52 protein-coding genes, 3 tRNA genes, 3 rRNA genes and 1 other RNA gene (2 of these 59 cut by a window edge) are annotated in these 57,671 nt (G+C 37.2%); 54 read left to right on the top strand and 5 right to left on the bottom strand.

The window, feature by feature from the left end; all coding sequences use genetic code 11:
* The 17 genes from DQM45_RS08120 to pepC form a co-directional block, all read left to right on the top strand.
* Positions 1-788, top strand: partial view of an ABC transporter permease gene (locus tag DQM45_RS08120; protein ID WP_003082928.1) — the 3' portion only. It extends 853 nt beyond the left edge of the window; 788 of the gene's 1,641 nt are visible here — the last part of the coding sequence; the start codon falls outside the window, past its left edge; it ends in the stop codon at positions 786-788.
* Positions 789-847: 59 nt separating this feature from the next.
* Complete coding sequence (gene proB, locus DQM45_RS08115; RefSeq protein WP_003083833.1) at positions 848-1,741, top strand: glutamate 5-kinase; 894 nt, start codon at positions 848-850, stop codon at positions 1,739-1,741.
* On the top strand, positions 1,728-2,978 hold the full coding sequence (locus DQM45_RS08110; protein WP_003085695.1) for a glutamate-5-semialdehyde dehydrogenase: 1,251 nt from the start codon (positions 1,728-1,730) through the stop codon (positions 2,976-2,978). Before proB ends, DQM45_RS08110 begins: the two co-directional genes overlap by 14 nt.
* 81 nt (positions 2,979-3,059) lie before the next feature.
* Positions 3,060-4,010, top strand: a complete 951-nt coding sequence (rsmH, locus tag DQM45_RS08105) for a 16S rRNA (cytosine(1402)-N(4))-methyltransferase RsmH (RefSeq protein WP_003083560.1) — start codon at positions 3,060-3,062, stop codon at positions 4,008-4,010.
* Positions 4,011-4,014: 4 nt separating this feature from the next.
* On the top strand, positions 4,015-4,338 hold the full coding sequence (gene ftsL, locus DQM45_RS08100) for a cell division protein FtsL (RefSeq protein WP_003083289.1): 324 nt from the start codon (positions 4,015-4,017) through the stop codon (positions 4,336-4,338).
* A 3-nt stretch (positions 4,339-4,341) separates the two neighbouring features.
* Positions 4,342-6,594 (top strand): penicillin-binding protein PBP2X, encoded by a 2,253-nt coding sequence (pbp2x, locus tag DQM45_RS08095; protein ID WP_003084811.1) that lies wholly within the window; start codon positions 4,342-4,344, stop codon positions 6,592-6,594.
* A 1-nt stretch (position 6,595) separates the two neighbouring features.
* Complete coding sequence (mraY, locus tag DQM45_RS08090) at positions 6,596-7,603, top strand: phospho-N-acetylmuramoyl-pentapeptide-transferase (RefSeq protein ID WP_003082818.1); 1,008 nt, start codon at positions 6,596-6,598, stop codon at positions 7,601-7,603.
* An 81-nt stretch (positions 7,604-7,684) separates the two neighbouring features.
* Entirely contained in the window at positions 7,685-9,028 is a 1,344-nt protein-coding gene (locus tag DQM45_RS08085) for a DEAD/DEAH box helicase (protein WP_003085786.1), read from the top strand.
* 132 nt (positions 9,029-9,160) lie between these two features.
* Positions 9,161-9,991, top strand: coding sequence for a transporter substrate-binding domain-containing protein (locus DQM45_RS08080; protein ID WP_039984914.1), 831 nt, complete (start codon positions 9,161-9,163; stop codon positions 9,989-9,991).
* 129 nt (positions 9,992-10,120) lie between these two features.
* Positions 10,121-10,924, top strand: a complete 804-nt coding sequence (locus DQM45_RS08075; protein ID WP_003084865.1) for an amino acid ABC transporter permease — start codon at positions 10,121-10,123, stop codon at positions 10,922-10,924.
* Positions 10,924-11,667, top strand: a complete 744-nt coding sequence (locus tag DQM45_RS08070; protein ID WP_003083240.1) for an amino acid ABC transporter ATP-binding protein — start codon at positions 10,924-10,926, stop codon at positions 11,665-11,667. The genes DQM45_RS08075 and DQM45_RS08070 overlap by 1 nt, the downstream gene beginning before the upstream one ends.
* A 101-nt stretch (positions 11,668-11,768) precedes the next feature.
* Positions 11,769-11,993 (top strand): DUF4059 family protein, encoded by a 225-nt coding sequence (locus DQM45_RS08065; RefSeq protein WP_003084533.1) that lies wholly within the window; start codon positions 11,769-11,771, stop codon positions 11,991-11,993.
* Between the two features lie 61 nt (positions 11,994-12,054).
* A complete protein-coding gene (trxB, locus tag DQM45_RS08060) occupies positions 12,055-12,969 on the top strand; it encodes a thioredoxin-disulfide reductase (protein WP_003083368.1) in 915 nt (304 codons plus the stop codon).
* Between the two features lie 118 nt (positions 12,970-13,087).
* Complete coding sequence (locus DQM45_RS08055; RefSeq protein ID WP_003084917.1) at positions 13,088-14,470, top strand: amino acid permease; 1,383 nt, start codon at positions 13,088-13,090, stop codon at positions 14,468-14,470.
* Between the two features lie 137 nt (positions 14,471-14,607).
* The gene (locus DQM45_RS08050; protein ID WP_003084191.1) at positions 14,608-16,080 is read left to right on the top strand and encodes a nicotinate phosphoribosyltransferase; all 1,473 of its coding nucleotides are present in this window, start codon (positions 14,608-14,610) and stop codon (positions 16,078-16,080) included.
* Positions 16,064-16,888 (top strand): ammonia-dependent NAD(+) synthetase, encoded by an 825-nt coding sequence (gene nadE / locus DQM45_RS08045; RefSeq protein WP_003085776.1) that lies wholly within the window; start codon positions 16,064-16,066, stop codon positions 16,886-16,888. The genes DQM45_RS08050 and nadE overlap by 17 nt, the downstream gene beginning before the upstream one ends.
* Before the next feature lie 133 nt (positions 16,889-17,021).
* Positions 17,022-18,356, top strand: a complete 1,335-nt coding sequence (gene pepC, locus DQM45_RS08040; protein ID WP_039984634.1) for an aminopeptidase C — start codon at positions 17,022-17,024, stop codon at positions 18,354-18,356.
* Between the two features lie 458 nt (positions 18,357-18,814).
* On the opposite strand, the gene pbp1a is transcribed toward pepC, so the two are convergent.
* Both pbp1a and recU read right to left on the bottom strand, forming a co-directional pair.
* Positions 18,815-21,034 carry a penicillin-binding protein PBP1A gene (gene pbp1a, locus DQM45_RS08035; RefSeq protein WP_003084561.1) on the bottom strand — a complete coding sequence of 740 codons (2,220 nt, stop codon included), beginning with the start codon at positions 21,032-21,034 and terminating at the stop codon, positions 18,815-18,817.
* Positions 21,027-21,629: a Holliday junction resolvase RecU gene (gene recU / locus DQM45_RS08030; RefSeq protein WP_003085019.1), complete on the bottom strand. Its 603-nt coding sequence runs from the start codon at positions 21,627-21,629 to the stop codon at positions 21,027-21,029. Before recU ends, pbp1a begins: the two co-directional genes overlap by 8 nt.
* Positions 21,630-21,706: 77 nt before the next feature.
* Here recU and DQM45_RS08025 point away from each other — a divergent pair, with 77 nt between their 5' ends.
* From DQM45_RS08025 to DQM45_RS08005, 5 genes are all read left to right on the top strand, one after another.
* Complete coding sequence (locus tag DQM45_RS08025; protein ID WP_003082993.1) at positions 21,707-22,225, top strand: DUF1273 domain-containing protein; 519 nt, start codon at positions 21,707-21,709, stop codon at positions 22,223-22,225.
* A 118-nt stretch (positions 22,226-22,343) separates the two neighbouring features.
* Positions 22,344-22,667 carry a cell division regulator GpsB gene (gene gpsB, locus DQM45_RS08020; protein ID WP_003083662.1) on the top strand — a complete coding sequence of 108 codons (324 nt, stop codon included), beginning with the start codon at positions 22,344-22,346 and terminating at the stop codon, positions 22,665-22,667.
* 14 nt (positions 22,668-22,681) lie between these two features.
* Positions 22,682-23,045, top strand: an RNA gene (gene rnpB, locus DQM45_RS08015) — RNase P RNA component class B.
* 62 nt (positions 23,046-23,107) lie between these two features.
* A complete protein-coding gene (locus tag DQM45_RS08010) occupies positions 23,108-24,268 on the top strand; it encodes a THUMP domain-containing class I SAM-dependent RNA methyltransferase (RefSeq protein WP_003083533.1) in 1,161 nt (386 codons plus the stop codon).
* A gap of 5 nt (positions 24,269-24,273) precedes the next feature.
* The gene (locus DQM45_RS08005) at positions 24,274-25,773 is read left to right on the top strand and encodes a cell division site-positioning protein MapZ family protein (RefSeq protein ID WP_003083310.1); all 1,500 of its coding nucleotides are present in this window, start codon (positions 24,274-24,276) and stop codon (positions 25,771-25,773) included.
* 618 nt (positions 25,774-26,391) lie between these two features.
* On the opposite strand, the gene DQM45_RS08000 is transcribed toward DQM45_RS08005, so the two are convergent.
* Entirely contained in the window at positions 26,392-26,874 is a 483-nt protein-coding gene (locus DQM45_RS08000; RefSeq protein WP_003085120.1) for an S-ribosylhomocysteine lyase, read from the bottom strand.
* Positions 26,875-27,029: 155 nt separating this feature from the next.
* Here DQM45_RS08000 and DQM45_RS07995 point away from each other — a divergent pair, with 155 nt between their 5' ends.
* The 13 genes from DQM45_RS07995 (at position 27,030) to DQM45_RS07935 (ending at position 41,415) form a co-directional block, all read left to right on the top strand.
* Entirely contained in the window at positions 27,030-28,637 is a 1,608-nt protein-coding gene (locus tag DQM45_RS07995; RefSeq protein WP_003085955.1) for a ribonuclease Y, read from the top strand.
* Positions 28,638-28,752: 115 nt separating this feature from the next.
* Positions 28,753-29,379 (top strand): guanylate kinase, encoded by a 627-nt coding sequence (gene gmk, locus DQM45_RS07990; protein WP_003083873.1) that lies wholly within the window; start codon positions 28,753-28,755, stop codon positions 29,377-29,379.
* Positions 29,380-29,402: 23 nt separating this feature from the next.
* Entirely contained in the window at positions 29,403-29,720 is a 318-nt protein-coding gene (rpoZ, locus tag DQM45_RS07985; RefSeq protein WP_003085678.1) for a DNA-directed RNA polymerase subunit omega, read from the top strand.
* A gap of 62 nt (positions 29,721-29,782) precedes the next feature.
* Positions 29,783-32,167, top strand: coding sequence for a primosomal protein N' (locus DQM45_RS07980; protein ID WP_003083504.1), 2,385 nt, complete (start codon positions 29,783-29,785; stop codon positions 32,165-32,167).
* A gap of 65 nt (positions 32,168-32,232) precedes the next feature.
* The gene (gene fmt, locus DQM45_RS07975; RefSeq protein WP_003085053.1) at positions 32,233-33,165 is read left to right on the top strand and encodes a methionyl-tRNA formyltransferase; all 933 of its coding nucleotides are present in this window, start codon (positions 32,233-32,235) and stop codon (positions 33,163-33,165) included.
* Positions 33,158-34,480 carry a 16S rRNA (cytosine(967)-C(5))-methyltransferase RsmB gene (gene rsmB / locus DQM45_RS07970; protein ID WP_003082585.1) on the top strand — a complete coding sequence of 441 codons (1,323 nt, stop codon included), beginning with the start codon at positions 33,158-33,160 and terminating at the stop codon, positions 34,478-34,480. Before fmt ends, rsmB begins: the two co-directional genes overlap by 8 nt.
* Positions 34,481-34,518: 38 nt before the next feature.
* Positions 34,519-35,259, top strand: coding sequence for a Stp1/IreP family PP2C-type Ser/Thr phosphatase (locus DQM45_RS07965; RefSeq protein ID WP_003083611.1), 741 nt, complete (start codon positions 34,519-34,521; stop codon positions 35,257-35,259).
* The gene (pknB, locus tag DQM45_RS07960) at positions 35,256-37,184 is read left to right on the top strand and encodes a Stk1 family PASTA domain-containing Ser/Thr kinase (RefSeq protein WP_003085655.1); all 1,929 of its coding nucleotides are present in this window, start codon (positions 35,256-35,258) and stop codon (positions 37,182-37,184) included. Before DQM45_RS07965 ends, pknB begins: the two co-directional genes overlap by 4 nt.
* A gap of 113 nt (positions 37,185-37,297) precedes the next feature.
* The gene (gene liaF / locus DQM45_RS07955) at positions 37,298-37,993 is read left to right on the top strand and encodes a cell wall-active antibiotics response protein LiaF (protein ID WP_003082835.1); all 696 of its coding nucleotides are present in this window, start codon (positions 37,298-37,300) and stop codon (positions 37,991-37,993) included.
* On the top strand, positions 37,990-38,994 hold the full coding sequence (locus DQM45_RS07950; RefSeq protein WP_003085144.1) for a sensor histidine kinase: 1,005 nt from the start codon (positions 37,990-37,992) through the stop codon (positions 38,992-38,994). Before liaF ends, DQM45_RS07950 begins: the two co-directional genes overlap by 4 nt.
* Positions 38,987-39,628, top strand: a complete 642-nt coding sequence (locus DQM45_RS07945; protein ID WP_003084661.1) for a response regulator transcription factor — start codon at positions 38,987-38,989, stop codon at positions 39,626-39,628. Before DQM45_RS07950 ends, DQM45_RS07945 begins: the two co-directional genes overlap by 8 nt.
* A gap of 33 nt (positions 39,629-39,661) precedes the next feature.
* A complete protein-coding gene (locus DQM45_RS07940) occupies positions 39,662-41,062 on the top strand; it encodes a bifunctional Cof-type HAD-IIB family hydrolase/peptidylprolyl isomerase (RefSeq protein WP_003086028.1) in 1,401 nt (466 codons plus the stop codon).
* Positions 41,062-41,415, top strand: a complete 354-nt coding sequence (locus tag DQM45_RS07935) for a S1 RNA-binding domain-containing protein (RefSeq protein ID WP_003083428.1) — start codon at positions 41,062-41,064, stop codon at positions 41,413-41,415. Before DQM45_RS07940 ends, DQM45_RS07935 begins: the two co-directional genes overlap by 1 nt.
* Before the next feature lie 33 nt (positions 41,416-41,448).
* Here the strand turns inward: DQM45_RS07935 and cysK are convergent, their stop codons facing one another.
* Both cysK and DQM45_RS07925 read right to left on the bottom strand, forming a co-directional pair.
* Complete coding sequence (gene cysK, locus DQM45_RS07930; protein WP_003085481.1) at positions 41,449-42,375, bottom strand: cysteine synthase A; 927 nt, start codon at positions 42,373-42,375, stop codon at positions 41,449-41,451.
* Positions 42,376-42,487: 112 nt separating this feature from the next.
* Positions 42,488-43,117 carry a YigZ family protein gene (locus DQM45_RS07925; RefSeq protein WP_003085293.1) on the bottom strand — a complete coding sequence of 210 codons (630 nt, stop codon included), beginning with the start codon at positions 43,115-43,117 and terminating at the stop codon, positions 42,488-42,490.
* 55 nt (positions 43,118-43,172) lie between these two features.
* Here DQM45_RS07925 and DQM45_RS07920 point away from each other — a divergent pair, with 55 nt between their 5' ends.
* The 19 genes from DQM45_RS07920 to DQM45_RS07830 all read left to right on the top strand — a co-directional run.
* The gene (locus tag DQM45_RS07920; RefSeq protein WP_003084125.1) at positions 43,173-44,474 is read left to right on the top strand and encodes a DEAD/DEAH box helicase; all 1,302 of its coding nucleotides are present in this window, start codon (positions 43,173-43,175) and stop codon (positions 44,472-44,474) included.
* Positions 44,464-45,144 carry a ComF family protein gene (locus DQM45_RS07915; RefSeq protein WP_003085727.1) on the top strand — a complete coding sequence of 227 codons (681 nt, stop codon included), beginning with the start codon at positions 44,464-44,466 and terminating at the stop codon, positions 45,142-45,144. Before DQM45_RS07920 ends, DQM45_RS07915 begins: the two co-directional genes overlap by 11 nt.
* A gap of 74 nt (positions 45,145-45,218) precedes the next feature.
* On the top strand, positions 45,219-45,767 hold the full coding sequence (gene hpf, locus DQM45_RS07910; RefSeq protein ID WP_003082693.1) for a ribosome hibernation-promoting factor, HPF/YfiA family: 549 nt from the start codon (positions 45,219-45,221) through the stop codon (positions 45,765-45,767).
* A 294-nt stretch (positions 45,768-46,061) separates the two neighbouring features.
* A 16S ribosomal RNA gene (locus DQM45_RS07905) occupies positions 46,062-47,610 on the top strand.
* 170 nt (positions 47,611-47,780) lie between these two features.
* Positions 47,781-47,853, top strand: a tRNA-Ala gene (locus DQM45_RS07900).
* A gap of 299 nt (positions 47,854-48,152) precedes the next feature.
* Positions 48,153-51,057: ribosomal RNA gene (locus DQM45_RS07895) — 23S ribosomal RNA — on the top strand.
* A 104-nt stretch (positions 51,058-51,161) separates the two neighbouring features.
* Positions 51,162-51,277, top strand: a 5S ribosomal RNA gene (rrf, locus tag DQM45_RS07890).
* Together the 16S, 23S and 5S rRNA genes with 3 tRNA genes alongside form the textbook arrangement of a ribosomal RNA operon.
* A 5-nt stretch (positions 51,278-51,282) precedes the next feature.
* A tRNA-Asn gene (locus DQM45_RS07885) sits at positions 51,283-51,356 on the top strand.
* A 53-nt stretch (positions 51,357-51,409) separates the two neighbouring features.
* Positions 51,410-51,483 (top strand) — tRNA-Arg (locus DQM45_RS07880).
* A 221-nt stretch (positions 51,484-51,704) separates the two neighbouring features.
* Complete coding sequence (locus DQM45_RS07875) at positions 51,705-52,253, top strand: sigma-70 RNA polymerase sigma factor region 4 domain-containing protein (protein WP_003084656.1); 549 nt, start codon at positions 51,705-51,707, stop codon at positions 52,251-52,253.
* A 103-nt stretch (positions 52,254-52,356) separates the two neighbouring features.
* Complete coding sequence (locus DQM45_RS07870) at positions 52,357-52,884, top strand: YqeG family HAD IIIA-type phosphatase (protein WP_003086046.1); 528 nt, start codon at positions 52,357-52,359, stop codon at positions 52,882-52,884.
* Entirely contained in the window at positions 52,884-53,999 is a 1,116-nt protein-coding gene (gene yqeH, locus DQM45_RS07865) for a ribosome biogenesis GTPase YqeH (RefSeq protein ID WP_003085998.1), read from the top strand. The genes DQM45_RS07870 and yqeH overlap by 1 nt, the downstream gene beginning before the upstream one ends.
* 59 nt (positions 54,000-54,058) lie before the next feature.
* Entirely contained in the window at positions 54,059-54,367 is a 309-nt protein-coding gene (gene yhbY, locus DQM45_RS07860; RefSeq protein WP_003083880.1) for a ribosome assembly RNA-binding protein YhbY, read from the top strand.
* A gap of 67 nt (positions 54,368-54,434) precedes the next feature.
* Entirely contained in the window at positions 54,435-55,067 is a 633-nt protein-coding gene (locus DQM45_RS07855) for a nicotinate-nucleotide adenylyltransferase (RefSeq protein ID WP_003084589.1), read from the top strand.
* Positions 55,064-55,657: a bis(5'-nucleosyl)-tetraphosphatase (symmetrical) YqeK gene (yqeK, locus tag DQM45_RS07850; RefSeq protein WP_003082685.1), complete on the top strand. Its 594-nt coding sequence runs from the start codon at positions 55,064-55,066 to the stop codon at positions 55,655-55,657. Before DQM45_RS07855 ends, yqeK begins: the two co-directional genes overlap by 4 nt.
* A gap of 114 nt (positions 55,658-55,771) precedes the next feature.
* Positions 55,772-56,125, top strand: a complete 354-nt coding sequence (rsfS, locus tag DQM45_RS07845; RefSeq protein ID WP_003085350.1) for a ribosome silencing factor — start codon at positions 55,772-55,774, stop codon at positions 56,123-56,125.
* Positions 56,126-56,183: 58 nt separating this feature from the next.
* Complete coding sequence (locus DQM45_RS07840) at positions 56,184-56,924, top strand: class I SAM-dependent DNA methyltransferase (protein ID WP_003084242.1); 741 nt, start codon at positions 56,184-56,186, stop codon at positions 56,922-56,924.
* Between the two features lie 25 nt (positions 56,925-56,949).
* Positions 56,950-57,576 (top strand): DJ-1/PfpI family protein, encoded by a 627-nt coding sequence (locus DQM45_RS07835; protein WP_003084614.1) that lies wholly within the window; start codon positions 56,950-56,952, stop codon positions 57,574-57,576.
* A 17-nt stretch (positions 57,577-57,593) separates the two neighbouring features.
* Positions 57,594-57,671, top strand: the start of a protein-coding gene (locus tag DQM45_RS07830) for a nucleotidyltransferase (RefSeq protein WP_003082845.1). Its footprint extends 1,029 nt past the window's final position; the window shows 78 of its 1,107 coding nt (coding positions 1-78); it begins with the start codon at positions 57,594-57,596; its stop codon lies beyond the right edge, outside the window.

Genomic DNA, 57,671 nt, shown 5'->3' with positions numbered 1-57,671 from the left:
GAAAACAAATCAAAGTCGACAAAAAAGGAAAAACGAAAGCAGTTTCTCAAGCAAAATCCCTAAAAAGTTTAATGATTAAACATCATTTATCAACTTTGCAGGACTCTAACTTATTGATTCAAACTTATTTGATGCCTTTAATTTTTGTTATCAGTTTTATGGCACCAATTATGAACATGAAAAATAGTTTAGCAGACTTTTTAGGATACGAATATTTTGGTGTTTCCTTTTTGGTAGGGGGAATTATCGCAGCAATGGCGACCACTTCAAGCACATTTATTGGTGTCGGTCTATCCTTAGAAAGAGATAATTTTACTTATATAAAGAGTCTACCAATCCCTCTTAAAGCTTTTGTAAGGGAAAAATTTTATTTCCTACTGTTATTACAAATTAGCGTCCCAGTCATTTTATATATTGTTATTGGTGCATTATTAGGTTTACACTACCTGATCATCTTAACAATGGTTTTGGGACTCATTTTGGTTTCCTTTATCCAAGGACAATATATGTATATGAGGGATATCAAATATCTTACCTTGGACTGGCAAAACTTGACGCAACTCTTTACGAGAGGTGGTAGTCAGTGGTTGACAGCTTCCTTAATATTTGGCTCCCTAATAGTAGGTTTAGGCTTAGTTGTCTTGGTTGTTTTCTTGTCTTTGATGACAAAGGAAGCTTTATTAATAAATAGTCTTGTGTTCTTTGTATTGATCGTTTTATTAGTGATTGGCCAATTTATTCTTAAAAAACGTTTATGGGATAGAATAGAGTCACTCCTTGCTTCTTAAAATCTACCATATAATTAATGAACAGCCCTACTGGGCTGTTTTTATGCTATAATTTTCTCATGATGAAAAGAAATTTCAAAACTGTTAAACGTATTGTTATCAAAATCGGAACTAGTTCACTTGTACAGATGGATGGGAAGATTAACCTTGAGAAGATTGATCAATTGGCCTTTGTTATTGCTAGTCTTATGAATAAAGGAAAAGAAGTGATCTTGGTATCTTCAGGAGCTATGGCCTTTGTTATTGCTAGTCTTATGAATAAAGGAAAAGAAGTGATCTTGGTATCTTCAGGAGCTATGGGCTTTGGTCTTGATATGCTAAAGATGGCAAAGCGTCCTAGTGAACTAGCTAAACAACAAGCAGTCTCAAGTGTAGGACAAGTAGCTATGATGAGTCTTTACTCTCAAATTTTTTCTCATTATCAAAAAAATGTTTCTCAAATTCTATTGACACGCGATGTTGTTATTTTTCCAGAGAGCCTTTTGAACGTCACTAATGCATTTGAAAGTCTTTTAAAACTTGGTATCCTACCCATTGTTAATGAAAATGATGCAGTCAGTGTTGATGAAATGGACCATGCCACTAAGTTTGGAGATAATGACAGGCTCTCAGCTGTAGTAGCTAAGATAACGAAAGCAGACTTATTGATTATGTTATCAGATATTGATGGTTTATTTGATAAAAATCCGACACTCTATGAAGATGCTAAACTTCGTCATTTGGTTACTGAAATTACTGAGGAAATTATTCTATCAGCAGGTGGAGCAGGCAGTAAATTTGGAACTGGTGGCATGTTAAGCAAGGTTCAATCTGCTCAAATGATTTTCGAAAATAATAGCCAAATGGTTTTGATGAATGGAAAAAATCCGCGAGATATATTACGCTTACTTGATGGTAAAGAGATTGGTACCTGGTTCATAAAAGAAGAGAGGAAAGAAAATGGACTTAATTAATCGACTTGGTTGTCAAGCCAAGAAAGCAAGTTTTGACCTACTCAGCTTATCAACACTTGAGAAAAATAATTTTTTATTGCAATTAGCTAATGATCTACTTAGTAATAGTGATTTTATTCTGCAGGAAAATCAAAAAGATATGGATCAAGCAAAAGACCATGATATTTCAGACATAATGTTAGATCGTTTATTACTAACTAAAGAACGTATCAAAGCAATTGTTGAAGGCGTAAAAAAAGTAGCAGATTTGGAAGATCCTATTGGTCAAGTTATTAAAGGCTATACTAATTTAGACGGATTAAAAATTGTCCAAAAGAGGGTTCCGTTAGGCGTTATTGCAATGATTTTTGAAAGTCGCCCCAATGTTACCATCGATGCTTTTAGTCTAGCCTTCAAAACGAATAATGCTATCATTCTTAGAGGGGGTAGAGATGCTTTAAATACCAACAAAGCTTTAGTCAAAGTTGTTAGATCAAGCCTGAAAAGTTCCAAAATGGCGGAGGATGCTATTCAATTACTTGAAGACCCTTCACATACCTTAGCAGAAGAGTTAATGGGTGCTACTGATTATATAGATGTCTTGATTCCTCGAGGCGGCGCTAGACTCATTCAGACTGTTAAGGAAAAAGCTAAGGTGCCAGTTATCGAGACTGGCATAGGAAATGTTCATATTTATATCGATGAAACAGCCGACCTTGATATGGCGACCCGCATTGTGATTAATGCCAAAACGCAACGACCAAGTGTTTGTAATGCTGCTGAAAGTTTGGTTATTCATGAAGCAGTCGCGGAGCGTTTTATTCCCCAACTTGAAAAAGCTATTTCTGCAGTGCATCCAGTCGCTTTTCGAACAGATTCACTAGCTATTAATTTCTTTAAAGAGGCTACCTTAGCTAGTCAGGAAGATTATGGAATGGAATACTTGGACTATATCATGTCAGTAAAAATTGTGTCCTCACTTGATCAGGCGATCTCCTGGATTAATACTTATAGTAGTCATCATTCTGAAGCCATTATTACACAAAATATAGCAGCAGCTGAAAGGTTTCAAGAACAGGTTGATGCAGCAGCAGTGTATGTCAATGCGTCAACGCGTTTCACGGATGGTTTTGTATTTGGCTTAGGCGCAGAAATTGGTATTTCAACTCAGAAAATCCATGCAAGGGGACCAATGGGGTTAGAAGCTTTAACAAGCAGCAAGTTTTATATTAATGGTAATGGACAAATTCGCGATTAAGGAGGAAGTTCCGGTCTAGGTAGTAGCCGGATGTCTTCCTTTTTGTTTTCTTAATGTTCAAAATGTGTTAAAATTGAAGGTATGACAAAAGAATTTCATCATATTACCGTTCTTCTCCACGAAACAGTTGATATGCTCCGAGTAAAACCAGATGGCATTTATGTTGATGCTACACTAGGTGGCGCAGGGCATTCTGCATACCTTTTATCACAACTAAATGAACATGGGCATCTGTATTGTTTTGACCAAGATCAAAAAGCAATTGATAATGCCCAGATTTTTTTAGCACCTTTTATCGAAAAAGGGATGGTAACCTTTATCAAGGATAACTTTCGCCATTTAAAGTCTCAAATGCAGGCTCATGGAGTGGATTCTATTGATGGTATTCTTTATGATCTCGGCGTTTCAAGTCCTCAACTTGATGAAAGAGAACGAGGTTTTTCTTATCGTCAAGATGCGCCTCTAGATATGCGGATGGATTCAGATGCTTCATTAACAGCCTATCATGTGGTCAATGATTATAGTTTTAATGATCTTGTTCGTATCTTTTTTAGGTATGGTGAAGATCGATTCTCAAAACAGATCGCTCGTAAAATTGAGCAAGCTCGGGCTATAAAACCTATTGAAACAACGACAGAGCTAGCAGAATTAATCAAATCAGCAAAGCCGGCCAAAGAATTAAAGAAAAAAGGTCACCCTGCAAAGCAAATTTTCCAAGCGATTCGAATTGAAGTTAATGATGAATTAGGAGCTGCAGAAGAATCTCTACAACAAGCTATGGATTTGTTAGCGGTAGAGGGGCATATTTCAGTGATTACTTTCCATTCTTTGGAAGATCGTCTAACCAAGCAATTATTTAAAGAGGCAAGTGTTGTTGATGTTCCAAAAGGAATTCCGTTTATTCCTGAGGAAATGCAACCTAAATTTGAACTTGTCTCACGAAAACCAATTTTACCTAGTAAAGAAGAGCTGGCTGAAAACAATCGTGCTCATTCAGCTAAATTACGCGTGGCCAGAAAAATTCGGATGTAAACGTATGAACAATGAAAAAAGAAGACAAGCAGTTACGACTGCCTTACAAAGACAGATAAGAACTTTCTCCAGAATAGAGAAAGCTTTTTATAGTGCCATGATTATCACCGCTATTACAATGGCTGTCAGCATTATTTATCTTCAGAGTCGCAGACTACAATTACAGCAAGATATTTCTAGTTTAAACAGCCAAATTAGTGATAAACGAACTGACCTTAATAATGCTAAGCAAGAAGTTAATGAACTATCACGCCGTGATCGTATTGTTGATATTGCTAAAAAAGCTGGTCTCTCCAATCGCAACGATAATATTAAGAAAGTTGAGTAATCTATGAAAAAATTTCAAGAATTCTTTTTAGATTATGTCATTCGAGGGCGGAAATCACCAGTTAAAAATCGAGAACATGTCGGTCAAAACATGATGATTCTGAGTATTTTTTTATTTTTCGTCTTTATCATTAATTTTGTTATTATTATCGGGACGGACCATAAATTTGGTGTTAATTTAAGCCAAGGAGCTAAACAAGTATACCAAGAAACAGTGACTGTTCAGGCCAAGCGAGGGACGATTTATGATCGGAATGGTGTTGCTATCGCTGTCGATTCAACAACTTATAGCATTTACGCTGTCCTCGATAAATCATTTGTATCGGCTACTGGGGAAAAGCTTTATGTTCAGCCTTCTCAATTTGACACAGTTGCTGATATTTTACACAAAGAATTAGGCATGAAGAAAAAAAGTGTTATCAGTCAACTGAAACAAAAAGGACTATTTCAAGTGTCGTTTGGGACATCGGGGTCTGGAATTTCATTTAGCAAGATGACAACAATCCGAAAAGCAATGGAAAAAGCTGGCGTTAAAGGCGTAGCATTTTCAACAAGCCCTGGTCGCATGTATCCAAATGGAACTTTTGCATCGGAGTTAATTGGCTTGGCTGCTTTAACTGAAAATAAAGACGGCAGCAAGAGTTTAGTCGGCAAAACAGGACTTGAAGCATCTCTAAATAAAATTTTATCGGGTAAAGATGGTACTATTATCTATGAGAAAGATAAAAATGGGAACACTCTTTTAGGTACTGGCAAGACTGTTAAAAAAGCAATAGACGGAAAAGACGTTTATACGACGTTGTCTGAACCTATCCAAACATTTCTTGAAACAAAGATGGATGTTTTCCAAAATGAAACAAAAGGAGTTTTGGCAAGTGCAACCTTAGTGAATGCTAAAACGGGTGAGATTCTTGCTACTTCTCAAAGACCATCTTACAATGCAGATACTCTTGAAGGCTTAAACAATAAAAAATACAACTGGAAGAGTGCCCTTTATCAAAATAACTTTGAACCAGGATCAACCATGAAAGTGATGACTCTAGCTGCTGCTATTGACGAGGGGGTGTTTAAGCCTAACGATGTTTATAGTAATGCTAACGGACTAAAAATTGCAGATGCCACCATTCAAGACTGGTCTATTAACGAAGGAATCTCAACTGGTCAATACATGACCTACGCACAAGGTTTTGCGTATTCTAGTAACGTTGGTATGACAAAACTAGAACAGAAAATGGGAAATAAAACCTGGCTTGATTATTTAACTAAATTTAAATTTGGTTTTCCAACGCGATTTGGAATTGGTGATGAAGAAGCCGGTATTTTCCCATCTGATAATATCGTTACACAAGCGATGAGTGCCTTTGGACAAGGTATCAGTGTTACACAAATTCAAATGCTACGAGCATTTTCAGCCATTGCAAATAATGGTGCCATGTTGGAGCCACAATTCATTAATCAGATCTATGATCCAAATACTGAGACATATAGAACTGCCGAGAAAGAAGTTGTCGGTAAGCCTGTTTCTAAAAAAGCTGCTAGTGAAACGAGAGACTATATGGTGAACGTTGGTACAGATCCTGTTTTTGGAACACTTTATTCTGCGTCAACAGGACCGATTGTAAAAGTTGGTAATATGTCGGTTGCTGTTAAATCAGGAACTGCTCAGATTGCAAAAGATGATGGAAGTGGTTATATCGAGGGCGGCAAAACAAACTATGTTTTCTCAGTGGTAGCCATGGTGCCCTCTGATAATCCGGATTTTATTATGTATGTAACCATCCAACAACCTGAACATTGGAGTGGTATGTTCTGGGCAGACGTCATTAATCCAGTGCTTGAAGAAGCCTATTTAATGAAAGATACTCTAGTAAAACCAAGTCCTGAATCAGATAGTAAAACAACTGCTTATAAGCTACCTAACTTTATCGGTGAAAAGCCTGGTAACACTTCAGATGAACTTCGCCGTAATCTAGTTCAACCAATTGTTCTTGGAAATGGTGATAAGATTGTTAAAATGTCTAAGGCTAAAGAAACCAATTTGACCAATAATCAGCAAATTTTGCTTTTGACCAATAATTTTGAGACACTACCTGATATGTATGGTTGGACAAAACAAAATGTTGAAAAATTTGCAAAATGGACAGGTATTGAGGTACAATATAAAGGTTCGAAAAAAGGACGAGTGGTTAGTCAAAGTGTTGATGTAGGAAAATCACTCAAGAAAATTAAGAAAATTGATATTAAACTAGGAGATTAACATGTTTTTAACAATTACAGCAGGAATAATATCATTGATATTAACTGCTCTCACCATGCCATTTTTTATAAAATTCTATCAAAAGAAAAAAATTGGTGGGCAACAAATGCATGAAGATGTTAAACAACATTTAGCTAAAGCGGGTACCCCTACTATGGGGGGGACAGTGTTTCTTCTAGTAGCAAGTCTATTGTCTCTAGTTTTTAGCTTCAGTCTTTTTAAAGAGTGGATGCATCTAGGTTTGATTTCAGGCATTTTAGCTGTTATTTTAATCTATGGTTTCATAGGCTTTCTTGATGATTTTTTGAAAATTTTTAAGCAAATTAATGAGGGATTAACTGCTAAACAAAAAATGGCACTTCAAATCATTGGTGGTTTAATCTTTTACTTTCTCCATGTAGCACCAAGTGGTATTGATTCAATCAATGTTTTAGGATATCATATCCATTTAGGGTTTGTTTACTTGCTTTTTGTTTTATTTTGGATTGTTGGTTTCTCCAATGCTGTCAATTTAACTGACGGAATCGATGGCCTGGCTTCAATTTCCGTAGTTATAAGTTTAGCGACTTATGGGATTATTGCTTTTGTTCAAGAACAATTTGATGTGCTTCTATTAATTGTTATCATGATTGGTGCCTTGTTTGGCTTCTTTATCTATAATCATAAGCCTGCCAAGGTTTTCATGGGTGATGTTGGAAGTCTTGCTCTAGGTGCGATGTTGGCAACAATTTCAATTGCTTTACGCCAAGAATGGACTTTACTTATTATTGGAATTGTCTATGTTTTTGAAACAAGTTCTGTCATATTGCAAGTGTCCTATTTTAAATACACGAAAAAAAAATATGGTGAAGGTCGTCGAATCTTTAGAATGACACCTTTCCATCACCATCTTGAATTAGGTGGCTTAACAGGAAAAGGAGAGCGCTGGTCTGAATGGAAAGTAGACGCTTTCTTATGGCTTATTGGCCTTTTAGCTAGTCTCCTTGTCCTAATAATTCTATATCTATAAAAGTCATGATGCAGTGCCTTGCACTGCATTTTGCTTGTCTAGAATAATCATGTTATAATATGAGGGGAAAAAGGGGTAACTATGTCATTTAAAGATTATAATTTTAAACATTACATTCAGAAAGCACTTGAGGAAATTAACTTCAAAGAGCCTACTGAAGTGCAAAAAAAACTCATACCGATTGTCAATTCTGGCAGAGATTTAGTTGGTGAATCGAAAACAGGGTCGGGCAAAACTCACACATTCTTGTTGCCAATTTTTGAAAAGTTAGATGAAAATAGTAGAGATGTTCAAGTTCTCATCACAGCTCCAAGTCGAGAATTAGCTACTCAGATATTTGAAGCTGCAAAACAGATTGCTAATCATAGCCAAAAAGAAATCCGACTAGTTAACTATGTTGGTGGAACAGACAAGTTACGTCAAATTGAAAAGTTAAAAGGGTCGCAACCTCACATTGTTGTTGGAACACCAGGCCGTATTTATGATTTAGTTAAATCTGGTGATTTAGCTATTCATAAAGCAAGTACCTTTGTAGTTGATGAAGCAGATATGACCATGGATATGGGGTTTTTGGATACCGTTGATAAGATTGCATCATCTTTATCTAAAGAAGTTCAAATCTTAGTTTTTTCGGCAACTATTCCACAAAAATTACAACCATTCTTAAAAAAATATTTGAGAAATCCCCTAATTGAACAAATCAAGACAGAAACTGTTATCGCTGATAACATTGATAATTGGTTAGTCTCAACTAAAGGTCGGGATAAAAATGGTCACATTTTAGAAATTTTAAAAAATATACAACCATATCTAGCAATGATTTTTGTTAACACAAAAGAAAGAGCAGACGATCTGCACAGCTTTTTAGTTGCTAATGGATTAAAAGTTGCAAAGATTCATGGTGGTGTTCCCCCACGAGAACGTAAACGTATTATGAATCAAGTTAAAAAATTAGATTTTGAATACATTGTTGCGACTGATTTAGCTGCGCGTGGTATTGATATTGAAGGTGTTAGTCATGTTATTAATGATGCTATCCCACAAGACTTATCTTTCTTTGTACATCGTGTGGGTCGGACTGGACGTAATGGCCTTTCGGGCACAGCAATTACCCTATATCAACCAAGTGATGATTCAGATATTCGAGAATTAGAAAAAATGGGTATCAGTTTTATCCCTAAAATGCTAAAAAATGGCGAATTTAGAGATACATATGATCGCGATCGTCGTTATAATCGTGAAAAATCCTATCAAAAATTAGATACGGAAATGATTGGCCTTGTTAAAAAGAAGAAGAAAAAAGTTAAACCTGGCTATAAGAAAAAAATCCAATGGGTTGTGGACGAAAAACGTCGTAAAGAACGCCGAGCTGAGGGTAAAGCACGTGGTCGCGCAGAGCGTAAAGCTAAGAAACAAAGTTTTTAATTAAAAAATACCAGGTTTGCACTGGTATTTTTTTGTTATATAAAATTCCTAATGTCTTGATAGGATATTACTATTTTTCAAAAAGAAAGACTTTTGTTAGACTAAGTGTATAATAAATGGGGAGATAAAATGATGGCAAAGAAAAACATTTCATTTATAAGCTTATTGCTTTTTGCTAGTCTAGTTTTTATGACTTTAGGGATAGCGACTGAGGTTTCGGCAAAAGATAAAGAGGTCATTACCGTTGCGACAGATGCTGCTACCAAGCCTTTTACTTATAAAGATGGGAAAACCTTGACAGGTTACGATATTCAAGTCTTAAAAGCTATTTTTAAGAATTCTAAGCAGTATGAATTAAAATTTGAGACGGTTGCTTTTCCTTCGATTTTATCAGGAATTGATGCAGGTCGCTACCAGATTGCAGCAAATGATTATGGTTACAGTGCAGAAAGAGCACAAAAGTATCTCTTTTCAAAAGCTATTTCCAAATCCAACTACGCTTTGGCAACTAAAGGTAATAAAGGTTATAAACAACTGGCAGACTTATCTGGTAAGAAAACACAAGGAATGTCGGGGGCTAACTATATGCAGGTTTTAGAAAAATGGAACAAAAAGCATCCTAAGAAAAAACCAATTGAAATCACTTATGCCTCAGGATCTACACCATTTACACAAAGACTCCAGATGCTTGAAAATGGTCAGCTAGATTTCTTATTCTATGATGCTATTTCTTTAAAAACAGCTATTAAGGAACAAGGATATGACCTCAAAATCACTAAACTGACAGAAAAAGTTGGAGATGAAAAAGACGGTTTAGAATATTTTATTTTTTCTGATGATGCTAAGGGAAAAGAATTGCAGAGCTATGTCAATAAAGGATTAGGAAAACTAAAAAAATCGGGACAATTGAAGCAATTGAGTCAAAAATTCTTTGAAGGTGACTTTGTTTCTTCATTAAAGTAATATTTAATAATAATCAAAAGTCTATTACAAGAGTGATAGACTTTTTCTATTGCCATAATTAAGACTTTCTATTTTACAGTGCTTGCCTAGCGTGCTAAACTTAGAAGATATCGATAGGAAAAAGGGGAAATGATGGTAGTCATCGTAGCAAGTAGTTGGTCTTGGTTTGACCAATTAATCAAACATATTCCAGAAGGAAAACTTTTTAGTTGGCGAGCTGTTTTTGATGCTTTGCCAGATATTATTGAACGTTTACCTTTGACGATAGGATTGACAGTAGCTGGGGCAATATTTGGACTTTTATTAGCCTTACTTTTTGCCTTGGTTAAAATTAATCGAACAAAAGTTTTATATCCTATCCAAGCTATATTTGTTAGTTTCTTAAGAGGAACACCTATTTTGGTTCAATTGATGCTAACCTATTATGGGATTCCGCTCTTTTTAAAATTCCTTAATGTAAGGTATGGCTTGCATTGGAATATTAATGCTATTCCTGCCTCTATATTTGCCATTACAGCATTTGCCTTTAATGAGGCAGCCTACGCTAGTGAAACGATTCGTGCTGCGATTCAATCTGTAGACAATGGTGAAATTGAGGCTGCAAGAAGCTTAGGTATGACTCCAGTGCAGGTTTATAAACGCGTCATTATTCCAAATGCGGCAGTTGTAGCGACACCAACATTAATAAATGGTTTGATAGGATTGACTAAAGGTACTTCTTTAGCTTTCAATGCTGGTATTGTTGAAATGTTTGCCCAAGCTCAAATTCTGGGTGGTGCAGATTACCGCTACTTTGAAAGATATATTTCGGTTGCTTTAGTTTACTGGTTTATCAGTTTTCTTATTGAACAGCTAGGTAATTTGATTGAGAAATCAATGACGATTACAGAACCAATTAGAGTGTCAGAGAAAGAAATGGGGGACTTACGCTAATGATAAAAATAAGTCATTTAAGTAAATATTTTTCTGGCCAAAAAGTTTTAGATGATTTAAACTTGGACATTGAGAAGGGACAAGTTATTGCCCTTGTAGGAGCATCTGGAGCTGGGAAATCAACTTTTTTACGGAGTATGAATTATTTAGAAAAACCAGATAAGGGAATGATTCAGATTGATGGTTTTAAGGTTAATTTTGAAACTATCACCAAAGAGGAAGTGCTTATTCTTCGACGAAAATTAGCCATGGTTTTCCAACAATTTAATCTTTTTGAGCGCCGCACAGCTTTAGAAAATGTCAAGGAAGGTCTTATCGTTGTCAAAAAACTCTCAGATAAAGAAGCGACAGCTATAGCTAAGGAAGAACTGAGAAAAGTAGGCTTAGCTGATCGTGAGAATCATTATCCAAGACATTTATCAGGTGGTCAAAAGCAACGGGTTGCCATAGCACGAGCACTAGCCATGAAGCCTGATGTATTATTATTGGATGAGCCTACTTCAGCCCTAGATCCAGAGTTGGTAGGAGAGGTTGAAAAGTCAATTGTTCAGGCAGCTAGGTCGGGACAAACCATGGTGCTAGTCAGCCATGATATGGATTTTGTATCACAAGTAGCAGACAAGGTTCTCTTTTTAGATAACGGTAAGATTTTAGAATCTGGAAATCCCAAAGAATTATTCAAGCATCCTAAAGAAGCTAGAACAAAAGAATTTTTCAACAAATTCTCCAAATCCTATATTTAAATTTAGACTTTTGTTATAATAGAAAGGTCCAGGAATAATCTGGGCTTTTCTTGTGTAACTGATACATTAGAAAAATTGATAGATATGAAATGGATAATATGATGTTATTAGAATTGTTTAGTCTTTATTTGCAAGGTTTGGTGATTGCCTTGGTCCTAGTATTAGTGATTTGTTTGCTATGGATTTTGTTACGTGCCCGATCTAGAAAAGATAAAACTGCTGTTGAGAGACAGGCTTTTCTTTATGATATCTTAATGATAGCAATACTCTTAGTACCCATTTTGTCATTTGCAGTTATGAGTATCTTACTGGTCTTAAAATCGTAATAATTGCCAAAATAGAGACTGCTTGTTAATATGTTACTAGGAATAAACAAAGGAGAGAAAGATGTACGATACACTCATTATTGGATCAGGCCCTGCTGGTATGACAGCAGCTTTATATGCAGCCAGAAGTAACCTGAAGGTTGGAATTATTGAACAGGGTGCTCCGGGCGGTCAAATGAATAATACATCTGAAATTGAAAACTATCCTGGCTACGACAATATTTCTGGACCAGAATTATCCATGAAAATGTTTGAACCATTAGAAAAATTTGATGTTGAACACATTTACGGTATTGTTCAGAAGGTAGAAGACATGGGTGATTTCAAACGTGTCAGTACCGAGGACAATCAGTTTGATGCTAAATCTGTTATTTTAGCAACTGGAGCTAAGTATCGTCTCTTAAATGTTAAGGGAGAAGAAGCCTTTACCAGTCGAGGAGTATCTTATTGTGCAGTTTGTGATGGAGCTTTTTTCCGAAATCAAGACTTATTAGTTGTTGGTGGAGGGGATTCTGCTGTTGAGGAAGCTATTTATTTAACTCAATTTGCTAAGAGTGTGACCATTGTTCATCGACGTGATCAACTAAGAGCACAAAAGATTCTTCAAGAACGTGCGTTTGCTAATGAAAAAATTTCATTCATTTGGGATTCTGTTGTTGAGGAGATTCAGGGTGATAATATTAAGGTTTCAAATGTTTTAATAAAGAATCTAAAAACAAATGAAATAAGTGATCATGCTTTTGGAGGGGTTTTCATTTATGTAGGAATGCTACCTGTGACAAGTATGGTCGAAGATCTTGGGATTTGTGATCAGGAAGGTTGGGTAGTGACGGATGATCATATGAGGACAAGCCTATCTGGTATTTTTGCAATCGGTGATGTGCGACAAAAGGACCTCCGCCAGATAACTACTGCTGTAGGCGAGGGAGCAATAGCAGGGCAAGGTGTTTATCATTATTTAGAAAGTTTGAAATAATCTCAAGAAGAACTGGTCAAAGAAGACCAGTTCTTTTCTTTAGTTATAGATGGACAATGTTGTAAATATTCTGAAAATAGGGTATAATAATTATATTTTTTAAAGAATGGAGTGTATGATGTCACAACTGTCAAAAGAAGACAAAGAAGTTAAAAATGGAATGGTCAGGGGATTACAAAATCGCCACGTTCAATTGATTGCAATTGCTGGGACAATTGGTACTGGTTTATTTATGGGATCAGGTCGTGCTATTTCATTAACAGGACCCTCAATTGTTCTCGTTTACTTGATAACGGGTGCATTCATGTTTATGATGATGAGGGCAATCGGAGAGATGCTCTATTATGATCCTGATCAACATACCTTTATTAATTTTATCACTAAATATATTGGGCCCGGTTGGGGTTATTTTTCAGGACTTTCATATTGGCTTTCGTTAATCTTTATTGGGATGGCTGATATTACCGCCTTAGGTTCTTATGTTCAATATTGGTTTCCAAATTGGCATTCTTGGTTAATCCAATTAGTGGCTTTAGCTGTTTTGGCCTCAGTTAATTTGATTGCTGTTAAAATCTTTGGTGAGACAGAATTTTGGTTTGCGATGATTAAAATTGTAGCTATTATTGCCTTGATTGCAACGGCTGGTTTTATGATTGCTACTGGTTTCCAAACACCACATGGTCAAGCCAGTTTTACCAATATTACTAATCATTTTTCTTTCTTTCCACGTGGGACATTGAAATTCTTTATGGGATTCCAAATGGTTTTCTTTGCTTATCAAGCTATTGAATTTGTTGGTGTTACGACTTCTGAAACAGAGAACCCTCGAAAAGTCTTGCCAAAAGCTATTCAAGAAATCCCAGTAAGAATTATTATTTTTTATGTGGGTTCCTTAATCTCAATCATGGCTATCCTACCTTGGAAAGATTTACCAGTCGACAAGTCACCTTTTGTTATGGTATTTCAGCTTGTAGGTATTAAGTGGGCAGCTGCATTAATTAATTTTGTGGTTCTAACATCATCTGCATCTGCATTGAATTCAGTATTGTACTCATCAGGTCGTCATTTATATCAGTTGGCTTGTGAAAATGCTAATCCATTTACCGATGCATTAAAATTTAACCGTCTTTCAAGGCAGGGTGTCCCTAGTCGTGCAATCATTGGTTCTGCAGCAGTCGTTGGTGTCTCTGCAATTATTAGTGTGTTACCAGGAATATCTGACGCCTTTGCCTTGATTGCTGCTTCGTCATCTGGTGTTTACATTGCTATTTATGCTTTGACAATGATAGCTCACTGGAAATATCGTCAGTCTTCAGATTTTATGCCAGATGGTTTCTTAATGCCAATGTATAAAGTGGCTACACCAATTACCTTAGCTTTCTTTGCTTGTGTATTTGTTTCCTTGTTCCTTCAAGAATCAACTTTCATCGGGGCAGTGGGAGCAAGCATCTGGATTATTTTCTTTGGGTTCTACTGTAATTTAAAATTCAAAACAAAATAAGCTAACGGTTTACATTTAAAGTGTGACGTTCTCTAAGAGACAGCATTTGCTGTCTCTTTTTTCTTCCAGTTTCTGGATAAATAGACAAAATCAAAAGTGTGTTATAATATTAACAACAATTTAAAAAGGACAACGACATGTATAAAGATGATAGTTTAATATTACATACGGATTTATATCAAATCAATATGATGCAAGTTTATTTTGATCAAGGCATTCACAATAAAAAAGCCGTTTTTGAAGTTTATTTCCGAAAGAACCCTTTTGAGAATGGTTATGCAATTTTTGCAGGTTTACAAAGGCTAGTTGAGTATCTTGAAAGTTTAGCCTTTTCAAAGAGCGATTTAGCATACCTTTCTGAGTTGGGGTATAATGGAGAGTTTCTTGATTATTTAAAGAACCTGAAATTAGAACTAACTGTCCGTTCTGCTAAAGAAGGTAATTTGGTTTTTGCCAATGAACCCATCGTTCAGGTAGAAGGACCTCTAGGTCAGTGTCAGCTCGTGGAAACGGCTTTATTAAATATTATAAATTTTCAAACTCTTATTGCTACCAAAGCAGCTCGTATTCGTTCTGTTATTGAAGATGAGCCATTGTTAGAATTTGGAACTCGTCGTGCTCAAGAGTTAGATGCTGCCTTTTGGGGAACTCGTGCAGCTGTTATAGGCGGAGCCAATGCGACTAGTAATGTCAGAGCAGGAAAAGTATTTGGTATCCCCGTTTCTGGAACACATGCGCATGCTTTAGTACAAGCTTATGGTAATGATTATGATGCTTTTAAAGCTTACGCAAAGACGCATAAAGACTGTGTATTTCTCGTTGATACCTATGATACTCTTAAGATAGGTGTCCCAAATGCAATTAGAGTAGCTAAAGAATTGGGAGATTCTATAAATTTTCTTGGTGTTCGTTTAGATTCGGGGGACTTGGCTTATCTGTCAAAAAAGGTCCGTCAGCAACTAGATGAAGCAGGATTCCCAGATGCAAAGATCTATGCATCAAATGACTTGGATGAAAATACTATTCTAAATTTAAAAATGCAGAAGGCAAAAATTGATGTTTGGGGTGTCGGTACTAAATTGATTACGGCATATGATCAGCCAGCCTTGGGTGCGGTTTATAAGATGGTTTCGATTGAGAATGATGCTGGTCAAATGAAAGACACTATTAAATTATCTAATAATGCAGAAAAAGTATCAACTCCGGGTAAAAAACAAGTATGGCGGATAACTAGTTTAGATAAAGGTAAATCTGAAGGAGACTATATTACCTTCACAGATGTTGATGTTAATAAGTTAGATCACATTGAAATGTTCCACCCTACCTATACTTATATTAAGAAGACAGTCAAAAATTTCGAGGCAGTTCCTTTGTTAGTTGATATTTTTGACCAAGGTAAACGTGTTTATGATTTACCAGACCTCCAAACAATTCAGGCTTATGCACGTCAAGAATTTGATAAATTATGGGATGAGTATAAACGTGTTTTGAATCCACAAGATTACCCAGTTGATTTAGCTAAAGATGTATGGGAAAACAAGATGACTGTTATCTCAAAGATTAGACAAGAGACCTTGATGGAAGGAGAATCTCATGACCTTGCAAAATGATATTATCAATGAATTGGGCGTGAAACCACATATTGATGCCAAAGAAGAAATTCGTCGTTCAATTGATTTTCTAAAAGCCTATCTTACTAAGCATAGCTTTTTAAAAACATTGGTGTTGGGCATCTCTGGGGGACAAGATTCTACTTTAGCTGGTCGTTTGGCGCAGATGGCAATTGAGGAATTACGAATGGAAACTGGACGAAAGGACTATCAATTCATTGCTATCAGACTTCCATATGGTGTTCAAGCTGACGAAGCTGATGCTCAAAAGGCTTTGGCTTTTATCAGACCAGATAAAACCTTGACCATAAATATTAAACAAGCTGTGGACGGTCAAGTTTCAGCTTTGGAAGCTACAGGTATAGAAATTTCAGACTTTAATAAAGGGAATATCAAAGCTCGTCAGCGCATGGTTAGCCAATATGCAGTGGCAGGTCAACTGAATGGAGCAGTTATTGGTACCGACCATGCTGCTGAAAATATTACGGGATTTTTTACAAAATTTGGTGATGGTGGGGCAGATATTTTACCACTATTCAGGCTTAATAAAAGACAAGGAAAGGCCTTGTTAAAAGAACTAGGAGCAAGTGCTAGTCTCTATGAAAAGATTCCAACAGCTGACCTAGAAGAAAATAAACCGGGAATTGCAGATGAAGTGGCTTTGGGTGTAACTTATAAGGATATTGATGATTATTTAGAAGGTAAAGAAGTATCAGATCAAGCGAAGGAGAAAATTGAAACTTGGTGGTATAAAGGCCTTCACAAACGACATCTCCCAATTACTATCTTTGATGACTTTTGGAAATAATGACCTTCTGTTCCTTAGGTTTGATCCATCGTGTAAGTTAATAAAAACAAAAAAGTTAGGTTAGCCTAACTTTTTTGTTGAAGAAAAGAAAAATAAGTCTATAATAGAAGATAATAAAAAAATGGAGGATGTTATGTCAAGAATTTCTGATTCATTTACAGAGGAAGTTTATAAAAACTATCTCAATAATCCTAAATATAGAGCAATTGAAAACGCCATCACTAACAATGGACTTTTAAAATCACTTAAGACTCGACAAAGTGAAGTTGACAATGATTTTGTTTTTTCAATTGACTTAACTAAAGATCTTGTTTCAAACCAAAAAGCTTCTGGCCGTTGCTGGATGTTTGCTGCTTTAAACACTTTTCGTCACCAATTAATAAGTAATTTTAAGTTAGAAAATTTTGAGTTATCACAAGCTCATACCTTTTTCTGGGATAAGTACGAAAAAGCAAACTGGTTTATGGAACAAGTGATTGCAACAGCAGACCAAGAATTATCTAGTCGAAAGGTTAAGTTCCTTTTAGATGTTCCTCAACAAGATGGTGGACAGTGGGACATGGTTGTTGCTCTTTTTGAAAAATATGGTGTGGTACCAAAGACTGTTTATCCGGAATCTGTTTCGTCTAGCAATAGTAAGGAGTTGAATGATATTCTCAATAAATTATTGCGTCAGGATGCCCAGATTTTGCGTGAATGCATCAATTCGGGATTGGATGCTCAGGCAATTCAAACTAAGAAAGAAGTATTGTTGCAGGAGATATTTAATTTTCTGGCTATGAACTTAGGGTTACCCCCAAAAACTTTCGATTTTGCCTATCGTGACAAAGAAAATGGATATCATTCTGAGAAAGATATCACACCTTTGGAATTTTATCAAAAATATATCGGCTTAAATTTGTCTGATTATGTTTCTGTTATTAATGCTCCTACAGCTGATAAACCTTTTGGCAAATCATATACAGTAGAGATGCTTGGAAATGTAGTTGGTAGTCGAGAGGTTCGTTATCTTAATGTGGACATAAATCGTTTGAAAGAATTGGCTATCAAACAAATGCAGGCGGGTGAAACTGTCTGGTTTGGTTCAGATGTTGGCCAGATGTCTGACCGTAAAAAAGGTATTTTAGCTACAAATACCTATGATTTCGAAGCTAGTATGGATGTCACATTGAGTCAAAACAAGGCAGGGCGTTTGGATTACAGTGAAAGTCTTATGACTCATGCTATGGTCTTGACTGGTGTTGACTTAGATGCTAAGGGTACACCTCTTAAATGGAAGGTAGAGAATTCTTGGGGTGAAGATGTAGGGGATAAGGGCTATTTTGTAGCTTCTGATGCTTGGATGGATCAATACACCTATCAAATTGTGGTTAGAAAAAGTCTACTAAGCGAAGAGGAATTGAAAGCCTATCAAGCAGAGCCAGAAATATTAGCTCCTTGGGACCCAATGGGAGCTCTTGCCAATTAAGAAAGGGTTATGGTCTTAAGAATTACTTAGAAGGAAGATAGACTTAAATGTATTTATCAGTCTTAATAAATTCATATGGCTTAAAATTCTTTTAGAGAATCTAAAGAGCAATAGTATATGTTACTATTGCTTTTTTAATTACCCATGTTACTTCTGAAGTTTTATTGGTAAGTAGTAGTACTTTCAAAGACATAGCTCTAAAACTATAAGTACCCAAAAAGCATGATAACTGATAGTCTTTTTCTTCTTTTTTTCATAAGAGGCCTCTTTCTATTTTTTAGCTCTATGAACAGATTAAAAAACATGATTAAGAATTACAAACATTTGCAATAATAGCTTTTACTTTAAAAAATAGTAATTTGTTTGCTTTTTTGGTATCAAATAAAGAATCTAAAAAAGACCAACTTCATAATGGAAGCTGATCTGTGGTTTGAAATGGTTAACTCTTTTAATAATAATTAATTATTTGGAGAATGATTATTACCGTTTCCATTGCGATTGCCATTACCGTTTCCTGTTTCAGTAGAAGCAGAGGTAGAAGAAGAGTTAGAGCTTTCATCATTTGTTGTTGAACTTTTATTATCGCTAGCTTGGCTTGAGCTATTGCTAGTGTCACTTGTACTACTACTTGATGAACTAGAACCACTATAAATATTATTATAAACAGAACTAGTGGTATTCCCGCTGGTATAAGTTCCACCAGAAAGATAAAGCATACCACCACTGCGATATAAACCACTTGGCATGACCCAGTCTTCACTGTAACCATCTGTTAGATAGGACATCATACTACGGTAAACACGAGAGGCTATTGATAGAGCATCGCCATAGATTGGTGTTAAACGACTACGATAACCTGTCCAAACTGCCATAGCGTATTTGTTGGTAAAGCCGACAAAGTTTTCGTCAGGTGCCATTGTTCCTACATATTCAGGATAGAGTCCGGATTCAGCAGAAATTTTTGCTAATTCTTCGTCGGTGTAATTAGAGGTTCCTGTTTTTCCGGCTTGAATAACTCCAGGAATTTGAGCATCAGTACCTGTACCGTAGGTCAAGACGGTTTTCAACATGTCGGTCATCATGTAAGCGGTGGTTTCCTTCATAGCCCGCTTACCTTTATTTTCGATAACCTTTGATGTGCCATCATTAAACACGATTTTATTAACATATTGTGGTTTATAATATTCACCACCATTAGCAAAAGCAGCATAGGCAGCGGCCATTTTTTCACTACTTGCTCCGTAGCGACTATCAGAACTGCTGTTATTACTTGAAATAGCATTTGAATAATTCATTTCTGGATAGTCAATACCAAGATTAGTCAGGAAATTTTTGGCATAGGTTAGACCAGCTGCTTCTAGAGCTCTGACAGCAGGAACATTTCGAGATTGCATAATAGCAGTTTGAATCGTCATCCAACCATTATATCTACGATCCCAGTCGTAAAGCTGGGTATTTGTACCAGGCCAATAATAGACTGAGTCGTTGGTTGATTGAGCAGTTGAATTGTAAGCTCCACTCTCAATAGCAGGAGCATACGCTGAGATGGGCTTCATGGTTGATCCCCAGTCACGATCAGTTAGGACAGCTTGGTTTGTACCAAATGAAACATTTTCATTTTGATTACGGCCTCCTAGTTGTGCTACAACATGACCGTTAGTTACATCAACAATAGTTGATGCGACTTGAAATTTATCGTCAGGATAATTAACATAATCAGGTGAGTTGTAGATATCATAAAGTCGTTTTTGAGCATCTGGCAGGAGATTAGTATAAACTTTTAGTCCAGAGGTAAAGATATCTTTTTTGGTTTCTGATTTAACTTGGCTAATGACTTCTTTAAGGTAGTTATCCATATATTTAGGGTAACTTGAAGTTTTCTTCAATGGTTTCAAGCCATCTGTAACAGGTGTAGCAACAGCTTTGTCATATTCAGCTTTAGATAGATTCTTCTCAGAAAGCATTTGTTGGAGTACAATGTTACGACGATGGGTTGCTGCATCGGGGTTGAGATATGGGTCATATTGTGTAGGAGCTTGTGGAATTCCAGCTAGGAGGGCCAATTGCGCAAAAGATAAGTCTTTTAAATCTTTTTCGTAATAGGCTTTGGCAGCAGTTAGCATGCCATAGTTTCCGTTACCCATATAGACCTTATTAATATAAAAAGTTAAGATTTCTTGCTTGGTGTATTTGCGTTCCATCTGTAAGGCCAGCCATACTTCTTGAGCCTTACGTTTTAGGGTCTGATCTTTCTCATCTGTTGAGAAGTAGGCTAGTTTAATTAATTGTTGATCTAGTGTTGATCCTCCTTGTGTGCTAGCACTTGTTAGATTATGGAAGGCTGCGCCAATAATACGGTACAAGTCAACACCACGGTGATTAAAGAATCGTTTGTCCTCAATTGACGTAATAGCATTTACTAAGTTAAGAGGAATGCTATCTGCGGTCACATTTTCCCTTTTTTCAGAACCTAGATCGGCGATGAGCTTATTATGACCATCATAAACAAGACTAGAGTTGGTTGATTTTAGGGCTGTTTCAGAAAGTTTTGGAGCAGTTGAAATGTAAAAAGCAAAAAGTAGCCCGCCAATGACGATTATAAAAATTATAAGACTAAGAATAGCTGCAAGAGCATACTTTAGAATTTTTTGAATTTGTGGATTTTTGATACTAATCACCGCCTAAAAAATTTTGTTCTATAATATCTAAATAAGGTACTTGTGGAAAAGCTCCTATTATTATCTCATAACCATTTTTTCTGATATAATCAAGTGGCATTGATTTACTACCTTTATCAATTTGATAAAAATCAATCAATGACCTCGCTGGTAGATAATAGGTCTCTTTCAAAGTACTAAAGTGTAAAAGGACAAAACAAATACCCTTTTGTTCTAAAACGGAAGCCATGTGCTCAATCTGATGCGAATGAAAGTTTTTCATAGGCATAGCAGTTTTTTGACGTGTTTCTTTAGCTTCGAAATCAAGGTAGTAACCTTTATAAACCCCACAGTAATCTGTTGTTGAGGCTTGACGAAAATAAGCTTCAACAATTTTAGCTCGACTTCTTTGAGGATAGTCGACTTTTACGATTTGAATAGGTGTCGGTTTTTTATGGATGACTGCAATATGGCGCGAAAGATAGAAGTCATTGGTAGCATTAATAGCAGCCTCAAATGACATTCCACGATTAGCGAAGTCAACCTTTGATTTATTCGTTTTTAATCGGACAGGGTCTCTTCGTTTTCCTTTAAGTTGATGAGGATAATTAACCATTGTTCTCCTAAGGTGTTCACTTAATGAAAAATTTAAGCATTTTTATTATAACATATTTTTTGAAAGGAAAACACAATATGACTGCGATTCTCGTAACTGGTTACAAGAGTTTTGAACTAGGAATATTCAGGGATAAAGATGAGCGAATTGGAATTATTAAAAAAGCCCTAAAAAAAGACCTTATTCGCCTTATTGAAGATGGGGCAGACTGGTTTATTCTGACAGGAAGTCTAGGCTTTGAAGTATGGGCCTTAGAAGTTTTAAAGGTTATGAAGAAAAGCTACCCAATAAAAATAGCTACCTTGTTTGATTTTGAAACACATGGTTCTCATTGGAACGAACAAAATCAAGAGAAGCTCAAGCTTTTTAAAGAGGTCGATTTTATCAAATATTGCTTTCCAGACTATCAATCCCCAGTACAATTCAAGCAATACAATCAATTTCTGATAGATAATACTGATGGAGCTTATCTTTTTTATGATAGTGAAAATGAAACAAATCTTAAGTATTTTGTAACACAATTAGAAAAAAACTCACATTATAGTTTGCGTTTTTTAACATTTGATCGTTTAAATGAAATAATAGAAGAAGAGTAGGGACAACTTAATATTGCCCCTATTTTTAATGCTTGCTTTTTATCTTTTTTTTCTGTATCATAAATTATGATATTGGAAAAGAGATATCAATATAGAACTACCGGTCGGAGATAAGAGAATGACAAGTATTATTTATAGTCCAAAGGATATTTTTGAACAAGAATTCAAAACTAGTATGCGTGGTTTTGACAAAAAAGAAGTTGATGAATTTTTAGATAATGTGATTAAGGATTACGAGACTTATATAGCTGAAATTGAAAAGTTAAAATCTGAAATAGAGCGACTAAAAAAAGAAAGTGCTCATAGAGGGACCGCATTCGCAGAGGAGCGTCATGCAATGGGCCAACCAACGCGTGTAACCCAAACAGCAACTAATTTTGATATTTTAAAGAGGATTAGTCGCTTAGAAAAAGAAGTTTTTGGTAAACAAATTAGTGAATAAATAATAGATGTGCAATTTTTGGATAATCGCGTAGCTTTTTAGGTTATGAGGAAAGTCCATGCTAGCACTGGCTGTGATGCCAGTAGTGTTTGTGCTAGGCGAAAAAATAAGCCTAGGAATGTCTTTGACATTACGGCGGAAAAAAAGGCTAAGTCGAATGATATGCCTGAGTATTTCTGAAAGTGCCACAGTGACGCAGTTTCTATGGAAACGTAGAAAATGGAACGCGGTAAACCCCTCAAGCTAGCAACCCAAACTTTGGTCGGGGCATGGGATAGACGGGAAACGAACCTTCTATCCTGACTGTTTACAGTAGACAGATGATTATCGAAAGAAGTAATACCTAGTTATTTCTGGAACAAAACATGGCTTATAGAAAATTGCATAATAGGTTAAGCTAGCACTTGCTAGCTTTTATTTAATTAAAGAGAAAGATTGATATGAAAGAACATTTTAAGTTAGTGGCAACAGTGGCAGCTGGTTTTGAGTCTGTTGTAGGAAAGGAAGTCAAGTCCTTAGGATTTGATTGTCAAATTGATAATGGCAAGGTTTATTTTGAAGGAGATATAGAAGCAATTGCAAAAACCAATCTTTGGTTGCGAGCGGCTGATCGAATCAAAATTATTGTGGGACAATTTTCTGCAAGAACATTTGAAGAATTATTTCAAGGAGTTAACGCTCTTGATTGGGAAAATTATTTACCACTAGGGGCAAAGTTTCCAATTGCAAAAGCAAAATGTGTCAAGTCGAAATTGCATAACGAGCCGAGTGTTCAAGCGATTACTAAAAAAGCTATAGTTAAGAAGTTACAAAAGTACTATCACCGTCCGGAGGGAGTACCACTTCAAGAAATTGGATCTGAGTTCAAAATAGAAGTATCCATTCTAAAGGACATAGCAACTATAATGATCGATACCAGTGGGACTAGCCTTTTCAAACGAGGCTACCGTGTAGGTAAAGGCGGAGCACCAATTAAAGAAAATATGGCTGCGGCGATATTACAGCTCAGCAACTGGTATCCTGATAAGCCGTTGGTTGATCCAACTTGCGGGTCTGGAACTTTTTGTATTGAAGCAGCTTTGATTGGCATGAACATTGCCCCAGGCTTTAACCGTTCCTTTGCCTTTGAAGAGTGGAATTGGGTAAATCAAGCTATTGTGGAAGAAGTACGTAATCAAGCAGAAGCTGCTGCTAACTATGATGCTAAATTAGATATTTCTGGTTTTGATATTGATGGTCGCATGATTGAAATTGCTAAAAAGAATGCGGAAGAAGCTGGTTTAGCTGATGTTATAATTTTTAAACAAATGCGATTACAAGATTTTAGAACAGATAAAATTAATGGAGTTATTATTTCTAACCCTCCTTATGGTGAACGGTTGCTTGATGACAAAGCTGTAGACATTTTGTATAATGAAATGGGTCAAACCTTCCAACCTCTGAAAACTTGGAGTAAATTTATTTTGACAAGTGATGAGGGTTTTGAAAAGAAATATGGCCATCAAGCAGATAAAAAAAGAAAACTTTATAACGGCACCATGAAAGTTGAACTTTATCAATTTTTTGGTGAACGTGTGAAAAGAAGTCAAATCGTGAGGTAAGAAAATTGGCAGACGAAAAGTATACTAAGGATATTGAAAAAGATGGTCAAACCTTAGATATTGACCAAGCAAAAAATATGACTGTCGGTGAAGCAGTGCGTAAAGATTCTGAAATAAAAGCTGGTGTCACTGACGAAGACAGTGTTTTAGACAAATACATAAAACAACATCGCGAAGAAGTTGCATCTCAAAAATTTGATACAAAACTATCAGAATTGGATGATTTAGATACTGAAACCTTAGATAACTTCATTAAAAAGCAAAGAGAAGAATTAGCACAATCAGGTTTAATCGACCTCGATGAGCCTAATGAAAATTCCCAAAAAGAAGTTCCCCAAAAGGAAATTGTAGTTCCAGAAAAAGAGGATAACAGTAGCCCTTTTGAACCAACTCCTCTGATTGTCCCTAGTTCAACTGAAAATATTGTTGCATCAAGCGAACGAGATGTTCCTGAATATTTCAACGATGAAACCAGCCGACAAAATGCTTCTAAAAAGAAACTGATAGGAATTCTGTTAGCTCTGCTTCTTGTAGTTGCGGGCTTAGTATTAGGTCTCAATATATTTAAAGGACAAAAATCATCCCAAACTTCAGGACATTCGACCAGTCAGCAATCTAGTACTAAAGAAACAGTTGCTCAAAAAGTCAAATCCGATAACAAGGCCTTTAACAATGAGCTGAAAGCTTTCTATATGGATGCCGAAATGACCAAGCTTAAAAATAGTCAATTTTCAAAAATTGATGACTTAGCTAAGAAGTTAGAAAAACTAAAAGATACTGCTTATTATGAAGAGGCAAAAGGTAAATTTGATCTACTGAAAAAACAAATTGATGCTATCCAAGCGGTCAATGCCAAGTTTTCAACAGAAGCTATTAAAGATGGCGCAAAAGTTTCTGCCACCATTAAAACAGCTGCTAATTTTGATGACATCAAAGGCGATATTTTAAAAACAGGTAATGCCTCTTTAGATAAATTATTACAGTCAGCAATCGCTGACGGTCGTAAGCAAGTTGAGGATAAGGCCGCAGCTGAAAAAGAAAAAGCAGCTAAAGAAGCTGAAGCGAAAGCCTCCGTGGGTAATAACTCAGGACAAGCAGCTGGAACTGAAAATAGTGTCCCAGCAGGTGCTAATGCAGTCGGAGGCTCTGCACCGAATCTGTCAGCACAAGGGCCAGCGGTTACCTATCCTAGTGCCTCTCTAGCTAATATTCCTGGACTTCAGAGGGATCGTTCGCGTGTTCCTTATAATAATGCAGCGATAGCTGATAGTAATAATCCTTCTTGGGCTTTTAATCCAGGTGTGTTAGAAAAAATAATTGCTACTTCTCAAGCGCGTGGTTATTTTTCTGGTAATAATTACTATATAGAACCAGTCAACATCATTAATGGCAACGGCTACTATAACATGTTCAAATCGGATGGAACATACCTGTTTTCCATTAATTGTAAGACAGGTTATTTTGTTGGTAATGCTAGTGGCCATGCGGATGCTTTAGATTATTAACAAGCTTTTACCCTCGGCAGAAAAACTTATATTATGAACTGCACTTCAAAAATTAGACAAAAATCTAATGATTGGGGTGCTTTTTGTGTGATATTAAATTATAAAGCCAAACTTGAAATTTGTTGTTTAAAACAGACTGATATTAGTTAGTCCCAAATAGAGAATCAGTTCGAAGAATTAAAAGATAATTTGATATATACTTTAGGACGAAGGAATCATTATGACATAGAGTTATGATACTATGAAAACTTAAAAAAACAATTGGTTGGCATATGGTAAGTTTCTAAGGAAGGAGTTCAGTGTTGATGGGGTAAATAGGGCATTGATAATGATGTCCATTTTTTAGTGGTTACTTAACTCAAAACTTAAAAATAGTCTGAAAATTGGTTCAAATAGTCCGGTAGCAGGTGCTAATTTTTCTGATTATCATATGTACTAGAGTGACTATCCTAACGACTATTTTGACGCAGCTAGTCATAAGATTTTATCCGTCAAGCAATTTGAAAAGGAATACCAGATGATTGCTGAGAATAATGGCTAGGGCAATAAACTTAGCAACCGCTATGCCACGAAAAAACTAGAAGTTTCTATGTAGAGAAACTTCTAGTTTTTGTACTGTTAAACAAGGTGACGCTCAAATGCATCGTCAGAAATTCCTTGAGCTAAAATTAACTTTGCCCATTCTTTAGCAGCGAATAAACTGTGGTCTTTGTAATTACCACAAGATTCAATTGTGGTACCAGGGACATCCTCCCAAGTAATCCCTTGAGCAATTTCTTCTAAAGATGATTTAATCACTAAAGCAATATCGTTGGCGGTTGGTTGTCCCCACATAATCAAGTGAAAACCTGTACGACAGCCAAATGGTGAACAATCAATCATACCATCTATCCGTTGGCGAATTAGTTTAGCTAGTAAGTGTTCAATGGTATGAAGTCCAGCTGTTTCAATTGAATTATGATTTGGTTGTACGAGACGAATGTCAAAATTGGTAATAATATCTCCTTTAGGTCCATATTCTTCAGAAATTAAACGAACGTAAGGGGCTTTTACAATAGTGTGATCTAGTTCAAAACTCTCGACAATAACTTCTTTTACCATAAAAATCTCCTCTGTATTTTTATTACTATAATACCACAAAATCTTTTATCTTTATAAAGTTTTCAGACTTATTTAAATTGTATAAAAGTACTTTTTATGATAAAATTAATTATGGCTTTCTATAAATGAAATCTAATAAAAATTGAGGTATAAAGATGATTAATATTGTTTTATTAATTGTTTGTGCCCTCATTGGTTTGATAATAGGTTACGCATTAATTTCATTGAAATTAAAAGCAGCGAAAGAAAATGCGGATTTGACTCTTTTAAATGCTGAGCAAGATGCTGTAAATATTAGAGGTAAGGCTGAAGCCGAGGCCGATCATATTCGAAAATCAGCAGAGCGTGAAAGCAAGGCTAATCGTAAAGAATTACTTTTAGAAGCAAAAGAAGAGGCAAGAAAATATCGTGAAGAAATTGAACAAGAATTTAAATCTGAAAGACAAGAGTTAAAACAGCTAGAAACACGACTTACGGAGCGTGCCTTTTCTCTTGACCGAAAAGATGATAATTTATCAAGTAAAGAAAAGGTTCTTGATAGTAAAGAACAAAGTCTGACCGATAAATCTAAACATATTGATGAGCGCCAAGCAGAAGTTGAAAAATTAGAAGAAGAAAAAAAAGCTGAATTACAACGTGTTGGAGCTATGACAATTGCAGAAGCACGTGAAGTTATCTTGATGGAGACAGAGAATAATTTGTCTCATGAAATTGCAACTCGGATTCGTGAAGCAGAGCGTGAAATTAAAGATAAAACAGATAAGACAGCAAAAGATTTATTAGCCCAAGCCATGCAACGTATGGCAGGCGAGTACGTAACAGAACAAACAATTACAAGCGTTCATTTACCTGATGACAATATGAAGGGACGTATCATTGGTCGTGAGGGGCGGAATATTCGAACGCTTGAAAGTTTAACTGGTATTGATGTCATTATTGATGATACTCCAGAAGTTGTTGTCCTTTCTGGTTTTGATCCAATCCGTCGAGAAATTGCTAGGATGACCCTGGAATCATTGATTTCTGATGGCCGTATTCATCCAGCTCGCATTGAAGAGCTAGTTGAAAAAAATCGACTTGAAATGGATAATCGTATTCGTGAGTACGGTGAAGCAGCAGCTTATGAAATTGGGGCTCCAAACCTTCACCCAGATTTAATTAAAATTATGGGACGCTTACAATTTAGAACCTCTTATGGGCAAAATGTTTTACGTCATTCGGTAGAGGTTGGTAAACTAGCTGGTATTTTGGCTGGTGAACTTGGTGAAAATGTTGCATTGGCGCGTAGAGCAGGATTCTTACACGATATGGGTAAAGCCATTGACCGTGAGGTGGAAGGCAGCCATGTTGAGATTGGAATGGAATTTGCTCGGAAATACAAAGAGCATCCAGTTGTTGTCAACACTATTGCCAGTCACCATGGTGATGTTGAGCCGGAATCTGTCATTGCAGTCATTGTTGCCGCCGCAGATGCACTGAGTTCAGCGCGTCCAGGAGCTCGTAACGAGTCAATGGAAAATTACATTAAACGCCTGCGAGATTTAGAAGAAATTGCTACTAGCTTTGAAGGTGTTCAAAATAGTTTTGCCTTACAAGCTGGTCGTGAAATTCGTATAATGGTTCAACCGGAAAAAGTTTCAGACGATGAAGTGGTAATTTTATCTCATAAAGTTCGTGAGAAGATTGAAAATAACTTAGACTACCCAGGAAATATTAAGGTTACAGTTATTCGTGAAATGCGAGCTATTGATTATGCTAAATAGTAAAAAGAGGATCTTCCTCTTTTTTGCTTTTTATAAGGATATATAATGATAATTGCCTTGAAAAAAGAAGGCTATTTTGTTAAACTATTAAAAAGCAATATTTAAGGAGAATAGAATGTCTGAACGTGGTTTGTTGATCGTCTTTTCAGGACCATCTGGAGTAGGTAAGGGGACGGTTAGACAGGAGATTTTCTCGACACCGGATCATAAGTTTGAATATTCGGTTTCAATGACAACTCGTCCACAAAGACCAGGTGAAGTTGATGGCGTTGATTATTTCTTCCGTACACGTGAAGAATTTGAAGAACTTATAAAAAATGGTCAAATGCTAGAATATGCTGAGTATGTTGGTAATTACTATGGAACTCCTTTAACTTATGTTAATGAAACATTGGACAAAGGAATTGATGTTTTCCTTGAAATTGAAGTTCAAGGAGCTTTACAAGTAAAATCAAAAGTGCCAGATGGTGTTTTTATTTTCTTGACGCCACCTGATTTAGCTGAATTACAAGATCGTTTGGTCGGCCGAGGAACAGATAGTCAAGAAGTTATTGCGCAAAGAATTGAGAAAGCAAAGGAAGAAATCTCATTAATGCGTGAGTATGATTATGCTGTTGTTAATGATTATGTTCCACTCGCAGCCGAACGTGTGAAACGAATTATTGAAACTGAACATTTTCGTGTAGAGCGAGTCATTGGCCGATACGATAAAATGATAGCTGAAACAAAAGTTATCCGTTAAGATATAGAAAAGAGATTATAAACATGATGTTAAAACCTTCGATTGATACTTTACTAGACAAAGTACCTTCAAAATATTCCCTTGTTATTTTGCAAGCTAAAAGAGCACATGAATTAGAAGCAGGTGCAAAAGCTACTCAATCTTTTAAATCAGTCAAATCAACTTTACAGGCATTAGAAGAAATTGAATCTGGAAATGTTGTTATTCATCCAGATCCATCTGCGAAACGAGCAGCCGTAAGAGCTAAAATTGAGGCTGATCGTCTTGCTAGAGAAGAAGAAGAACGTAAAATTAAAGAACAAATTGCAAAAGAAAAAGAAGAAGAAGGTGAAAGAATCTAAGGTTAAAAATCTTAGATTTTTTCATATTTTATATAGTATTAGGATAACGGAAAGGCGCTAGAATGCAAAAATTGGCTCAAATTATTGTTGATATCCCTTTAATGCAAACGGATAAGCCATTTACGTATAGAATTCCAGAGGAATTACAAGGGTTAGTAGCTCTTGGATCAAGGGTTCATGTTCCCTTCGGCCGAGGGAGTCGATTGGTGCAAGGGTTTGTTGTTGGATTTACAAAAGAAGAAAAAACGGATTTAAAAAGCATCGTTTCCTTACTAGATGCTGAGCCAGTCTTGAACTCAGAACAGCTGGCTTTAGCTGACGCTATGCGCGAGACAGTCTTTTCATACAAGATTAGTCTCTTAAAGGCCATGATTCCTAATCTCTTAAATTCCCATTATGATAAGGAACTAGTTCCGACAGAGAAGATTTCAGAAAAAGAAAAAGCTTTTATTTTTGCTGGAAAGACTAAGGTGCTGGCTTCGCAACTTAGTCAGGAACAGGAAAAAATGAGTTTATCTCTGATAAAATTAGGAAAAATAAAACTGACCTACTTAGCTCAGGACCGTAAGAAAATCAAGAAGGAAAAGTGGTATCAGACTGACTTAGAAGCTTTGCAAAGACATGTTATTTCTAACAGAGCTAAAAAGCGTCAAGCTCTACAAAATTTTTTAATAGAGCATCCAGAAAATGGTAGGCTTAAAACTTTGCAAAACTCCTTTTCTCGGGATATTGTCACCTATTTTGTCGAGCATCAATTGCTAAAAGTCTATGAGGTCCAAATCAATCGAAGTGATGCTTATTTTGAAGCAGTGGAGAGTAGCCAATTTCTAATGCTTAATAGTCAACAAGCACACGCAGTGACAGAAATGGCTGCAGCTATTGGCCAGGATAATAAACCTTTTTTATTAGAAGGGATAACTGGCTCTGGAAAGACAGAAGTTTACTTGCATCTGATTGAGTACGTTTTAAAATTGGGAAAGACGGCAATTGTCTTGGTTCCAGAAATTTCATTAACTCCTCAAATGACAAGCCGATTTATTTCACGTTTCGGTAAGTTAGTAGCTATAATGCATTCGGGTTTATCTGATGGTGAAAAGTTTGATGAGTGGCAAAAAATTAAAAATGGACAGGCTAAAGTAGTTGTAGGAGCAAGGTCTGCTATTTTTGCTCCACTAGAAAATATCGGTGCTATTATTATTGATGAAGAACATGAATCTTCTTATAAGCAGGAATCTAATCCGCGCTATCATGCTCGTGATGTTGCTTTGTTACGTGCACAAACCCATCACGCTGTATTAGTGTTGGGTTCTGCTACACCTAGTATTGAGAGCCGAGCTCGTGCGACCAAGGGTGTCTATCACTTCATAGAGTTAACTCAAAGGGCGAATCCCCATGCACAAATCCCTCAAGTGGAAATTGTTGATTTTCGAGATTATATTGGCAAACAAGATGTGAGTAATTTTACTCCCTACTTGATTGATAAAATTAAAGATCGTTTGTCTAAAAAAGAACAAGTTGTCCTCATGTTAAATCGTCGTGGTTATTCTAGTTTTATCATGTGTCGTGACTGTGGTTATGTAGATACTTGTCCAAACTGTGATATTTCTCTGACCTTACACATGGATACTAAGTCTATGAACTGCCATTATTGTGGTTTTCAAAAAGCAATTCCTAAAACCTGCCCAAACTGTCAGAGTTCAAGTATTCGTTACTACGGAACGGGAACACAAAAAGCCTACGATGAGTTATTACAAGTCTTACCAGAAGCACGAATACTAAGAATGGATGTTGATACTACTCGTAAAAAAGGAAGTCACGAAAAACTCCTTTCAGCTTTTGGTCGGCAAGAAGCGGATATCTTATTGGGAACTCAAATGATTGCTAAGGGACTTGATTTTCCAAATGTGACCCTTGTTGGTGTGCTAAACGCAGATACTTCTCTTAATTTACCCGATTTTCGCTCTTCAGAAAGAACATTTCAATTGTTGACACAAGTATCTGGTCGTGCTGGTCGTGCTGAAAAGACAGGTGAAGTTCTCATCCAAACTTATAACCCTAATCACTATGCTATTCAATTAGCTAAATCACAAGATTATGAAGCCTTTTATGCCTATGAGATGAAAATGAGACAAAAAATGGCCTACCCGCCTTATTATTTTACAGTTGGTCTTATTATGTCTCATCAAGATGAACAAGAAGTGATTAAGAAAGCTTATCAAGTTATGACGATGTTAAGAGAAGGGTTGACTTCTAATGTGAAAATTTTAGGGCCGACACCTAAGCCTATTGCGAGGACGCACAATCTCTTTCACTATCAGATCATCCTCAAATATCGCTTTGAAGAAAAATTAGAAGACACTTTAAACCATATTTTAGATTGGACACAACACAAAGAACAACGTGAATTAAAAGTCGTTATTGATCATGAACCGCAAAACTTTATGTAGACCAGTATTGAGAAGTGTCTTATCAATTATGATATAATGATGGGAAAGACAAAGTGAGGAAAAGAATGACAAAAATAATATTTATGGGGACTCCCCAATTTTCAGCAACTGTATTGGAGGGTATTATTTCAGAAGGTTCTTATGAGATATTGGCTGTTGTAACTCAACCTGACCGTGCGGTAGGACGTAAAAAAGAAATCAGAATGACACCTGTTAAAGAACTTGCTTTAAAATATGACTTACCGCTTATTCAGCCTGAAAAATTATCTGGTTCACAAGAGTTAGAAGAAATGATAGCTTTGTGTGCAGATGGGATTATTACTGCGGCATTTGGACAATTCTTACCTAGTAAGCTTTTAAATGCAGTTGATTTTGCTCTGAATGTTCATGCATCTCTCTTACCCAAATACCGTGGAGGTGCGCCGATTCACTATGCTATTATGAATGGTGAAAAAGAAGCAGGTGTAACCATTATGGAGATGGTTAAAGAAATGGATGCAGGAGATATGGTTGCAAAAGCAAGTACTCCAATTTTAGATACTGATAACGTTGGAACACTTTTTGAAAAACTAGCTATTGTTGGTCGGGACCTCCTTTTGAAAACTTTGCCACAATATCTTTCAGGGGCCCTAAAACCTATTCCGCAGGATCACAGTCAAGCAACATTCTCACCAAATATTACTGCTGAGCAGGAAAAAATTGATCTTAGCCAACCAGCTCGGCAAATTTTCAATCAAGTACGTGGTATGAATCCGTGGCCTGTGGCACATACCTTTCTCAAGGGTCAGCGTTTTAAAATTTATGATGTATCACTTGTAGAAGGCCAAGGACATCCAGGTCAAATTATTGAAAAAACCAAGAAAAACTTGGTTATTGCTACTGGAGATGGAGCTCTTTCCTTGCACATAGTGCAACCAGCAGGTAAACCTAAAATGGCAATTGCCGACTTTTTAAATGGTGTTGGTAGGGACTTAAAAGTGGGTGATTACTTTGGCTAATAATTGGAAAACAAAAGCGCGTGGAAAAGCTCTGTTAGCAATTGAAGATATTTTTGATAATGGTGCTTATTCAAACATAGCACTCAACAATCAGCTTTCTAATCAATCTATTCAAGGTAAGGATAAAGGTTTAATTACAGAAATTGTGTATGGTACTATTGCCAAAAAAATCACGCTTGAATGGTACTTATCTCATTATGTAGAAGATCGAGAAAAATTAGATAAGTGGGTATACTATTTACTCATGCTTAGTCTTTATCAAATACTTTATTTAGAAAAAGTACCCAGTCATGCTATTGTCAATGACGCTGTAGATATTGCTAAGAATAGAGGCAACAAACGAGGGGCAGAAAAATATATTAACGCTATTTTACGACAGATATCCACAGGGACTCTTCCTTCATTAGATAGTATTAAACGTAAAAACAAGCGCTATTCAATCACATATTCTGTACCGACATGGTTAGTGAAAAAGTTATTTGAGCAATTTGGTGACGATCGGGCAATTGCTATTATGGAAAGCCTCTCGCTTCATAGCAAAGCGAGTATTCGTGTGATTAATCCACAAGACTTTGATGAAATTAGAAATAACCTAGGAGCTCAGCCGTCCCCATTAGCGCCAACAGCTTTAACTAAAGCAACTGGTCATTTTGCTAGTAATGCTTACTTTCAAGAAGGAGCGATTACTATTCAAGACGAAACCAGTCAATTAGTAGCACCAACTTTAGCAATAAAAGGTGATGAGAATATTCTTGATGCTTGCAGTGCGCCTGGTGGAAAAACTTGTCACATGGCCTCTTATTTGACAACTGGTAAAATTACAGCCTTAGATATTCATGAGCACAAGCTTCTCTTGGTAAGAGAAAATGCGGAGCGTTTGGGAGTCTTGGACAAAATTGAAACGAGAGCACTAGATGCTTGTAGGGTTCACGAAGTATTTGCAAGAGATTCTTTCGATAAGATTTTAGTGGACGCTCCTTGTTCAGGCATTGGCTTAATCAGGCGTAAACCGGATATAAAGTATAATAAAGATAGTCAAGATCTGACAGCTTTACAGACTCTGCAATTGGAGATACTGTCTAGCGTTTGTCAAACGATACGAAAAGGTGGTATAATAACCTATAGCACTTGCACTATTTTTGATGAGGAAAATTTTCAAGTTATTGAAAAATTTCTTGAAAGTCATTCTAATTTTGAACAAGTAAAACTTAAGCATACGCAAGCTGATATTGTGAAAGATGGGTGTATTCTTGTCACTCCTGAGCAGTATCAAACGGACGGTTTCTTTATCAGCCAGGTCCGTAGAATCTTGTAGTATTTAGGAGGAGACTGACTTAGTCAGAAGAGACGTATATGAAGATTTCATTAATAACAGATATTGGGCAAAAACGCTCAAATAATCAAGATTTCATCAATAAATTTGATAATAAAAAGGGTATTACCCTAGTTGTTTTAGCTGATGGTATGGGTGGTCATAGAGCTGGAAATATTGCAAGTGAAATGACTGTAACAGATCTTGGAAAAGAGTGGGTTCAAACTGAGTTGACGGAACTAAGTCAGATTAGGGATTGGTTGTTAACAACTATTGAATTCGAAAACAAACGCATCTATGACATGGGACAAACTGAAGATTACAAAGGTATGGGAACGACTGTAGAAGCAGTTGCTCTTGTAGATAATACTGCTATCTTTGCCCATGTTGGAGATTCGCGGATTGGTTTAGTGACTAATGGGGAATATCACTTATTAACTAGTGATCATTCATTAGTTAATGAATTGGTTAAAGCTGGTCAAATTACCGAAGAAGAAGCAACTGGTCATCCTCAGAAAAACATTATTACCCAATCTATTGGTCAAGCTTCACCAGTTGAGACTGATTTGGGAGTTAAAGTGTTAGAGAAGGATGACTATCTCGTTATCAATTCAGATGGCCTAACGAATATGGTTAGCAATGCTGAGATTGTGGAGATAATTTCTAAAGATATTAGTCTTGAAGCAAAAAACCAAGAACTTGTCGCCTTAGCAAACCTGCGTGGAGGTTTAGATAATATCACAATCGCTTTGGTTCACAACGAAAGTGAGGATGAGAAATGATACAGATTGGCAAATTATTTGCTGGTCGATATCGCATATTAAAATCTATTGGCCGTGGAGGCATGGCAGATGTTTATTTAGCTAATGACTTGATCTTAGATAATGAAGATGTGGCAATAAAGGTATTGCGGACGAATTATCAGACAGATCAAGTTGCTGTTGCACGTTTCCAAAGGGAAGCAAGAGCAATGGCTGAGCTGAATCATCCTAATATCGTAGCTATTAGAGATATAGGCGAAGAAGACGGGCAGCAATTTTTAGTAATGGAATATGTTGATGGCGCAGATCTTAAGAAGTTCATTCAAGATAACGCACCTCTGACTAATAATCAAGTGGTTCGGATTATGGAAGAAGTCTTATCGGCAATGACTTTAGCCCATCAAAAAGGTATTGTTCATAGAGATTTAAAACCACAGAACATTCTTTTAACTAAAGAAGGAGTTGTCAAAGTCACAGACTTTGGTATCGCTGTTGCTTTTGCGGAAACCAGCTTAACACAGACTAATTCCATGTTAGGGAGTGTTCATTATTTATCGCCTGAGCAGGCACGTGGTTCAAAAGCAACTATTCAAAGTGACATCTATGCAATGGGAATTATGCTCTATGAAATGTTGACTGGTCATATTCCCTATGATGGGGATAGTGCGGTAACGATTGCTTTGCAACATTTCCAAAAACCGCTTCCTTCAATTGTAGATGAGAATCCTAGTGTCCCCCAAGCTTTAGAAAACGTTGTTATTAAAGCAACAGCTAAAAAGTTAAGTGACCGTTATGCAACGACTTTTGAAATGAGCAGAGATTTAATGACAGCCTTGAGCTATAATCGTAGTCGTGAAAAGAAGTTGATTTTTGATGACGGTGAGAACACAAAACCTTTGCCAAAAGTGACTCCTACGCTTAATACCAGTCCTAAATCAAGTCCTAAGGTAACAACCACTCCCACTAAAGCAGCACAGACTTCAGAACAGCTTAAAAAGCCTAAAAAAGAGAAAAAGAGAGGACGTTTCTTAGGAACTCTTTTCAAAATTTTATTTGCTTTATTTGTGGTTGGTGTAGCCATCTTTACGTTCTTAATTTTAACAAAACCTACTAATGTTAAAGTTCCTAACTTAAGTGGTAGAGATTTACAGACTGCAAAAGCAGATTTACAAGCGCTAGGTTTTAAAGTTGGGAATGTTGAACAAGTACCAAGTGATGAAGTTGCACAAGGAAATGTCATTGAAACTAATCCGATCGCAGGAACAACAAAACGTGAGGGTTCTAAGGTAGACATTATAGTCTCTAAAGGAAGTAGTGGCTTTAAAGTTAAGGATTATGTAGGTGACGATTATCAAAAGGCTATGGAAGACTTAATGACTACTTACGGTTTAAAACGTAAACAAATAAAGATTAAACGTGTTATAAAAGATGATTATAGCAAGCAAGATATTGTTTTAAACCAATCACCAAATAAGGGCTACTTTAATCCCAACGGAAAAACGAAGTTTACCTTATCGGTTGCAACCACAGAAATAATTGGGATGCCACAACTCATTGGAATGACCTATAAGAATGCTAAACTCTTACTTGAAGAGAAGGGAATTGATTTAAATCGTGTTAAGGTTTATCAGATGAATCCTGATGGTACTATGACACCGGTTAATCCAAGCTCTGATACACTAATTGCTTATCAAAATCCTCTACTTGGCGGGCAGATTTCGCTGACTGACACAGGAGAAATCAGTCTTTATATTAATAGTGATAGCCAACATACTCCACAATCAAGTAGTTCAAGTTCATCAAGTACAGAAGCTAGTTCTGAGTCTAGTACTAGTTCAGGTTCTTCCACCACCAATTCATCCTCTGAGTCGAGCTCTGGATCCAGCTCAACCAGCACCTCAACCAGTACTAGCACATCTACAACCAGTTCGGATCCAAGTCAATAGATAGAAAAAAGCACCAGATATTATATTGTCGGGTGCTTTTTGTTTAAGTATACGACAAAAAGTGAAATTCTTCTGTTTTTTTGATAAAATGTCAAAGAAGTGAAAGGAGTTCAATGAAAAAATTTCAATTCTTTTTATTAGTTGAGTGTATGCTTTTAGCCATGGGAATTATGACCATTTTGGCAAATAATGTAACTAGCTTTATTTTTATCTTAGTTATTATTTTATTAGCATTACGATTTTATAATCAAGATAGTCGAAACAATTTTCTGTTAACAGTGAGCCTATTATTACTTTTCTTGATTTTTATGTTAAATCCCTACATTATTCTTGCGGTTTTATTTGGGATTATTTATGTTTTTATTAACCATTTTTCACAAGTCAAAAAGAAAAATCGATATGCCTTAATCCGTTTTAGTGAAGATGGAATAGATGTCAAACAAACCAAACATCAATGGATTGGTTCGGCAACTTACGAGAGTGACTACTATGCCTTTGATGATGTCAACATTATACGTGTTAGTGGTAATGATACAATTGATTTGACGAATGTTATTGTGACTGGTCAAGATAATATGGTTATGATTCGAAAAGTCTTTGGTAATACAAAAATTTTAGTTCCAATAGATGTTGCAGTGACACTAGAAGTATCTTCTATTTATGCAACTATTTCTTTTTTAAAGACACATGAATATGATTTGCGTAATGAGTCCATCAAGTTGGGCTGTGATAAAAGTGCAGATAGTCTTAAAAAAGTTAAAATTATTGTCAACACCATTGCAGGAAATGTTGAGGTGAGCAGACGATGAAAAAACGTTACTATCTACTAATTTGGCTCTATTCAACTATCACTATCTTAACCATTGTTTTTGTAGTCATGGATAATTTAGGCTTGGATTTAAACTATTTACGCTTGAATATTTGGCGGGCGGAAAAACTTTTTTTCTCTGTTTTGTTACTCATTGTCTCAGTCACATTATTGTTATTACTTCTTTGGATTACATTAGATGACATTAGTAAGAGAAGTATTAATCAGAATTTACGTCGTATTATAGATAATAAGTCACTTAAACTAGAAGAGACATCAGAAATAAATATAAATCTAATCCGGCTTTCTAAAAAAATGTTTCATATGACCAATAGCTTACAGAAAAAGGAAAGTGCCTATATCTTAGATAGTCAAAATATTGTACATCGTGAACGTAAACGAATCGCGCGCGATCTGCATGATACTGTAAGTCAAGAACTATTTGCATCTTCTATGATTCTTTCGGGAATATCCATGAGTATAGATGACTTGGAAAAAGAAGAACTAAATACACAAATACAAACAGTAGAAGCAATGCTGCAGAATGCTCAAAAGGATCTAAGAGTCTTGCTATTGCATTTACGGCCAACAGAATTAGCAAATCGCACCTTAACTGAAGGGATACAGATGATTCTCAAAGAGCTGACAGATAAGAGTGATATAGAAATTATTTATAAAGAAAATATAAAATCATTACCAAAAGCTATGGAGGATAATCTCTTTAGAATTGCACAAGAATTTATAAGTAATACGCTAAAACATGCTAAAGCTAGCCGCATTGAATTATACCTCAATCAAAGTAAAAATGAAGTACAATTGAAAATGGTTGATAATGGTGTGGGGTTTGATATGGACGAAGTTCGAAATCTAAGTTATGGTTTGAAAAATATAGAAGATCGGATTGATGATTTTGCTGGATCACTTAATGTAATCAGTGAACGCGGTAAAGGTGTTTCAATGGATATTCGATTACCATTAGTTGCGGAGGGAAAAAATGGATAATATTAAGGTAATCTTAGTTGATGATCATGAAATGGTGCGTTTAGGATTAAAAAGTTTTTTAAACATGCAAAAGGACATCACGGTTGTTGCCGAAGCTTCAAATGGACGACAAGGAGTTAAGCTAGCGCTTGAGATACAACCTGATGTAGTGGTGATGGATCTTGTTATGCCAGAATTAGGTGGGGTAGAAGCCACGCTTGAAATTTTACAGAAATGGTCAGAAGCTAAAATTTTAGTGCTCACATCTTATTTGGACAATGAAAAAATTTACCCTGTTATCGAAGCGGGAGCAAAAGGCTACATGTTAAAGACATCAAGTGCTGCAGAAATACTCAATGCTATTCGTAAAGTAGCTAAAGGTCAGCTGGCAATTGAGACAGAAGTAGATAAAAAAATTAAAGCTCATAATCAACATCCAGATTTACATGAAGAATTGACGGCTCGTGAATATGATATCTTATACCTTTTGGCTAAGGGTTATGATAATCAAACGATTGCAGATGAACTTTTTATATCCTTGAAGACAGTTAAGACTCATGTTTCCAATATTTTATCTAAACTTGAAGTTGATGATCGAACGCAAGCAGTAGTCTATGCTTTCCGACACCACTTAGTGCCACAAGACGACAATTAGTGGTATAATGGTATCTGTTAACGGAGGGAAAAGATGGACGCAAAAACGAAATATAAAGCAAAGAAAATAAAAATGGTTTTCTTTGATATTGACGATACCCTAAGAATAAAAGATACTGGCTATATGCCAGAAACGATTCAAAAAATCTTCAAAGAACTAAAAGCAAAGGGCATTCTGACTGGTATTGCTTCTGGTCGTGCACGATACGGTGTCCCTCAAGAGGTTCAAGAACTACATGCTGATTACTGTGTTAAGTTGAATGGGGCTTATGCTAAAGATGATCTGAAAAATATTATCTTCCAAGCACCTATTCCTGATGAAATCGTAATGAGATTCAAAGAGTGGGCTGATGCTGTGGGAATCAACTATGGGATGGCAGGCCGCCATCAAGCTGTACTATCAGAAAGAAATGACTTAGTCAGCAAGGCTATTGATCCTGTGTATGCAGATTTAGAAGTTTGTCCGGATTTTAACGAAAAGCATGATGTTTACCAAATGTGGACCTTTGAGGATCAAGGAGATGCATTGCAACTACCTGATGATTTGGCCGAACACTTACGACTGGTTAGATGGCATGATAATTCATCAGATGTTGTTTTAAAGGGGACATCAAAAGCATTAGGTGTTTCAAAAGTAGTTGATCATCTTGGCTTAAAGCCTGAAAATATTTTAGTTTTTGGGGATGAGTTGAACGATTTAGAATTATTTGATTATGCTGGAATCAGTATTGCAATGGGGATATCTCATCCCTTATTGCAGGAAAAAGCTGATTTTGTTACAAAAAAAGTAGAAGAAGATGGCATTTTATATGCATTGGAGGAATTAGGTTTGATTGAAAAAGAATTACACTTTCCGCAAGTAGGTTTAGATACTGTTCAGGGACCAAAAGCTATTATTAAAACGAATCATGGCGATTTGCAAGTACAACTCTTTCCTGAACACGCTCCTAAAGCAGTGGCTAATTTTATTGGCCTTGCAAAAGAAGGTTATTATGATGGTATCATTTTCCATCGTATTATTCCCGATTTTATGATTCAAGGTGGAGATCCAACAGGAACAGGAATGGGAGGGCAATCTATCTATGGAGATAGTTTTGAAGATGAATTTTCAGATGAGCTTTATAATCTCCGCGGTGCTCTTTCGATGGCAAATGCTGGACCAAATACTAATGGTAGTCAATTCTTTATTGTTCAGAACAAGAAAATTCCATATGCTCAAAAAGAATTAGAACGAGGAGGTTGGCCGGCACCTATTGCAGCTTCTTATGCTGAAAAAGGTGGAACTCCTCATCTAGATAGACGACATACTGTATTTGGCCAATTGCTTGATCAAGCTTCGTATGACGTGTTGGATACCATAGCTGCTGTTGAAACTGGTCTGCAGGATAAGCCTAAAGAAGATGTGGTCATTGAGACAATTGAGGTTTTAGATTAATGAAAATAGGCGACAAATTTCATGGGACTATTACAGGAATCAAACCCTATGGCGCTTTTGTTGCCCTAGATAATGGGACAACAGGTCTCATCCATATTTCAGAAATTAAAACAGGCTATATTGATAATATTCATGACATACTAGCAGTAGGTGATGCGGTTGATGTACAAGTCGTTGATTATGATGAGTTCAACCAAAAAGTTAGTCTTTCCATGAGAACATTAGAAGAAGAGAAACATCAATTATCACACCGCCATCGTTTTTCAAATAGTCGATTAAAAATAGGCTTTAAGCCACTAGCTGCTAATTTGGATCTTTGGATAAAAGAAGGATTAGAACATTTTAAACATTAAAAACAGGTGCCTTGACAGATGGCACCTGTTTTTTTAATTGAATTGATAAAGCGCAGTGGAGAGATAGCGTTCCCCATTATCTGGAAGTAGCGCGAGAACTTTTTTGCCCTTACCTAATTCTTTAGCTAGGGACAAAGCCGCATAGATGGCAGCGCCAGATGAAATTCCCACCAAGAATCCCTCGTTAGCTCCGACCAAACGACCTGTTTTAAGGGCATTATCAGAGCTTACTCGAATAATGCTGTCATATGTGTTAGTGTCTAGGATTTCAGGAATAAAACCAGCAGATATTCCCTGGATTTTATGCGGAGCAGGTTCTTGCCCTGACAAGACAGCTGATTCATCAGCTTCAACGGCATAAATTTTAAGTTCAGGCATAACTTTTTTTAGCGCATGGGAAACTCCTGTTATGGTTCCGCCAGTACCAACTCCCGCAACAAAGGCATCTAGGCCGATTTCTTTGAAAACTTCAAAAATCTCTTGACCAGTTGTCTCTTCGTGAATTTTAGGATTGGCTGGGTTAGTGAATTGTGATGGAAGCCAGCCTCCAATTTCGGTTGCTAAAGTTTGAGCTTTAGCAATAGCTCCTTTCATTCCTTCAGAACCTGGGGTAAGAACTAATTCAGCTCCATAAGCTTGAATCAACTGGCGACGTTCTAGACTCATAGTTTCAGGCATAACAATAATAACTTTGTACCCTTTTGCAGCTCCGACCCAGGCTAAGCCAATACCAGTATTTCCGCTAGTTGGTTCAATAATGGTGTCACCTGGTTTAATGATTCCCTCTTGTTCAGCAGCATCAATCATTGCAAGAGCAATACGGTCTTTAACACTAGAACCTGGGTTAAAAGATTCGAGTTTAACATAGACATCAGCTGATTCTTTGTCAGCTAAATGTTGTAATTTAATGATTGGAGTTTGACCAACCAGTTCTGTAATATTGTTGTATAGTTTAGACATATTATTTTCCACCTTAATTATATACTAATTCTAAACATAGTATATGGCCTAACTCGTACGATGTAAAATAGAATTATTTTATTACCTTGATAGATGAAATATATCAGAGGACTTAAATAGGTATTTCAACAACTTGAGAGTCAACCGCTTCAAAAGAAATCTTGCCTTGATAGAATTCTGAGAGCTCTTGAATCAGTTTAGATTGAAAATCGAAATCGCAAAAGAGTGTTGTTGAGACTTGATCAGTAAAAGTAGTATGCTGTTCGACTAATCCGTAGGTTTCTATAAAGTTAGTAAAAACTTGATACTGAGAGTAACTTAAGTGAACGCGCAGACCAACTTGTTCTTTTACTATGATTTGTTGCGAGTTATCTAATGTTGCAGCTGTTACTGAAGAGTAAGCTCTTATGAGGCCGCCAGTTCCTAATTTAATCCCACCAAAATAGCGCGTGACAACCACTAAAATATTAGTTAAGCCCTGCTTTTCTAGGATAGAAAGGATAGGTAGTCCGGCAGTACCAGATGGTTCACCATCATCACTTGAACGTTTTATTTGTGCATTCTCGCCGATGATCATAGCAGAACAAGAATGATTAGCCTTGTAGTGTTCTTTTTTTATGTTTGCTAAAATTGCTTTGCCTTCTTCTTCACTTGAAATGCGAAAAACCTGACCAATAAAACGTGATTTTTTAATTACCTCTTCGAAATAACCATTTGCTTGTATTGTTTTGTAAGATTCCATAAGAAAAGTTTACAGTAAAAACAGCATTTTGGCAAAATATCTCGAATAGATAAGTATGGAACATTTAGAGAATTTATATGGTCGCATATTTACAGCTAATCAAATTAGCTATGAAGCACGAAAGATTGCAAGAACTAAAGATAGTTTTGAGTGTGACGGTAAGGATTATTATTGCGGACGTTGTTTTACTAAAGCCGATAAGGATCACTTACTGCCTAATGGACACTACTATTGCAGAAGGTGTTTAATTTTTGGCCGAGTGCAAAGTCATGACAAGCTCTATTATTTCCCTGCTCAGCCATTTCCTAAAGGGAATTATCTCAAGTGGAAAGGAGCTTTAACACCTTATCAAGAAAGTATTTCTAAACAATTGGTTGAAAATTATTATTTAGAAAAACGGAGCTTGGTCTATGCTGTTACAGGAGCAGGTAAAACAGAGATGATTTATAGAATTATCAAAGAAGTAGTTAATAGCGGGAAATGGGTGGCTTTGGTCAGTCCGAGAATTGATGTCTGTATTGAAGTTCATAAGCGCTTAAGCCGTGACTTCTCATGTCAGATTGTTTTGATGCATGCAGAGTCAGAAAGTTATCATAGAGCTCCGCTCGTTATTGCAACAACTCATCAATTATTGAAGTTTTATAAGGCATTTCATTTGATTATTATTGATGAGGTAGACTCTTTTCCATTTGTTGATAACCCACTTCTAAATCGTGCTGTTATGTCAGCGTTGACAGAGGAAGGTCGATTAATCTATTTGACAGCTACCTCCACAAAGTTTCTAGAGAGGGAAGTGATAAATGGTAAACTGACCAAAATAACTCTACCCAGACGATTTCATAGTAATCCTTTGATAGTACCTGATTTTCAATTGATTTTTAATCTTCAAAGATATTTGGATAGGGATAAACTCCCTCATAAGCTATTTTCTGCCATACAAAAACAGACTACTTTTCTCTATCCACTTTTGATTTTTTTTCCTATCATAGAGAAAGGTCAGAAATTCTATGAAACTTTAGTAAAAATATTTCCTAGTCACAAAATAGGTTATGTAAGTAGCCAAACTATTAAACGTAAAGAATTGATTGAGAACTTTCGTCGAGGGGAGTTATCAATTCTTGTTACGACTACGATTCTAGAAAGAGGTGTTACGATTCCTAGTGTGGATGTCTTTGTAATATTAGCGCACCATCATCTTTTTACCTCTTCAAGTCTCATTCAAATAGCTGGGCGGGTTGGGAGATCTGTCGATCGCCCAACTGGTAAAGTGATCTTTTTTCATGAGGGAGTGAGCTCTGCTATGTATAGAGCAAGAAAAGAAATAAGAGGCTTAAATAAGGAAGCTTATGGGCTATAATTGTCTTTTATGTGGAAATTGTGTTGAACACAGTTATTCTCTCTTAGAAATTATTTTTTTTATGAAAAAGGAACCAATAACATGTCACTCTTGTCAAAATAAGTTTAAACGAGTAGACCAAAAACATTGTCCATCTTGTTTTAAATCTGGATCAGCTAAATTATGTAATGATTGTATTGAGTGGAGTAAAAAGGGATATACGGTTAGGCATCATGCCATATTCAAATATAACAATTACATGAAAGCGTATTTTTCAAGTTACAAATTTCAAGGGGATTATTTACTTAGAACTATTTTTGCCCAACCATTCCTAGAAGCAGTGCGAAAAAACTATAAGGAATATGTACTAATACCAGTTCCGGTCAGTCCAGAGAGGAAAGAAATAAGAGGTTTTAATCAAGTAACAGCAATATTGGAAGCAGCAGGTTGTCAATTTTCACCAATAGTTAGTAAAGTTGAAAATGAACACCAATCTCAGAAAAATAAAGTCCAACGTTTAAGGAGCACTAATAGCTTCTATATTAATGAACTGGCTAAAAAAGTTCAAAAAAATCAAAAATTGTTAATTATTGATGATATTTATACTACTGGAACAACTATAAAACATGTTAGAGACGTACTTATTATTGAAGGTTTTACTAATATAAAAAGTTTCAGTATTGCACGCTAAAACTTGCAAATTTTCATGAAAACGGTATAATAGTATTAAAGAAAGCGCTTCATGCGTTAGGAAAGAGGTATCTTATGATTAAATTTAGTATTCGTGGAGAAAATATTGAAGTAACAGATGCAATTCGCGACTACGTTGAATCTAAGCTTGCTAAAATTGAAAAATATTTTGTTGAAGAAAATGAAATAGATACTCGTGTCAATCTTAAAGTTTATCGTGAAAAGACTGCTAAAGTTGAAGTAACTATTTTACTAGGTTCAATGACTCTTCGTGCAGAAGATGTCTCACAAGACATGTATGGATCAATCGATTTAGTAGTTGATAAGATTGAGCGTCAAATTCGTAAAAATAAAACTAAAATCGCTAAAAAACATCGTGAAAAGATTCCAACTGGTCAAGTTTTCACAAGTGAATTTGAATCAGAAGAGGTTGAAGAAAGTCCGGTTGTCAAAGTTGTCCGTACTAAAAATGTTACACTTAAACCAATGGATATTGAAGAAGCGCGTTTACAGATGGAACTCCTAGGTCATGATTTCTTCATCTATACAGATTCTGAAGATGGTGAAACAAATATTCTTTACCGTCGTGAAGATGGAGATTTAGGCCTTATTGAGGCAAAATAAAAGAGAAAAATAGCAGGAAGATTTCCTGCTATTTTTTTATCACCACCTAAGGGAAATGAAGATAAGAATGTTAAAAAATGATGTAAAAGAACAATTGAAAATAAACTGAAAAAAGTTATTGACAAAGCAGGAGATAGCTGATAGAATAAAATAGTTGTCTCGTAAGAGATGCAAGACCTTTGAGAACTGAATAAGACAAGAAAAACCAAACGTGAGGGTGATATGCAAGACATATTACCCGTCAAGCAAAAGCAATAAATCTGTCAGCGACAGAAAGAACGAGAAAGTTCAAACTAAAATGAGAGTTTGATCCTGGCTCAGGACGAACGCTGGCGGCGTGCCTAATACATGCAAGTAGAACGCAGAGGACAGGTGCTTGCACCAGTCTAATGAGTTGCGAACGGGTGAGTAACGCGTAGGTAACCTACCTTATAGCGGGGGATAACTATTGGAAACGATAGCTAATACCGCATGAAAGTAGAAGACCCATGTCATCTACTTAAAAGGGGCAACTGCTCCACTATGAGATGGACCTGCGTTGTATTAGCTAGTTGGTGAGGTAAAGGCTCACCAAGGCGACGATACATAGCCGACCTGAGAGGGTGATCGGCCACACTGGGACTGAGACACGGCCCAGACTCCTACGGGAGGCAGCAGTAGGGAATCTTCGGCAATGGGGGGAACCCTGACCGAGCAACGCCGCGTGAGTGAAGAAGGTTTTCGGATCGTAAAGCTCTGTTGTTAGAGAAGAACGGTAATGGGAGTGGAAAATCCATTACGTGACGGTAACTAACCAGAAAGGGACGGCTAACTACGTGCCAGCAGCCGCGGTAATACGTAGGTCCCGAGCGTTGTCCGGATTTATTGGGCGTAAAGCGAGCGCAGGCGGTTTGATAAGTCTGAAGTTAAAGGCTGTGGCTTAACCATAGTTCGCTTTGGAAACTGTCAAACTTGAGTGCAGAAGGGGAGAGTGGAATTCCATGTGTAGCGGTGAAATGCGTAGATATATGGAGGAACACCGGTGGCGAAAGCGGCTCTCTGGTCTGTAACTGACGCTGAGGCTCGAAAGCGTGGGGAGCAAACAGGATTAGATACCCTGGTAGTCCACGCCGTAAACGATGAGTGCTAGGTGTTAGGCCCTTTCCGGGGCTTAGTGCCGGAGCTAACGCATTAAGCACTCCGCCTGGGGAGTACGACCGCAAGGTTGAAACTCAAAGGAATTGACGGGGGCCCGCACAAGCGGTGGAGCATGTGGTTTAATTCGAAGCAACGCGAAGAACCTTACCAGGTCTTGACATCCTTCTGACCGGCCTAGAGATAGGCTTTCTCTTCGGAGCAGAAGTGACAGGTGGTGCATGGTTGTCGTCAGCTCGTGTCGTGAGATGTTGGGTTAAGTCCCGCAACGAGCGCAACCCCTATTGTTAGTTGCCATCATTAAGTTGGGCACTCTAGCGAGACTGCCGGTAATAAACCGGAGGAAGGTGGGGATGACGTCAAATCATCATGCCCCTTATGACCTGGGCTACACACGTGCTACAATGGTTGGTACAACGAGTCGCAAGCCGGTGACGGCAAGCTAATCTCTTAAAGCCAATCTCAGTTCGGATTGTAGGCTGCAACTCGCCTACATGAAGTCGGAATCGCTAGTAATCGCGGATCAGCACGCCGCGGTGAATACGTTCCCGGGCCTTGTACACACCGCCCGTCACACCACGAGAGTTTGTAACACCCGAAGTCGGTGAGGTAACCATTTAGGAGCCAGCCGCCTAAGGTGGGATAGATGATTGGGGTGAAGTCGTAACAAGGTAGCCGTATCGGAAGGTGCGGCTGGATCACCTCCTTTCTAAGGAAATGGAAGACGTTTGGTCTTGTCTTATTTAGTTTTGAGAGGTCTTATTTAAGTTATGAGAACGTTAAGAAATCTGTATGAAAAAGATTTTAGTTTGAATACAATTAAGCTTCACGTAATAGAATAGTACCACCACTAATAATGTAACAACCAGTTTATTAGTCGGGGCCTTAGCTCAGCTGGGAGAGCGCCTGCTTTGCACGCAGGAGGTCAGCGGTTCGATCCCGCTAGGCTCCATAGGATATAAGTCCACCTAAACTTAATAATAAGTGAAGTTGAACACGCAACTAACTTCCTAGGAAAATAGATAATCTTCCTTGTGTGCAAGCACACTGTGTCAGAATCCTAATTTTCTACAGAAGTTTCGCTAAAGCGAGCGTTGCTTTGTATCCTAAACATAGTCCATTGAAAATTGAATAACTATATCAAATTCCACGATCATTAAAATGATTGTAGAAAAGTAACAAGAAATAAACCGAAAAAAAGATAAACGCGAACATATTAAAAAAAATAAGAAGGTCGAAAGACTGGAATAAGGTTAAGTTAATAAGGGCGCACGGTGGATGCCTTGGCACTAGAAGCCGAAGAAGGACGTGACTAACGACGAAATGCTTTGGGGAGCTGTAAGTAAGCGCTGATCCAGAGATGTCCGAATGGGGGAACCCACTAACTAATGGTTAGTATCCATGACTATAAAGGTCATGAGAAGGAAGACGCAGTGAACTGAAACATCTAAGTAGCTGCAGGAAGAGAAAGCAAACGCGATTGCCTTAGTAGCGGCGAGCGAAACGGCAGGAGGGCAAACCGAGGAGTTTACTCCTCGGGGTTGTAGGACTGCGACGTGGGACTTTAATTTAATAGAAGAATTACCTGGGAAGGTAAGCCAAAGAGAGTAATAGCCTCGTATTTAAAATTGAATTGAGCCCTAGCAGTATCCTGAGTACGGCGAGACACGCGAAATCTCGTCGGAATCTGGGAGGACCATCTCCCAACCCTAAATACTCTCTAGTGACCGATAGTGAACCAGTACCGTGAGGGAAAGGTGAAAAGCACCCCGGGAGGGGAGTGAAATAGAACCTGAAACCGTGTGCCTACAACAAGTTCGAGCCCGTTAATGGGTGAGAGCGTGCCTTTTGTAGAATGAACCGGCGAGTTACGTTATGATGCGAGGTTAAGTTGAAGAGACGGAGCCGTAGGGAAACCGAGTCTTAAGAGGGCGAAATAGTATCATGATGTAGACCCGAAACCATGTGACCTACCCATGAGCAGGTTGAAGGTGCGGTAAAACGCACTGGAGGACCGAACCAGGGCACGTTGAAAAGTGCTTGGATGACTTGTGGGTAGCGGAGAAATTCCAAACGAACTTGGAGATAGCTGGTTCTCTCCGAAATAGCTTTAGGGCTAGCGTCGATGTTAAGTCTCTTGGAGGTAGAGCACTGTTTGGGTGAGGGGTCCATCCCGGATTACCAATCTCAGATAAACTCCGAATGCCAAGTAGATATAATCGGCAGTCAGACTGCGAGTGCTAAGATCCGTAGTCGAAAGGGAAACAGCCCAGACCACCAGCTAAGGTCCCAAAATAATTGTTAAGTGGAAAAGGATGTGGGGTTGCACAGACAACTAGGATGTTAGCTTAGAAGCAGCTATTCATTCAAAGAGTGCGTAATAGCTCACTAGTCGAGTGACCCTGCGCCGAAAATGTACCGGGGCTAAAACAATTTACCGAAGCTGTGGATTACTAGTAATAGTAATGGTAGGAGAGCGTTCTATGTGTGAAGAAGGTATACCGTGAGGAGTGCTGGAACGCATAGAAGTGAGAATGCCGGTATGAGTAGCGCAAGACAGGTGAGAATCCTGTCCACCGTAAGACTAAGGTTTCCAGGGGAAGGCTCGTCCGCCCTGGGTTAGTCGGGACCTAAGGAGAGACCGAAAGGTGTATTCGATGGGCAACAGGTTGATATTCCTGTACTAGTATGTATAGTGATGGAGGGACGCAGAAGGCTAACTAAAGCGTGCGAATGGAAGAGCACGTCTAAGCAGTGAGGTGTGGTATGAGTCAAATGCTTATACCTAATACATTGAGCTGTGATGGGGAGCGAAGTTTAGTAGCGAAGTTAGTGATGTCACACTGCCAAGAAAAGCTTCTAGCGTTTAAATACATACTACCCGTACCGCAAACCGACACAGGTAGTCGAGGCGAGTAGCCTCAGGTGATCGAGAGAACTCTCGTTAAGGAACTCGGCAAAATGACCCCGTAACTTCGGGAGAAGGGGTGCTGTCAGCGATGACAGCCGCAGTGAATAGGCCCAAGCAACTGTTTATCAAAAACACAGCTCTCTGCTAAATCGTAAGATGATGTATAGGGGGTGACGCCTGCCCGGTGCTGGAAGGTTAAGAGGAGGGTTTAGCGCAAGCGAAGATCTGAATTGAAGCCCCAGTAAACGGCGGCCGTAACTATAACGGTCCTAAGGTAGCGAAATTCCTTGTCGGGTAAGTTCCGACCCGCACGAAAGGCGTAATGATTTGGGCACTGTCTCAACGAGAGACTCGGTGAAATTTTAGTACCTGTGAAGATGCAGGTTACCCGCGACAGGACGGAAAGACCCCATGGAGCTTTACTGCAGTTTGATATTGAGTATCTGTACCACATGTACAGGATAGGTAGGAGCCATTGAGAACGGGACGCCAGTTTCGTTAGAGGCGATGTTGGGATACTACCCTTGTGTTATGGCTACTCTAACCCAGATAGGCAATCCCTATCGGAGACAGTGTCTGACGGGCAGTTTGACTGGGGCGGTCGCCTCCTAAAAGGTAACGGAGGCGCCCAAAGGTTCCCTCAGATTGGTTGGAAATCAATCGCAGAGTGTAAAGGTATAAGGGAGCTTGACTGCGAGAGCAACAACTCGAGCAGGGACGAAAGTCGGGCTTAGTGATCCGGTGGTTCCGCATGGAAGGGCCATCGCTCAACGGATAAAAGCTACCCTGGGGATAACAGGCTTATCTCCCCCAAGAGTTCACATCGACGGGGAGGTTTGGCACCTCGATGTCGGCTCGTCGCATCCTGGGGCTGTAGTCGGTCCCAAGGGTTGGGCTGTTCGCCCATTAAAGCGGCACGCGAGCTGGGTTCAGAACGTCGTGAGACAGTTCGGTCCCTATCCGTCGCGGGCGTAGGAAATTTGAGAGGATCTGCTCCTAGTACGAGAGGACCAGAGTGGACTTACCGCTGGTGTACCAGTTGTCTTGCCAAAGGCATCGCTGGGTAGCTATGTAGGGAAGGGATAAGCGCTGAAAGCATCTAAGTGCGAAGCCCCCCTCAAGATGAGATTTCCCATGATTTTATATCAGTAAGAGCCCTGAGAGATGATCAGGTAGATAGGTTAGAAGTGGAAGTGTAGTGATACATGTAGCGGACTAATACTAATAGCTCGAGGACTTATCCAAAGATAAGAAATAATAGACAGACGTTTATTGACAAAGAGGTAGAGTTCTTGATAAGATATAGTTATTCAATTTTGAGTGGACTAAGATTAGAGTTCAATCATAAGTTAAGTGACGATAGCCTAGGAGATACACCTGTACCCATGCCGAACACAGCAGTTAAGCCCTAGAACGCCTGAAGTAGTTGGGGGTTGCCCCCTGTTAGATACGGAAGTCGCTTAGCTTTAATCCGCCATAGCTCAGTTGGTAGTAGCGCATGACTGTTAATCATGATGTCGTAGGTTCGAGTCCTACTGGCGGAGTCTTTAGAGGTAGGAATTTTCCTATCTTTTTTGATTTATGGTTAACAAAGGAAGCACCCTTAGCTCAACTGGATAGAGTACCTGACTACGAATCAGGCGGTTAGAGGTTCGACTCCTCTAGGGTGCATTGTGATAGAAAAAGAACATGGTAGGCACTGTACCCATGTTCTTTTTCTTTATGATCGTATTAGTTAAATAGTTTATTATAAAATAAACCGATATGTTACCGGCTGTAAAAAATAAACTATTTACTCCTGTCGGAATAATCTCTAGTTCTGTGTTTGCCACCGTCTATGACTGTTAATTATTCATAAATATGTCTAAACTTCTTAACGTGACATCAATGTCATGTTCTTTTTTGTAACTTTCTTTTACAATATGACTATTATTTTGAAAGAAGGTGTTACTAAAAAGTCTATGTATAATATTGAATTAAATGAATTATTTAGCCATGTAAAGCCAATTATTTTTAAGTTAATGCGGAGCTACTTTATTCAACTATGGGAAACTGATGATTGGCTACAAGAGGGACGTCTAGTTCTATATAATCTTATTGAAAGTAATCCTGAGTTAAGAAACAATCAAAAAAAGTTATTTGTATATTTTAAAACTAAATTTTCATCCCACATAAAAGATACCATTCGTCACCAGGAATCATTCAAACGAAAATTGAATCGCTTACCATATCAAGAAATTAGTGAAGTTTCCCATCGGATACCTGAAAAGGGTCTTGTCCTTGATGATTTTGTTGCTTATCAGTCAATTATTGAAGAATTGAAGCCGTATTTAACTACCAAAGAAAAAAGTCAATTTAAAGCATTGTTAAGAGGAGAGCGCTTTTCTGGGCGAAAATCTTTACTACGTAAGTTAAAACCATTCTTTATAGATTTTCAATAGGTTAATAAAATAGCGGTGAGATACTTATTTTTGGATGATTGAAATACATACTTTTACTTTCTATTATGGTATAATGAGTAGTAATAACTATTTTGGAGATAAAATGAGTATTGACGATTATAGGCCGACCTACATGGTAGAAGCAGTATATGATTTAAGAGCGAATGACTTGTTAAGAGAAGGAATTTCAGCCGTCTTAGTGGATTTAGATAATACCCTCATCGCTTGGGATAATCCTGATGGAACGGCGGAAGTAAGAGCTTGGTTAGATGAAATGACTATCGCAAATATTTCAGTGGTTGTGGTTTCTAATAATAATCATCGGCGTGTGGAAAGAGCAGTTGCTCGTTTTGGTGTGGATTTTATTAGCCGTGCGATGAAACCTTTTTCACGAGGGATCAAGATAGCAATGGAGCGTTACGGTTTCAATCCTAATGAAGTTATCATGGTTGGTGACCAGTTAATGACTGATATTCGAGCAAGTCATAGAGCTGGTATCCGTTCAGTGCTTGTAAAACCATTAGTAGCATCTGATGCATGGAATACAAAAATAAATCGTTTTCGTGAAAAACGGGTTTTTGCAAAATTGGAAAAGAAATATGGTAAATTAACTTACCAAAAAGGAATTTAATGGAAGAATTATTTTGTATAGGTTGTGGAGTTAAGATTCAAACCGAGAATAAAGAGGAGATCGGATTCACCCCTCAAGTTGCTGTAAAAAAAGGGATGGAGACAGGCGAGCTTTATTGTCAGCGCTGTTTCCGCTTACGTCATTATAATGAAATTTCAGATGTGCAAATTTCAGATGATGACTTTTTGACGTTATTACATGAAGTTGGAGATAGCGATGCTCTAGTGGTCAATGTAGTTGATATTTTTGACTTCAATGGCTCAGTTATACCAGGTTTGTCTCGTTTTGTTGCTGGCAATGACGTCCTTTTAGTTGGGAATAAAAAGGATATCTTACCCAAATCCACAAAAGACAGCAAGGTTAACCAATGGTTGTTGGAAAGAGCACACGAAGAAGGTTTGAGACCAATTGATGTTATGTTAACAAGTGCACAGAATAAATATGCTATTAAGGAATTGATTGCCTTAATTGATAAGTTTCGCAGGGGTCGAGATGTCTATGTGGTTGGAGTAACAAACGTTGGTAAGTCAACCTTGATAAACGCTATCATTCAAGAAATTAGTGGTAATAAAAACATCATTACGACATCGCGTTTTCCCGGTACTACGCTTGATAAGATAGAAATTCCATTGGAAGATGGAACATATATATTTGATACACCAGGTATAATTCACCGTCATCAGATGGCACATTATCTTTCTGCTAAAGACTTAAAATATATTAGTCCTAAAAAAGAAATCAAACCAAAGACCTATCAGTTAAATGCAGGGCAAACTTTATTCTTAGCTGGTCTTGGTCGTTTCGATTTTATTTCAGGGATAAAGCAAGGCTTTACAGCTTACTTTGATAATAACCTAGCTTTGCATAGAACGAAACTTGAAGGAGCAGATGCTTTTTATCATAAACACAGAGGTAGCTTATTAATTCCACCTGATAATGAAAATAGAGATTTTCCAGAATTAATAAATTATGAATTTTTTATTGATAGCAAAATGGACTTGGTATTTTCTGGATTAGGATGGATCTGTATTAATGGGAGTAAGGAAAATCCTGTAAAAATTGCAGGATGGGCCCCGAAAGGTGTGGCTGTCATGACGCGTAAAGCCATTATTTAAAAATGTGGTAGAATTTACTATTATAACTCATAAAATTGACGCAAAATAAAGGAAATAAGATGTTAACAAGTAAACAAAGAGCTTTTTTGAAAGCAGAAGCACACAGTTTAAAGCCAATTGTTCAAATTGGTAAAAATGGTTTAAATAATCAGGTTAAGACAAGCGTGAGACATGCTTTAGATGCAAGAGAGTTGATCAAAGTAACTCTTTTACAAAATACGGATGAGAACATTCACGACGTTGCAGAAACTTTAGAAGATGAAATTGGATGTGAAACGGTTCTAAAAATTGGACGGATTCTAATTCTTTATAAGGTATCTGCAAAAAAAGAAAATCGGAAACTCTCACCAAAAGTAAAAGATATTTAATATACCTAACATAAAATATTACCTATTTTGTTTGATTTATTCTTAAGGTTGGCATTTTGGAGAAATAATGGCTTTAGAACTCGTAACACCTTTTACAAAGGTTGAATTAGAAATTGAAAAAAAAAATATTAACAGAAAACAGGTTGGAATACTTGGCGGGAACTTCAACCCGATTCACAATGCGCATCTAGTAGTCGCAGATCAAGTACGTCAACAGTTAGGTTTAGATCAGGTTTTATTAATGCCTGAATTCAAGCCACCTCATGTTGATACAAAAGAGACAATTGATGAAAAATATCGTTTAGAAATGCTTAAATTAGCTATCAATTCAGCTGAGGGATTAGCGATTGAAACAATTGAATTGGAGCGTAAAGGAATTTCCTATACTTATGATACGATGGCACTCCTTAAAGAGAAGAATCCTGAAGTTGATTATTATTTTATAATCGGAGCTGATATGGTTGATTATCTCCCTAAGTGGCACCGAATTGATGAATTGGTCCAAATGGTTCAATTTGTAGGTGTACAAAGACCTAAATACAAGGCTGGTACTTCTTACCCAGTTATTTGGGTAGATGTACCTTTAATGGATATTTCGTCCAGCATGATTCGGGATTTTATTAAGAAAGGGCGTCAACCAAATTATTTGATGCCTCAATCAGTACTTAATTATATTCAAAAAGAAGGGCTCTATCAATGAGTTATCAAGATTATCTTCCTTATACGCGTGAGCAACTATTGGAAAAAATTGCTTCACAGATGAGTGAAAAAAGGTTTAAACATGTACTAGGTGTTGAAAAGGCAGCAGTAAAACTTGCTGAAAAGAATCAGTACGATTCTGAAAAAGCAGGATTAGCTGCGCTTTTACATGATTATGCCAAAGAATGTCCTGATCAACTCTTTAAAGATTTAATTAAAAAATATGATTTAGACCAAGATTTATTACAGTGGAATAATAATGTTTGGCATGGTTTGGTTGGTATCTATAAAATTCAAGAAGATTTACAGATATGTGATCCCGATATTTTAAAAGCAGTTGCCATTCATACTGTTGGAGCTAAAGACATGTCTTTACTTGACAAAATTCTCTATGTAGCTGACTATATAGAAGAGGGAAGAGACTTTCCTTTAGTTGATCAGGCAAGACACATAGCTAATGAGAATTTAGATAAGGCAGTGGCCTTTGAAGCGGTTAATACAGTAGCCTATCTAGCAAGTAAGGCAGTCCCAATATACCCGCAAACAATTGAGACTTATAATGCCTTTTGCCACTACTTGAGAGAAGCTTAAGCCCTATATAACTAGTAGCTTATCCCATACTTCTATGGAAGTATGCAGGGGGAGACGTAGGGAAAGTGCTTGTTTTCAAAGATTTAATGAAATAAAGAAAGAACAAACATTTATATGAAAAAAGAAGAACTGTTAAATATTGTCGTTAAAGCAGCTGATGAAAAACGAGCTGAAGATATTTTAGCACTTGATTTAGAAGGCTTAACTAGTCTGACAGATTACTTTGTGATTACAAGTGCAACGAACAGTCGCCAATTGGAAGCAATTGCGGACAATATTCGTGAGAAAGTCAAAGAAGTTGGCGGCGATGCTAGCCATGTTGAAGGCGACAGCACAACGGGGTGGATTCTTTTAGACCTTAATGATGTCGTTGTTCATATCTTCTCTGAAGAGCAACGTTACCATTATAATTTAGAGAAATTATGGCATGATGCATCTATTGTAGATGTATCAAGTCAATTGGTTTAAGATAAAAAAATAACAGTCTGTTGTGGACTGTTTTTTAAAAATTGAGGATAGATTTTACATGACGACTTATGAAACTTTCGCATCTGTTTATGATGCCATAATGGACGATTCTTTATACGACCTCTGGACTGACTTTTCACTTCGCCATTTACCAAAAGCAGATCACAAAAAGAATCTATTAGAACTTGCGTGTGGCACAGGGATTCAGTCTCTTCGTTTTGCAGATGCAGGTTTTGAGGTAACAGGTCTAGATTTGAGTCAGGAAATGTTGACTATTGCCCAAAAAAGAGCTCAAGCTGCCAGTAAAGATATTCAATTCCTTCAAGGAAATATGTTGGATTTGTCTAAGATTGGCAAATATGATTTTGTTACGTGTTATTCAGATTCTATCTGTTACATGCAAGATGAGGTCGAGGTTGGTGATGTCTTCAAGGAAGTTTATAATTGCTTGAGTCCTGAGGGGGTCTTTATTTTCGATGTCCATTCAACCTACCAAACTGACCATGTTTTCCCTGGCTATTCTTACCATGAAAATGCTGAAGATTTTGCCATGGTCTGGGACAGTTATCAGGATGAGGCACCACATTCAGTGGTCCACGAACTGACCTTCTTTCTGAAAGAATCAGACGGTACTTTTTCAAGGCATGATGAAATTCATGAGGAAAGAACCTATGACATTTTGACTTACGATATTCTCTTAGAACAAGCAGGCTTTAAGTCCGTCAAAGTTTATGCTGATTTTGAGGATAGGGAGCCAACTGAAAATAGTCAACGCTGGTTCTTTGTGGCACAGAAATAAAAAACATGTAAATGTAGGAGTTTTGATGAAAATTGCCCTATTGATTTATCCAGAATTTTCCTTATACGAAATAACCCCTTTAACAGCAAAATTAACTCTAGAATATCAGGAAAAAATTGATGTCATTGCTAGTCAGAAAAGTATTTACAGAAGTGAAGACGGTTTTCAAGTGATACCTCATTTTTCCTTACATGAGATAGATTTGAGCTCGTATGATCTTATTTTATTGACTGGTAGCATGGCCCCATTCTCTGCTGTAAACGATGTAACCTTAATAGATGCCATATCAAAAGTATCCCTTACTAAGACTGTTATTGCATCAATTTCATCATCACCATTAATTCTCGCAAAGGCTGGACTATTAGATGATTATGATTATACTGGGGGCATTTATCGAAATTATTTTGATACATTTTTGTGGTTAAATAAAAGCCGTTATCAGCCTAGAGTTTGCAATATTGATCGTAATCTTATTACCGCAGTTGGTAGTTCTGAAGGTGTGCTATTATTTACTGAAACTGTTTTAGCTAAATTAAATTTAACGAAAGGTTATCCTAAAATTCCAAATGAAGCTATTTCTTTTACCTTAAAGCCAGATGACTATCAGAAAATGCTGAGTAATTTATTAATACAATATCCTAATATCAATTAATTAACTAAGGAGGTTTTATGGCTGTTACAGGTATTGTTGCTGAATTTAATCCATTTCATTATGGCCATAAGTACCTGCTTGAGCAGGCGGAGGGC

This window comes from Streptococcus porcinus (assembly GCF_900475415.1).
Lineage (GTDB): Bacteria > Bacillota > Bacilli > Lactobacillales > Streptococcaceae > Streptococcus > Streptococcus porcinus.
The sequence above is the reverse complement of the archived record's forward strand: the minus strand, read 5'-3'. Positions and strand labels throughout refer to the sequence as shown.

Coding starts and splice junctions, on each gene's coding strand:
- gpsB (WP_003083662.1), top strand. CDS start 22,344: ATGACAAGTATTATTTATAGTCCAAAGGATATTTTTGAACAAGAATTC.
- DQM45_RS08025 (WP_003082993.1), top strand. CDS start 21,707: ATGACTGCGATTCTCGTAACTGGTTACAAGAGTTTTGAACTAGGAATA.
- DQM45_RS07995 (WP_003085955.1), top strand. CDS start 27,030: ATGATTAATATTGTTTTATTAATTGTTTGTGCCCTCATTGGTTTGATA.
- DQM45_RS07950 (WP_003085144.1), top strand. CDS start 37,990: ATGAAAAAACGTTACTATCTACTAATTTGGCTCTATTCAACTATCACT.
- DQM45_RS08065 (WP_003084533.1), top strand. CDS start 11,769: ATGTTATTAGAATTGTTTAGTCTTTATTTGCAAGGTTTGGTGATTGCC.
- gmk (WP_003083873.1), top strand. CDS start 28,753: ATGTCTGAACGTGGTTTGTTGATCGTCTTTTCAGGACCATCTGGAGTA.
- DQM45_RS07945 (WP_003084661.1), top strand. CDS start 38,987: ATGGATAATATTAAGGTAATCTTAGTTGATGATCATGAAATGGTGCGT.
- DQM45_RS07980 (WP_003083504.1), top strand. CDS start 29,783: ATGCAAAAATTGGCTCAAATTATTGTTGATATCCCTTTAATGCAAACG.
- DQM45_RS08070 (WP_003083240.1), top strand. CDS start 10,924: ATGATAAAAATAAGTCATTTAAGTAAATATTTTTCTGGCCAAAAAGTT.
- recU (WP_003085019.1), bottom strand. CDS start 21,629: ATGGTTAATTATCCTCATCAACTTAAAGGAAAACGAAGAGACCCTGTC.
- DQM45_RS07875 (WP_003084656.1), top strand. CDS start 51,705: ATGTTCTTTTTTGTAACTTTCTTTTACAATATGACTATTATTTTGAAA.
- yqeK (WP_003082685.1), top strand. CDS start 55,064: ATGAGTTATCAAGATTATCTTCCTTATACGCGTGAGCAACTATTGGAA.
- pknB (WP_003085655.1), top strand. CDS start 35,256: ATGATACAGATTGGCAAATTATTTGCTGGTCGATATCGCATATTAAAA.
- DQM45_RS07870 (WP_003086046.1), top strand. CDS start 52,357: ATGAGTATTGACGATTATAGGCCGACCTACATGGTAGAAGCAGTATAT.
- DQM45_RS08075 (WP_003084865.1), top strand. CDS start 10,121: ATGATGGTAGTCATCGTAGCAAGTAGTTGGTCTTGGTTTGACCAATTA.
- pbp2x (WP_003084811.1), top strand. CDS start 4,342: ATGAAAAAATTTCAAGAATTCTTTTTAGATTATGTCATTCGAGGGCGG.
- nadE (WP_003085776.1), top strand. CDS start 16,064: ATGACCTTGCAAAATGATATTATCAATGAATTGGGCGTGAAACCACAT.
- DQM45_RS07940 (WP_003086028.1), top strand. CDS start 39,662: ATGGACGCAAAAACGAAATATAAAGCAAAGAAAATAAAAATGGTTTTC.
- cysK (WP_003085481.1), bottom strand. CDS start 42,375: ATGTCTAAACTATACAACAATATTACAGAACTGGTTGGTCAAACTCCA.
- DQM45_RS08055 (WP_003084917.1), top strand. CDS start 13,088: ATGTCACAACTGTCAAAAGAAGACAAAGAAGTTAAAAATGGAATGGTC.
- DQM45_RS07965 (WP_003083611.1), top strand. CDS start 34,519: ATGAAGATTTCATTAATAACAGATATTGGGCAAAAACGCTCAAATAAT.
- yqeH (WP_003085998.1), top strand. CDS start 52,884: ATGGAAGAATTATTTTGTATAGGTTGTGGAGTTAAGATTCAAACCGAG.
- DQM45_RS08010 (WP_003083533.1), top strand. CDS start 23,108: ATGAAAGAACATTTTAAGTTAGTGGCAACAGTGGCAGCTGGTTTTGAG.
- yhbY (WP_003083880.1), top strand. CDS start 54,059: ATGTTAACAAGTAAACAAAGAGCTTTTTTGAAAGCAGAAGCACACAGT.
- mraY (WP_003082818.1), top strand. CDS start 6,596: ATGTTTTTAACAATTACAGCAGGAATAATATCATTGATATTAACTGCT.
- hpf (WP_003082693.1), top strand. CDS start 45,219: ATGATTAAATTTAGTATTCGTGGAGAAAATATTGAAGTAACAGATGCA.
- proB (WP_003083833.1), top strand. CDS start 848: ATGATGAAAAGAAATTTCAAAACTGTTAAACGTATTGTTATCAAAATC.
- fmt (WP_003085053.1), top strand. CDS start 32,233: ATGACAAAAATAATATTTATGGGGACTCCCCAATTTTCAGCAACTGTA.
- rpoZ (WP_003085678.1), top strand. CDS start 29,403: ATGATGTTAAAACCTTCGATTGATACTTTACTAGACAAAGTACCTTCA.
- DQM45_RS08110 (WP_003085695.1), top strand. CDS start 1,728: ATGGACTTAATTAATCGACTTGGTTGTCAAGCCAAGAAAGCAAGTTTT.
- rsfS (WP_003085350.1), top strand. CDS start 55,772: ATGAAAAAAGAAGAACTGTTAAATATTGTCGTTAAAGCAGCTGATGAA.
- DQM45_RS08000 (WP_003085120.1), bottom strand. CDS start 26,874: ATGGTAAAAGAAGTTATTGTCGAGAGTTTTGAACTAGATCACACTATT.
- DQM45_RS07920 (WP_003084125.1), top strand. CDS start 43,173: ATGGAACATTTAGAGAATTTATATGGTCGCATATTTACAGCTAATCAA.
- liaF (WP_003082835.1), top strand. CDS start 37,298: ATGAAAAAATTTCAATTCTTTTTATTAGTTGAGTGTATGCTTTTAGCC.
- DQM45_RS08050 (WP_003084191.1), top strand. CDS start 14,608: ATGTATAAAGATGATAGTTTAATATTACATACGGATTTATATCAAATC.
- DQM45_RS07855 (WP_003084589.1), top strand. CDS start 54,435: ATGGCTTTAGAACTCGTAACACCTTTTACAAAGGTTGAATTAGAAATT.
- DQM45_RS07925 (WP_003085293.1), bottom strand. CDS start 43,117: ATGGAATCTTACAAAACAATACAAGCAAATGGTTATTTCGAAGAGGTA.
- DQM45_RS08085 (WP_003085786.1), top strand. CDS start 7,685: ATGTCATTTAAAGATTATAATTTTAAACATTACATTCAGAAAGCACTT.
- ftsL (WP_003083289.1), top strand. CDS start 4,015: ATGAACAATGAAAAAAGAAGACAAGCAGTTACGACTGCCTTACAAAGA.
- DQM45_RS07915 (WP_003085727.1), top strand. CDS start 44,464: ATGGGCTATAATTGTCTTTTATGTGGAAATTGTGTTGAACACAGTTAT.
- trxB (WP_003083368.1), top strand. CDS start 12,055: ATGTACGATACACTCATTATTGGATCAGGCCCTGCTGGTATGACAGCA.
- pepC (WP_039984634.1), top strand. CDS start 17,022: ATGTCAAGAATTTCTGATTCATTTACAGAGGAAGTTTATAAAAACTAT.
- rsmH (WP_003083560.1), top strand. CDS start 3,060: ATGACAAAAGAATTTCATCATATTACCGTTCTTCTCCACGAAACAGTT.
- DQM45_RS07840 (WP_003084242.1), top strand. CDS start 56,184: ATGACGACTTATGAAACTTTCGCATCTGTTTATGATGCCATAATGGAC.
- DQM45_RS07935 (WP_003083428.1), top strand. CDS start 41,062: ATGAAAATAGGCGACAAATTTCATGGGACTATTACAGGAATCAAACCC.
- DQM45_RS07835 (WP_003084614.1), top strand. CDS start 56,950: ATGAAAATTGCCCTATTGATTTATCCAGAATTTTCCTTATACGAAATA.
- DQM45_RS08080 (WP_039984914.1), top strand. CDS start 9,161: ATGGCAAAGAAAAACATTTCATTTATAAGCTTATTGCTTTTTGCTAGT.